Consider the following 56,215-nt stretch of genomic DNA (forward strand, 5'->3'; position numbering starts at 1 on the left):
GTACTCCGGGTTGTCGGAGCGCAGCCAGTCGTTGGCGAAGGTCACGTCGCGGGCGGTGAAGCCGGCCGCCTGGACGGTGACGGACGCGGATCCGCTGGTGCCCAGGGTGCCGGAGCCGTCGGGCTTCGGGGTGCCGGCCGCGTCGTTGTGGACGATGACGGTGTCGCGCGGGTCGCCGCTCGCCCCGATCAGCGTCAGATCCGCACGGTCGGCGGGGACGGAGAGCTTGCCGCGGTAGGTGCCGGGGGCGATCACCAGGGTCCGGCCGGTGCCGGTGGCCGCGTCGAGGGCGGCGCGTACGTCGGTGAAGTCCCCCCTGCCGTGCGGGTCGACGTAGAGCGTGAGGGCGTCGAGCCGGTGCGAGGGCGATCCGTGGCGTCCGAAGGGACTGCCGGGGCGCGTCGGCCGGCCGGGTGCGGCATGGGCGGCGGGAGATCCCAGGGCGAGGGCCGCACCGGCGCCCGCGAAGAGGGACAGGGCACTGCGTCTGCTGGGCATTGCGGTACTCCTTGCGGGCTTGCGGGTGCTTGCGGTGTGCGGGGAGCCGGTGGGCCGGAGCGGCGCCTTCCGGGGTGCTGGAAGGCGTGCGGTGCCGCTCCGGCCGGTCTGTGGGTCGGCTGACCGACGGGTCAGCGGACCAGGGGCTTGCCCGCGCCGGCGCCGAGGCCGACCAGGAGCGGGACGACGAGCGGGTGGTTGACCTTGGTGCGCAGCGTCGGGGTCCAGCCGGCGCCCGCGGTGAGCTGCTCCTCGGGAACGCCCGCGTTGTGCACGGCGATCAGGTCGGTCTTGCGCCCGTTGACGTAGTTGTTGCCCGCCGTGAGGGAGGACTCGGACCACTTCTTCAGGATCTTGGCCTGGTCGAAGCCGGAGCCGAGCGTGAAGGCGTTCGACTCGGCGACGAGCTTGGACTCCTTCCCGATGCCGTAGGAGTAGCCGTAGACGCTGCCGGTGGTGGCGACGAAGTGGTTGTTGTACGAGTCGACCTGTCCGAAGCGGACGCGGGGCGCGCGCTCGTTGACGTTCTTGAACAGGTTGTGGTGCAGGGTCACACGGAGATGACCGCTGTCGGTGGCACCGGCGCTGTCGCTGTTGCCGATGAGCATCGTCTTGTCGTGGTCCTTGAGGACGTTCCACGAGACGGTGACGAGGTCGGCGCCGCGCACGATGTCGAAGAGGCCGTCGTGCTGCTGGAAGAGCTCGTCGAAGTAGCGGGGCTGCTCGGAGTCGGGCCGGTCACCGTCGCTGAAGGTGTTGTGGTCGACCCAGACGTGGGTGGAGCCGTAGACGACGAGGTTGTCGTACTCGGAGTTCCAGTGGCCGGTCTCCCCGTCGGTGGGGTCCCACTGCGGGAAGCAGTCGTAGGTGTCCTCGAAGGAGATGTTGCGGATGATGACGTTGGAGACGCCCTTGACCTGGAGGCTGGCCCCGATGACCGTGGCATCCTTGCCCACACCGACGAGGGTGGTGTTGGACGGGACGTTCACGTTGACTGCGGCGGCCTGGAGCGCGGCGGAGGCCACGCGGGCGTCCTCCAGCGGCCCCGAGGGGACCTCCTCCCGGCCCCAGACGGCCGGGTCGTAGGCGGCCAGGTACTTCTCCAGGGTGTAGCCGTCCTGCTGGTACGCCTCGCAGCCGATCGGGGTGCCCTCGGCGTCGGAGTTCCCGTGGATGGTGCCGGCGATTCTGATGATCTTCGGCGCGTCGCCCGCCTCCTCGAAGGCCGCGATGAGCTCGGCCCGGTTGGTGACGGTGTAGACGTGGTCGGGGGTGGCCTTCGCGCCGCCGGTGGTGGAGCCCTCGGCGGACGCCCAGCCGTCACCGGCAGGGAGCACGGAACGCTCGATGCCCTTCCCGTGGACGGTCGCCTGGGCGGGGACGGTCACGGCGAGGGCGAGCGAGGCGGTTCCCAGCACCACGGCGATGGCGCGGGTGTGTCTCATACGTGCGGGCATGGCTGATCCCTAACTGTCGTACGTGGAAGAAGTGGAGGAGATCCGGGAAAGGCGGGGCCGGTGGCACCGGCCCCGGTGGCGGAGGATCAGGCCTGCGGCCAGGTGATCCACTCCGCGGGCACCTCGGAGTCGAGGCGGCGAAGGTCCCGAGGGGCGAGCACGCGCTTCTCGCGCAGGGCGCGGGCGGTCATCCTGGCCACCTCGATCGCTCCCTCGGGCCGGAAGTGGGTGTTGTCCTGGCGGCCGTCGGGGTAGTTCGGCGACTCGCCGGGCTCCAGCCAGTTGAAGTACGCCTCGGTCCCGTCGGGGCCGAGTTCCTGCCAGCGGGCCAGCGAGACCGCCTGCATGTCGAGCAGTGCCACGCGGTCCTCCGAGGCCAGGGCGCGCATGGCCGCGGGGTACTCACCGTGGGTGGGCGAGGCAGTTCCGTCCGCGGCGAAGCGGCGGCGCTCGACCGGTGTGACGAGTACGGGCTCGGCGCGCCGGGCCCGGGCGCCCTTGACGTACTGGCGCAGGTACTCCTGGTAGGTGGTGTACGGGTCCGTGCCGCGGGCGGGGTCCTCGGTCTTCTCGTCGTTGTGACCGAACTGGATGAGGACGATGTCGCCCGGGCGGACGCCTTCGAGGAGGGCGGTGAGCCTGCCCTCGTCGATGAAGCTCTTGGAACTGCGGCCGTTCATCGCGTGGTTGGCGACGGCGAGGCCGTGGCCGAGGAAGAACGGGAGGGCCATGCCCCAGCCGGTCTCGGGCGCGGCGTCGGCGTACTTCTGTGCGGCCGTCGAGTCGCCGGCGATGTGGAGCGTCCTGGAACGGGGCCTTCCGCCGCTGCCGCCGTGGGCGAGCGCGGGGGTGGCGCTGAGCGCGAGGGGCAGCGCGAGGAGCGCGGCTGCCGTCCTTCTGCGGGTGAGTGACACAGTCTGACTGCCTCTCTCGGAGGACACATCTCGAAGGAGGAACGTGAGGTGGTGCCGGTGGAGGACGCGGCACCGAGGGGGGTGTGGGTGGTGCGAGGAACCGGCGGCGGGGTGCGACCCGGACCGCCGCCGGTCCCCCGGTCATGGGGGCCGTCCGCGGGGACGACCGGTCAGCCGTTACCCAGTTCCTTCCACTCCTTCTGGGCGGCGTTCAGCTCTTCGGCCATCTTGTCCAGGAAGGCCTTGGCCGTGACCTTGCCGAGGAGCAGCTTCTGGAACTCGGGCTCGTTGTCGGCCTTGCTGATGTTGTTCCAGTCGGGCAGGTAGTACGGCAGGTCGACGATCTTGGTGGAACCGTCGGTGAGCGCCTTCGCGGCGAGCGCGGTGGGCTCGGTCTGGGAGATCCAGGGGTCCTTGGCCGCCTCGGTGTTGGCCGGGATCGCGCCCGCGGACTCGTTCCACTTGCTGTTCGACTCGTGCGAGGCGGCGAACTCGATGAACTTCCAGGCCGCGTTCTTGTTCTTGCTGGACCGGAACAGGCCGAGACCGTCGACGGGGTTGGAGACCTGGACGCGGGTGCCGCCGTCCCCGATCGGCGCGGGTATGCCGCGGAACTTGTCCTCGCCGAGGGCCTTCAGGTGGTCCTGGTAGGAGCCGAGGTTGTGGCTGAGCATCCCGATGGTGCCGGAGTCCCACTGGGCGACCATCTTGGTGAAGTCGTTGTTGACGTCGGCGGACGGCGTCGTCTTCTTGAAGAGGGCGGCGTACTTCTCCAGCGCCGCGACGTTCTTCGGGTCGTTGAGGGTGGTCTTGTCGCCGTCCCAGAACTCGGTGATGCCGGTCTGGCCGTAGATCGCGTCCAGCGCCTGCGCGATGGAGCCGGCGCCGCCGCGGATGGTGTAACCGAACTTGTTCTTCTTGGTGTCCGTCAGCTTCTCGGCGGCCTCGTAGAACTTCGGCCAGGTGGTGGGCTCTTCGAGACCGGCCGCCTTGAACAGGTCGGTCCGGTACCAGAGGGCGCCGTTGTTGGCGGAGGTGGGCACGGAGTAGAGGTCGTCGCCGCGGCCGGCCGCCGCTCTGACGCTCTCGACCATGCCCTCGACGAGCTTGCCCTTGAGCGCGGACCCGTCCAGGCGGTCGTTGACCGGCTCCAGCGCCTCCTGGGACACCATGCTGGCCAGGTACGCGGTGCCGACGCCGCCGACGTCGGGAAGGCCGCCACCGGCGATGGCGGTGTCGTACTTGGACTGGACGTCGGCGATCGGGATCGGGACGTACTTGACCTTGATGTCAGGGTTCTCCTTCTCGAAGTCCTTGATGATCTCGGTCCAGATCGCCGTGCGCGGGCCACCGTTGTTGTCCCAGAAGGTGATCTCGCCCTTGCCGCTGCCCTCGGTGCCGGAGCTGCTGCCGTCGTCGCCACAGGCGGTGGCCCCGAGGGCCAGGACCGCCGTGAGGGACACCGCGGTCGCGGCACGCCCCCGGAGCGTCTTCGAGATGTTCATGTCGGCTCTTCTCTCTCGGATCTGTACGCGTGCGTGGGGGGAGGTTCAGTGGTTCGTGCGGTGCGGTGCCGGTGCGCCGGTCCGCGTGGGGCCGGCTCGCACGTGGCGTCGGCCCGGCGGAGATGCCGGACGGCCCCGTGGCGGCTGTTTCCGACGGCCACCGTCCCGGCCCCGGGCACGCGGGGAGGCCGCGGCGAGGGTGAAGGCGGTGAACGGTGTTCTCGCTCTGGTGCGCTCGGTACGGAGGTGCGTCATTGCGGCTCCCATACAGCGGTGCGGAGATCAGGCGGTTGGAGGTCTTCCGGTGGTGCTGAATTCGGTGAAGCGGGCCGTCCCGGCGGCGCCGTCGCCGGCCGGAGCGGTGGCGAAGAGGCCGAGCAGGGCCCCGACCCAGCGCCACGGGGTGGCGGCGAAGACCTGGCCGGACGGCTGGAACCCGGTCCCGTCGCCGGTGTCGGCGTGGAAGCGGCAGCGTGCGCCCCGGGTGACCTCGATCCGGACCCGGACACCGGGCCCGGGTGCGGGCCGGGAGTACTCGGCGTCCCGTTCGTGCTCGGCCACGGATTCGGCGTAACGGTGCACGAGCCTGGGCGTGCCGTCGGCCCCGGCCTCAAGGCCGATCCACGAGAAGGCGTCGCCGAGTACGGCGAGGCCGGCCTTGGCCCCCGGTACGGCGGAGCCCAGGGTGATCGCCACCTCGGCGGTGAACTCCTCGGCGGGCAGCCGCTGCGTCAGGATGCTGGGCAGGGCCCGCAGATCGTGGGCGTAGGCGGTGCGTACGCAGCTCAGGTGGAGGCCGTCGCCCTCGTGGTCGACCGTCCAGCCCGGCTGCGGGTTGGCCGTCCACTGCCATTGGGGTCCGTACCGCCCGCCGGGGAAGCCGTCGCCGGAGGCGGGCGCCACGGCGGCCTGGTCGGGGGCCTTCGGGCGGCGGTGCGTGAGGACGGGTTCCCCCTCGTCGCCGATGACCGGCCAGCCGTCGGCGTCCCAGCGCATCGGCTGGAGGTGCACGACGCGGCCGTAGGCCCCGCGCTCCTGGAAGTGCAGGAACCAGTCCTCACCGGCGGCGGTCCTGACCCAGCCGCCCTGGTGCGGGCCGTTGACCTCGGTGCCGCCCTGGGCGAGGACGACCCGCTCCTCGTAGGGGCCGTCGAACGTCCGCGACCTGAAGGCACCCTGCCAGCCGGTCTCCACTCCCCCGGCCGGGGCGAGGATCCAGAACCAGCCGTCGTGACGGTAGAGCTTGGGGCCCTCCAGGGTGAACCAGCCCGGGATCGTGTCGGCGTCGATCAGGGTGGTGCCCTCGTCGAGGAGTTCGCGCCCGTCGGGGCTCATCCGGTGGCCGGTCAGGCGGTTCTTGATGCCGGAGCGGGACTTGGCCCACGCGTGCACCAGGTACGCCTCGCCGGTCTCCTCGTCCCACAGGGGGCAGGCGTCGATCAGGCCCTTGCCCGCCTTGAGCAGGTGCGGCTCGCTCCAGGGACCGTGCACGGACTCGGCGTTGATCTGCTGGATACCGTGGTCGGGGTCGCCCCAGAAGATCCAGAAGCGTCCGGCGTGGTGGCGCAGGGAGGGGGCCCACACACCGCAGTCGTGGCGGGGCACCGCGAAGTCGGTCTCCGGCGCGAGCCGGTCGAGGGCGTGGCCGACGAGCGTCCAGTTGACGAGGTCGCGGGAGTGCAGCAGCGGCAGGCCCGGGACGCGGCCGAAGCTGGACGCGGTCAGGTAGTGGTCGTCTCCGACGCTGACGACGTCCGGGTCCGACCAGTCCGCGTTCAGGACCGGGTTGCGGTAGGTGCCGTCCCCGAGGTCGGCTCTCCAGGGCATGGTCATCCCGCGACCGCCTTGCGGACGAGGGCCGCGGCGGCGTCACGGCCGAGGCGTCCGTCGGCGACGACCGTGACGACACGGCGTACGACGGTGGCTCCGGCGGCGACGGGAAGCCTCCGGTCGGCGGCGAGGGAGGAGCCGACCCCCGGGTACTCGGTGGTCCGCACGAACCACGGGTCCCTCCGGGTCTCCTCGGTCGCCCCGGCGAAGACGAGGGTCCAGCCGTCCCCGGCGAGGGCCAGCCAGTCGGCCGCCCTGCCGTGCACGGCCTCCTCGCCGTCGAGCGTTCCGCTGAAGACGTCCGGTGCCTGCGGCTCCTTGGGCGCGCGCCAGAAGAACCCGCCGTACCCGGCACCGGGCCGGCCGTTCGTGGCGGGGCTCCCGATGGACAGGTCCGCGCCGCTCCGGTTGGTGAGGGAGAAGGAGAAGTCCAGCGCCCAGGCGGTGTCGGTGAGCTCGGCGGCGGCCACCGTGCGGTGCTCACGCAGGAGTTCGGAGCCGTCGGCCTCCCAGCTGAGCTCCTCGACGAACCCGTCGGGGTCGCGGAGCTTCCAGCCGAGGTGACGTTGCGTGCCGTGGTTGTCGAGCTCGGTGGGGCCCTGGTCGCGGACGTAGGTGCGTCCGCCCCAGAAGTTGTGTCCGGCCACGTCGGGCACGGCGACGGAGGCGCCGAGGTGGTGGATGTGGTCGGCCGGGCGCTCCTCGGTCACGGGGGTGCCCGAGAGGGTGGTGACGGGGTGGAGGTATGGCCGGCCGTTCGTCTCGGTCCGGTAGCTGTAGCGGCCGACGGGACGTCCGGCGCAGCTGAGGAGTGCGGTGGTCATGAGGTGCTCACCTCGCTCGGTCGCGCCCAGGAGGCGCCCAGTTCGGAGTAGAGGGTGAGGGTGTCCGCCGCGGCTGCGACGGCCCCGTCGATGCCCCGCACGACGCGCCGGACGCCGTCGCCGCGGTCGGCGGGCCGGGTGTACCAGACGCTCTCGGGCAGCGGGCTGGGGTCGGGGGCGGTGCGTACGGCTTCGAGGACGCGCATGAACGCGCCGGTCCGCTCGGGCGGGACGAGGAGCTCGGTGCCGTGCTCCAGGTGGTCGACGAGGTTCTCCAGGAGGTCGGTCCTTCCGTGCACCGCCTCCTCCGGGCCGTGTCCGGCGCGCTGGACGAGGACCCGGTCCTGCTTGTACCAGAAGGTGATGCGCCCGTGCTCGCCGTGGACGATGACGTACGGTTCCCCGGCCTCCTCCGCGCAGAGGGTGACGGCGACGGTCACCGGCATCCCGTCGGTGGTGGTGATCCGGACGCAGCTGGTGTCGTCGGCCTCGATGTCGTGGGCGCGGAAGAGTTCGGTCTCGATGGAGGCCACGTCCTCGGCGGTCCCCCGGCCGGCGAGTTCGAGCGCGGTGGCCACGGCGTGGGCCAGCGGGTTGGTGAGCACCCCGTCGACCACGTCTGTCGAGCCCATCCTGCGACGGCCCGCCCAGGGCGCCCGCCTGAAGTAGACGTCGTCGCGTACCCAGGCCCCGGCCGCGCCGATCCCCCGGACCGCGCCGATCGCCCCGGAGTCCACGAGCTCCTTGATGGCGGCCACGGCGTGCGAACCGAACGACTGGAAGCCGATCTGGCAGGCGACGCCCGCCTCCCGGACCCCGGCGGCCATGCGGGAGTAGTCGTCCCAGGTGGCGGCGGGGGGCTTCTCCAGGAGGAGGTGGACGCCCCGGGCGGCTGCCGTCAGGGCCAGCGCGGTGTGGGTCGGGATGGGCGTGCAGATCACCGCGGCGCGCGCACCGGTGGAGTCCAGGAGCGCCCCGAAGTCCGAGGACTGCTCGGGCATCTCCCCTGCGAACACGTCGAGTTCGGCGTCGGTCAGCGGGGTCAGCTCGCAGATCCCGGCGAGCCTGACCAGACCCTGGTGCTGGAGCCGGCGGATGTTGGCGAGGTGCCAGCGGCCGTGGCCGCGGGCGCCGGCCAGGACGATCGGTACGGGGGTGGTCCCGCTCATCGGTCCGCCCTCCCCGCTCCTGCTCCGCGGGGCGCGGTACGCGTACGGCAGTCGGGGGTCATGTCCGTCATCCCTTCACGGCGCCGGCGCTGAAGCCGGTGATGAGCCACTTCTGGATGAAGGCGAAGACGATCACCACGGGCACCGCGGCGATGACTCCGCCGGCGGCCAGCGCCCCCAGGTCGACGCTGTCGGCGCCGATCAGGGTGTTCAGGCCGACCGGGATCGTCTGCTTGTCCTGCTCGCTGAGGAACATCAGGGCGAACAGGAAGTGGTTCCAGCTGTGGACGAAGGCGAACGACCCGACCGCGATCAGTCCGGGCCGCAGCAGCGGCAGGACGACGGCGCAGAAGGCCTTGAAGCGCGAGCAGCCGTCCACCCAGGCGGCCTCTTCGAGGGAGACCGGGACGTTCTTGATGAAGCCGCTGATCAGGATGATCGACAGGGGCAGCTGGAAGACGGTCTCCGCGATGACGACGCTCCCGAGGGAGTTGATCATCTGGAGGTTCTTGAAGATCTCGAAGAGCGGCACGAGCATCAGGGCGCCCGGGATGAACTGCGAGCAGAGCAGCGCGAGCATGAAGCCGCTCTTGATCTTGAAGTCGAACCGGGCCAGCGCGTAGCCGCCCGCCAGGGCCACCAGGGTCGTGGCGATGAGCGTCGCGACTCCGACGATCATGCTGTTCTGGAAGAAGACGGCGAAGCTGCGCTCGTTCCAGACCTTGGAGAAGTGCTCCCCCGTCATCGGCCAGGGCACCAGCGAGGTGGAGCCGGCGGGCCGTACGGCGAAGAGGAACATCCAGTAGAACGGGATGAGCGTGAAGAGCAGGTAGAGGCCGAGCGGCAGGTAGATCTGCCAGCGCGGTACGTCGTCGAAGGCACGCTCGCGCTTGGCGCGGCGGTGCGAGGAGGGCGGCGGGGTGTCGTTCCCGCGGGACGACCCGGAGGTGCGGGCGTCGTTCTTCTCTACGAGTGCGGCAGTCACTTGTGGTCGCCTCCGAACTTGCTCAGGCGCAGATAGACGATCGAGCAGAAGAGGAGGATCACGAAGGCGACGGTGGTGAGCGCGGACGCGTACCCGAAGTCGTGGCCCTCGATGCCGGTATTGGCGACGTAGAGCGGGAGTGTGGTGGTCTCTCCGGCCGGTCCGCCCCCGGTGAGGGTGTAGAGCAGGTCGACGTTGTTGAACTCCCAGACCCCGCGCAGCAGGGTGGCCAGGATGATCGCGTCGCGCAGGTGCGGGAGGGTGATGTGGAAGAACTGCCGCATCCGGCCCGCGCCGTCGACCGCGGCCGCCTCGTACAGCTCCTTGGAGACGGACTGCAGGTCGGCGAGGATCAGGATGGCGAAGAAGGGTACACCGCGCCAGAGTTCCGAGACGGTGGCCGCCCAGAAGACGGTGCCGGTGTCGGAGAGGACCGAGGTGCCGTACTCACCGATGCCGGCGTCCGCGAGGTAGCGGCTGAAACCGGTGGAGGAGTTGTAGAGCAGGATCCAGATGGTGCTGGTGAGCACGCCGGAGACGGCCCAGGGCGAGAAGACCATCGCGCGGGATATGCCGCGGCCGATGAAGGTCTGGTTCACGATCAGCGCGAGCGCGAGGCCGAGCGCGAGCTGCAGCGTCACCTGGGTGAAGACCCACTGGGCGCTGAAGCCGAGCGTGGACCAGAACTGGTCGTCCTCGGTGAAGATCCGGGTGAAGTTGTCGAGGCCCGCGAAGCCGTTCCGCCAGGGCTTGGTGACGTTGTAGTTCTGCAGGCTGTAGTAGAAGACGCTGACCACCGGGTAGGCGATGAAGCCCAGCATCAGCAGGCCCGCGGGCGCGATCAGCAGGTACGGCAGGCGGCGGGAGCCGGCCGAACGGCGCCTGGGCGCCTTCCCCTTCGGGGGCGGTGTGGCCACGGCTACGGATTGGGCCATGACGCGTCTCCGATCTCTGGAAGTGCTGGATGTGCCGTGCGTTCGGTGCAGGTGCAAGCGCTTGCCGCATCCCGTTCGGTATCCCGGACGGATCGGTGCGCGGAATTCTCTTCGCCCGGTTCAGCCCGCGTAGGGGTCGGGCACCTCTCCCGGCCTGGACAGGAATGTGAAGTCGCATCCCGTGTCGGCCTGGGTGATCTGGTCCTGGTAGAGCGCTCCGTATCCCCGCCCGTAGCGGGCGGGCGGTGCGGTCCACGCGGACCTGCGGAGCTCCAGCTCCTCGTCGGAGATCTCGAGGTGGAGCAGCCGTGCCTCCACGTCGAGGGTGATGAGATCGCCGGTGCGGACCAGGGCGAGCGGCCCGCCGACGAACGACTCGGGTGCGATGTGCAGGACGCAGGCCCCGTAGCTGGTGCCGCTCATCCGGGCGTCGGAGAGCCGCACCATGTCCCGTACGCCCTGCTTCAGCAGGTAGTCGGGGATCGGCAGCATGCCGTACTCGGGCATCCCAGGTCCGCCCTTGGGGCCGGCGTTGCGCAGCACCAGGACGTGGTCGGGGGTGAGGGCCAGCTCAGGGTCGTTGATCCTGCGCTGCATCTCCTTGTAGTCGTCGAAGACGACCGCGGGTCCGGTGTGGCGCAGCAGGTGCGGTTCGGCGGCGATGTGCTTGATGACCGCGCCGTCCGGGCAGAGGTTGCCGCGCAGGACGGCGACGCCTCCCTCCTCGGCCAGCGGGTTGTCGCGCTCCCGGATGACCTCGGAGTTGTGGACGAGCGCCCCGTCGAGCTGCTCGCGCATCGTGCGGTGCGTGACGGTGGGGCGGTCGAGGTGGAGCACGTCGGTGAGGCGGGCAAGGAACCCGGGGAGCCCTCCGGCGAAGTGGAAGTCCTCCATCAGGTATTTCCCGCCGGGGCGGAGGTTGGCGAGGACGGGCACGGTGCGCGCGATGCGGTCGAAGTCGTCCAGGGTGAGCTTCACCCCGGAGCGGCCGGCCATCGCGATCAGGTGGATGACGGCGTTGGTGGAGCCGCCGAGGGCCAGGACCGTGGCGACGGCGTCCTCGTACGCGTCCGCCGTGAGGATCTTCGAGAGCTTCAGCTGACGCCACACCAGGTCGACGATCCTGATCCCGGACTGTGCGGCCATGCGGTCGTGCCCGGAGTCCACCGCGGGGATGGACGAGGCACCCGGCACGGTGACGCCGAGGGCCTCGGCGGCGGCGGTCAGGGTGGAGGCGGTGCCCATCGTCATGCAGTGGCCCGGGGAGCGGGCGAGGCCGTTCTCCAGCTCGCCCATCTCGCAGTCGCCGATGAGTCCGGCCCGCTTGTCGTCCCAGTACTTCCACATGTCCGTGCCGGAGCCCAGGACCTCGTTGCGCCAGTGGCCCGGCAGCATCGGGCCGGCCGGCACGAAGACCGTGGGCAGGTCGACGGAGGCGGCGCCCATCAGCAGGGCCGGCGTGGACTTGTCGCAGCCGCCCAGCAGGACCGCCCCGTCGACGGGGTAGGAGCGGAGCAGTTCCTCCGTCTCCATCGCCAGCATGTTGCGGTAGAGCATCGGGGTGGGCTTCTGGAAGGTCTCCGAGAGTGTGGAGACCGGGAACTCCAGGGGGAAGCCGCCGGCCTGCCAGACGCCCCGCTTGACCGCCTGCGCGCGGTCGCGCAGGTGGACGTGGCAGGGGTTGATGTCGGACCAGGTGTTGAGGATCGCGATGACCGGCTTGCCCAGGTGCTCCTCGGGGAGGTAGCCGAGCTGCCGGGTGCGGGCGCGGTGGCTGAACGAGCGAAGTCCGTCGGTGCCGTACCACTGGTGGCTGCGCAGGTCCTCGGGGGCGATGCGGCCGTCGGTGCCGTCGGTGTGCATGTCCGTCATATCGACCACCCCGCGACCAGGTCCGCGACCTCGGCGCGCTGTTCGTCTGGCAGCACCCGGCTCGGCGCCCGTACGTCGCGGCGGCAGAGCCCGAGTGCGGAGAGGGCCTCCTTGACGACCGTCACGTTGTTGGCGGACTGCCGGTCGGCGCGCAGGTCCTCGAAGCGCCGGATCTGCTCCCAGACCTTCATCGCCGCGAGGTAGTCGCCCGCCCGCAGTGCCTCAAGCATCGCGAGCGAGACCCCGGGGGCGACGTTGACGAGCCCCGAGGTGAAGCCGGTGGCGCCGGTGGCGAAGTAGGAGGGGGCGTAGAGCTCGGCGAGCCCGGCGACCCAGACGAACCGCTCCAGGCCGGCGTCCCGGGCGAACGCGCCGAAGCGGGCGGCGTCCGGGACGGCGTACTTCACGCCGATGACGTTGGGGCAGCTGTCGGCGAGCTCGGCGAGACGCTCACCGGCGAGGAGCGGGTTGCGGATGTAGGGGACGACCCCGAGGCCGGGGACGGCCTCGGCGATGGCCCGGTGGTAGTCGACCCAGCCGTCCTGCGAGACGTAGGGGTGGACCGGCTGATGGACCATCAGCATCTGTGCCCCGTGGTCCCTGGCGTGCTCGGCGGCGGCCACCGCGGTGGGCACGTCGTGTCCGACGCCCACGAGGACGGTGGCCCGGTCGCCGGTCTCCTCGATGGTCAGTTCGGTGACGGTGCGCCGCTCGTCGGGGGTGAGTGCGTAGAACTCACCGGTGTTGCCGTTCGGGGTGACGATGCGGACGCCGCCGTCGAGGAGCCGTCGCAGCAGGGCGCGGTGCGCCGGGATGTCGATGCTCCCGTCCTCGGTGAACGGGGTCACCGGGATCGCGACAACGTCTGCGAGGGCCGCCTTCAGCGGTGAGAAGTCCATGCGGACCGACCTTTCGTCGAGGTGCTGGTGATCCTTGGCCAGCTGATGCTTCACGCCGCCCCGCCCCCGTCCACGTCGTCGGGGAAGGCGCGGCGCACGAACGATGCGATGTGGTCGTGCAGGGCCGCCACGGCGGCCGCCGCGTCGTCGGCGAGGGCGAGCCGCAGGATCTCGCGGTGCTCGGCCGCCTCACGCTCCCAGCTCGGGATCGTCGACCACGCGACGGTCGACACGAGTGCGGCCTGGTCGCGGATCTCGTCGAGCATCCGGGCGAGCAGCGGGTTGCCGCAGGGGATGTACAGGGCGCGGTGGAAGTCCCGGTTGGCGAGCGACCTGTCGGCCTTGTCGACCGCCGAGTCGGCGCGCTCCAGGGCTTCCTGGGCCGCCTCCAGCGACGCCTTGCGGGTGATGGTGCGGCGCAGCGCCTCGGGCTCCAGGAGCAGGCGTACGTCGTACACCTCGCGGGCCATCGTCGCGTCGACGAGCCGTACGGTGGCGCCCTTGTACTGGCTCATGACCACGAGTCCGGTGCCGGCGAGCGTCTTCAGGGCCTCGCGTACGGGGGTCTTCGACACCCCGAACTGCGCGGCGAGTTCGGTCTCCACGAGCGCCTGTCCCGGCATCAGCTGCGCGGTGAGGATCGCGTGCTTGATCGCCTCCAGCACGTACTGGGTCCTGGAGGGAATGGGGGCCGGCGCAAAGGTCATGGATCAGAGCTCTCGCATCTCGCGTATCGCGTCTCATATATGACGTACGAAGTACGACGCGATGAAGCTAGAGCGGTACGAATGTTTCGTCAACGCTTCTGGCAAAAGAAGTTCGCAGAACTCGGAACTGGTCCGCGCGCGGGCCGCCCGGCCCGCCCGGCCCGGAAACGGCAAGAAGCGCAGGTCCCCGGCCTGGTGCCGGGGACCTGCGCTAGGGGGAGTCGTCGATGGGCGCGGGTCAGCCTCCGCGGATGGCCGAGAGGGCGTCGCCGACCGCGCTCAGGTCCGGCCCGGAGGCCAGGCCCGCGTGGTAGAGCCGGAGTTCACCTGCGCCGAGCGAGGCCGCGTGCGCGGCGTCCCGGGCCAGCGTGGAGGGACTCCCGCCCATGCCGGTGACCACGTTGAAGTTGGCCGCGACCACCCCGGACAGCCCGGCGTACGGGCCCAGCACGGCCTCACGCGCGGCGTCGCCACCGGTGCAGGGCAGCACGACACCGTCCGCCGTGGACAGGATGTGCGCGGGATCGGTCCCGACGTTGGCCCCGGTGCGATAGGGGGCGGGGTCGGCGTGCAGCAGGACCTGGAAGCCCGGCTCCGGCGCCGCGTCCCGCACTGCGGCGACGGCGGCCTCCTGGAGGCCCCTGGCGACCTGGACCCGCCATCGCAGGGAGGCGTCTGCGAGTCCGGCGCCGAGCAGCTTCTCCACCCCTGCCCAGCCCTGTTCCGCGGAACCGGTCCCCGCCCATACGGGTTCCAGGGCGCGGCGCACCCCGGCACGCAGCTCGTCCGGGTCCAGATCCACGCCGGCGTAACCGGCCCGGCAGTCCGCGCAGAAGCAGAGGGACATCAGGTACTGCGCCGCGTCACCGAGGGCGACCCCGGAGACCTTGTCGTGGGCGTGCAGATGGGCGAAGCCGTACCAGCCGCAGGACTCCAGCTCGGTCCCCGACGCCCCGGGGCGCGCGGCCGCCTCCGCCGCCAGGTCCACCAGGTAGGCCCGGACGGCGGGCTGGGCGATGCACGGCGCCCAGGGGTAGCGGTCGCCGTATGCGTTGACCACCGAGGTGTCCGGATGCTCCGCGCCCAGGCGGGAGTTGTGCGCGAGGACGACCCAGGAGTGCACCTGGAGACCGGCGTCCGCGAGGATGCCGGCCGCCTCGGCGTAGGGATCCTCCCCCGCCACCCAGGTCTGCCGGTAGGGACGCAGCACGCGCCCCTCCCAGCGGCCGGGGTCCGGCGGATAGAGCACCGCAGCGTGTTCGGCGGTGACGATCCGCCGGCCGGGGTGGCGCGGGGTCAGGGCGCGGGTGGAGTGGTAGGCGGACGCCAGCGTCACCTGCTCGACGCCGAGCTCCGCGATGCGGCCGGCGGCGTCCGGGTCCCCCACGACGTCCCAGGGGTACAGAAAGGCTGAGGCCTTCACCCGGCCTCCCCCGCACGGTACTTCTCCAGCAGCGCCCGGCCGTCCGCGATGATCGCGGCGAGTGCCTCGACGTGCTCGGCCGGAGGCTCGGTGAGCGGGGTGCGCACGGGGCCGACGTCCAGCCCCTCCATGCGGACCGCCGCCTTCACCAGGGAGACCGCGTAACCGTGGCCCTTGGAGCGGAGTTCGACGAGCGGCCGGTAGAAGTGGTCGAGCAGCGCGTTGACCTGGTCGTCGTCGCCGCTCTCCAGCGCCCGGTAGAACGCGAGGGCGATGTCGGGGGCGAAGGCGAAGACGGCCGAGGAGTAGAGGGTGACCCCGATGCCCCGGTAGGCGAGGCCGGTGAGCTCCGCGGTGGGCAGCCCGTTGAAGTACAGGAAGTCCTGTCCCGGCAGACCGGTGCGCACGGCGCTGACGATGCGCTGCATCAGGTCGAGGTCGCCGTACCCGTCCTTGAGGCCGATGATCCCGGGGGTTCGTGCCAGGGCGACGACGGTCTCCGGGGTGAACACGGCGTTGTCGCGCTGGTAGACGACCGTCTCCAGGGAGGTGGCCGCGGCGAGCGCGGTGTAGTGCGCCAGCAGCCCTTCCTGGCCGGCGACGACGAGATAGGGGGGCATGGCGAGGAGGCCGTCCGCGCCGGCCTCCTCGGCGAGCTTCGCGTACCGGATCGCGAGCGCCGTGCCGTATCCGGCTCCCGCCACCACGGGCACCTGTCCCGCGGTCTCCTCCACGGCGGCCTCGACGACGAGGCGGAACTCGTCCGGATCGAGGGCGTGGAACTCGCCGGTGCCGCAGCAGGCGAAGACGGCGGCGGCACCGGCGTCCACGCCCTTGCGCACGTGCGCGCGGAAGGCGTCGAGGTCGACGGCGCCGTCCGGCCCGTACGCGGTGACGGGGAAGAAGAGCGGCCCGGCGGTGTCGGTGAGCCGGGCGGCGAGGGGGGCTGAGGTCACGGGCGCTCCCTGAGCGGTTCAGGCGTGCACAATTATGATCGGTGTCCATATTTCTGAACAATGCCACGCTAAGGCAGCCGCGCGCCGCCGGTCAAGGCATGGAGGCGCGACCCGGGACGAACCCGGCGAACGCGCGCGACACTTGACGTGATCCGCCGAAACTTCTTAGCGTGTCCACGCATGTGAATGCGGTCCACGGATTTGACGTACCGGGCGGCTGTCCGGCTCCCGCGTACCACGCGTACCTTGCTGTCCGTACCCACCGGACCCGGCCCGGGCCCCCGCAGCACCGCATCCGTCCGCACGTCGCGCCCCGCGCCCGCACCGAGGAGAACCCGTATGCCCGTTCCCCGCACCGTCCTTCTCACCGGCGCAGCCGGCGGCCTCGGCACCCTGATGCGGGGGCTGCTCCCCGCGTACGGGTACGACCTCCGGCTCTTCGACGTGACCCCCATCGAGGGCGAGCCGGGGGCGATCACCGCCGACCTCGGCGACAAGGCCGCGCTGCGGGAGGCCGTGCGGGGCGTGGACGCGATCGTCCACCTCGCCGGAATCTCCCTGGAGTCCTCCTTCGACAAGATCCTGCGCTCCAACATCGAGGGCACCTACAACCTCTACGAGGCCGCGCGCGAGGAAGGCGTGAAGCGCATCGTCTTCGCCTCGTCCAACCACGCCATCGGCTACACCCCGCGTCCGCTTCCGGGTGACCCGCTGATCCCGGTCGACACCCCCCGTCGCCCCGACACCTTCTACGGTCTGTCGAAGTCCTTCGGCGAGGACCTCGCGCAGTTCTACTGGGACAAGCACGGCGTCGAGACCGTCTCCGTGCGCATCGGCTCCTGCTTCATGGAGCCGACGTCGGTTCGGATGCTGTCCGTGTGGATGAGCCCCGGCGACGGGGCCCGCCTCTTCCACGCGGCCCTCACCGCCGAGGACGTGCGGCACACCGTGGTCTACGGCTCCTCGGCCAACACCCGGCTGTGGTGGGACCTGACCTCGGCGCGCTCGCTCGGCTACGACCCGCAGGACGACTCCGAGCAGTACGCCGAGAAGCTCGTCGCCGAGCACGGTGAGCTGGACCCCGGGAACCCCGAGCACGCCCACCTCGGCGGCCACTTCGTCACGAACCCCCCGATCTGGCCCTACTGACGTCCTCGCCCGCACAGGGGGCGGGCGAGGACCGATGAGTTCCCCCGTGTCCACGGGTCGACAACACGACCGGCCTACGGCGCCCGCGCGAGTGACCGCCGTAGCATCACCGGTCGGACCTGTTGGCAGCGAGACACGGGGAACCCCGATGCGCACTCTGATCAGCACCGCTTTCATCTCCCTCGACGGCGTCGTCGAAGCCCCGGGCGGCGAGCCCGGATACCGGAACTCGGGGTGGACGTTCAAGGACGTCGACTTCCTCCCCGAGGCGTACGAGCTCAAGGGCCGGGAGCAGAAGGAGGCCTCGGCGATGCTGCTGGGCCGGGCCAGCTACGAGGCCTTCAGCCAGGTGTGGCCCGGCATGGAGGAGTTCGCCGACTACAAGGTCATGCCGAAGTACGTCGTCTCCACCACGCTCACCGACGACGCCCTGGTGACCGACTGGGGCGACACCACGATCCTCCGGTCCCTCGACGACGTCGCCGCGCTGAAGCGGACCGAGGGCGGGCCGATCATCGTCCACGGCAGCGCCACCCTCAACCAGGGCCTCTCGGACGCCGGCCTCGTCGACCGCTACCACCTGCTCGTCTTCCCGCTCCTGCTCGGCGCGGGCAAGAGGCTGTTCAGCGCCACCGACAAGGACACCCAGAAGCTCCGGCTCGTCGAGCACGAGACCTATGCCAACGGGCTGCAGAAGAACGTCTTCGACGTCGTCCGCTGAGTGCCGCCGCCCCGGCGGGTCCGGAAACCCCGCGACGGCCCGCCGCGGGCCGGGCACCATACACGCATGCCGAGACCTTCCGGATTCGCGTACGAGCAGCACGGTGACGCGCACGTCACCCTCACCCACCACGGCCGCCCCGCGGGAACCCTGCGCGGCGGCCGGGCGGAGAAGTTCCTGGCGGAGGTGGTCTCCGGCGACGCCCAGCTGGTGATGGCCCGCTGGACGGGCGCGTACCGGCACGGCAACGAGCGCACCGCCCGCGACCACCCCCGCAACCGGTCCCGCAAAGGGCGCTGAGCCGTCCGGGGCAAGCCCCCGGAAGGTAAGGGAACGGCAAAGCCGGGTCGTTCGTTACCCCGTGCATGACCGCAATGACCCCCGGCTCGAACATCCCTCTCTCCGCCGCCCGTGTGGCGGTGGACGTCGCCGCCCCCGTGCGGCTCGACGTCTCGGGCCTGCTGCTCACCGCCGACGGCAAGGTGCGCTCCGACGACGACTTCATCTTCTACAACCAGCCCTCGGGGCCGGGTGTGACCTACCGCGGGGGCGGTGGCGCCGCGCCCGACGCGATCGTCGTGGACACCGCGGCCGTCCCCCCGGGCATCGAGAAGATCGTGGTCACGGCGAGCCCCGACGAAGCGGGCCGGACCTTCCAGGGCATCGAGCCCACCGCGACCGTGCGCAACGCGGACGACGGCTCCGCGCTGGCCACCTTCACCCCTCCCCGGCTGGGCGGTGAGACGGCGCTCGTGGTCATCGAGATCTACCTGCGTAACGGCGCCTGGAAGGCCCGCGCGGTCGGCCAGGGCTATGCGAACGGACTGGCCGGCATCGCGACGGACTTCGGCGTCTCGGTCGAGGAGCCCGCCGCCGCGGCGCCGCCCGCACCCGTCGCGCCGCCGGTGGCTCCCCCCGCCTCCGCACCCGTGGACCCCCGGATCGCCCCTCCGGCGCCGCCGGCTCCTCCGGCTCCGCCCGCACCGGCGGGCAGCGGAAAGATCAACCTCGACAAGGGGAAGATCAGCCTCCAGAAGAACCAGACGGTCTCCCTGGTCAAGGGCGGCCGGCCGCTGCTCTCCCAGGTCAAGATGGGCCTCGGCTGGGAGCCGGCGTTCCGCGGCAAGGACATCGACCTCGACGCCTCGGTGATCGCCTACGGCCCGAACCGCAACCACCTGGACAGCTGCTACTTCGGCAAGCTCTCCATCCTGAACGGCGCGATCAAGCACTCCGGCGACAACCTCACGGGTGAGGGCGCGGGGGACGACGAGGTGATCGTCGTCGACCTCGGCAGGATCCCCGCCGAGGCGACCGGGCTGGTCTTCACGGTCAACTCCTTCACCGGGCAGAAGTTCACCGAGGTCGCCAAGGCCTACTGCAGGCTCATCGACGCCGCCACCGGCGAGGAGCTGGTCCGCTTCGACCTGACCGGGGCGGAGCCGCAGACCGGCGTGATGATGGCCAAGCTCATCAAGCAGTTCTCCGGCGAGTGGGAGATGACCGGGATGGGCGAGTTCGTGAAGTCGCGGACCGTCCGCGGCATGGTCAAGCCCGCCGCGAAGGCCCTCTGACGCCTCACCGTCCCGGAACGACGTCCGGGGCACCTGACGGATGCTTCCGTCGGTGCCCCGGATCGGTCCGGAGGGTCTCCGGTGTGACGCGATGCGTGCTCGGCCGCTCCCTCAGAGCTTGGTCAGTTTCGAGTACGGGCTCAGGATCCTTCCCTGGCGCCCGGAGAAGTCGATGAGCACCGCGTCGTTGTCGCCCTCGACGGCGAGGACCCGTCCGAGTCCGAACTGGTCGTGCGACACCCTGTCGCCCACATCGAAGCATTCGACCGGTGGGGCCTCCTGGGCCGGGCGGTTGAAGGGACTGGACGGCAGGTGACGCCGGGAACCGGCTGACTGTTTCATTACGGTCGAGTATGCGCCCTGTAAGCGTCCGACGCCATGCCCGACCGCTCCGGAGCGGTCAGTAGTGCCGCATTCGTAATCAGCCGTTCCAGGGCCAGTCCGCGCTCCTGCCCGCCTCCAGCAGCGGCACCATGCGGAACGCCGCGTCGGAGAGTCCACCGAAGGTGTGACGGTTCTCGCTGCCCGACGGCGCGTGCCCGACCCGGTAACCGGCGAGGTTCCAGGTGTAGACGGGGACCGTCGGCGGGATGCCCTCGGTGGCGTCACCGTAGTGGGTGAACGACGCCTGCTCGTCGGTGACGATCAGCACCCGGTCGTGCCCGCGGTAGTGCTTGCGCACCGCCTGCACGGTGTTCGTCCCGCCCAGATCACCGAAGCGGTCCAGGATCCGGAGTACGGACTCGCCGCGCGTGTACCCGACCGCGGAACTGCTCGTCCCGAACTGCACCAGGTCCGCGTCCGCCGCCCGCAGGGCCAGCGCCGCGCCGAAGACGGCGGCCGCGTCGGCCCGGTTCAGCTGGGAGCGGTCCGAGAGCGGCGCCCACATCGAGCCGGAGCGGTCCACCAGGATCAGGGTGCGTCCGGGCAGTGCGGGCACGTTGCCCAGTGAGTGCCCGAGCGCCTGCTCCAGCGGGTAGGCCCAGCGCAGCGACGGCGCGTGCCGGTACGCGGCGAGGTAGCGGAAGGGGAACTGCCGCGACGCGGCGACGGCCTCCGGATCGCTGATCCGCGCCGCCACGCCCGCGGCGACCTCGTCCGTCACCCCCGCCTCGTCGAAGTTCCGCAGGTTGCGCACGAGCGCCATGGCGCCCATGGACGGAATCACGGCCTCCCACGCCACGGCGTCCATCGGCCCCTGCAGCCAGCCCGCCAGTGCCTCCCAGGTCATGCCCGCCTCGGCCAGGCGCTCCGCGCCCCCGGGGTCGGTGAGTACCGTGCGCCGCTCCGCGACCGGCAGGGCCATGAGCGCCCGGTGGGCGGTCAGGGTCCGGTCCGACGCGGGAGGCACGGCGTCCTCGGGGTGGTGCCGGCGGTCGAGGGCGTAGCGGAACAGGTCGCCCTGCCAGGGCTTGGCCGGGTCCGGGGCGGCGTGCACCAGGTTGAGCACGTCGCCGAAGCGGTAGCCCTTGGACGCCGTGTCGTACTTCAGCAGCGCCCTGCCCCCGTAGAGCCGGCGCACGGCGTCGGCGATCCCCCGCTTGACCGGCTTGGGTACGGCCCTGCCGTAGCGCGAGGTCCAGTAGCCGAGGAGTTCGCCCGGCTCGTCGGCGCGCAGCAGCACGGAGTCCACGACCTGCCGGTTCGACGGGCCGTCCACGGCTCCCGCCGCGAGCCGCGCCTTCACGTACTCGGCCGCGCCGACCAGCGGTGCCGTGCGCATCCGCGCCTCGTGGCGCAGCCAGCGCAGCAGTCCGGCAGTCCACTCCGGGTCCTCGACCGCGAGCGCGCGCACCAGGGTGGCGAAACGGGTGTCGCGCGCCTCGCCCTGCTCGTAGAAGGTCTCCTGCGAGACGAAGTTCGCGACGGCCAGGAGGAAGAGCTCGGAACGGCTGTCCCTGAGGTGGCCCGTGCCGCCCTGGTGGTTGCGGGCGGTCCCGCCCGCCGACTTCACCGGCGAGGTGACGCGGGGCCGTACGAAGCGGGTGTTGAAACGTGCCATGGTGAATTCCCCCGAATTCAGGGGGAGGGCACAGCGGAGAAGGGGTGCCCGAGATCAGAGGTCGGCGGCGGTGCTTTTTCCTGATGCTCTACCGATTGAGCTACCGGCCGGGACCGGACGGGACTCGAACCCGCAACCCTCAGATCATGGAAGTATCCGTCGCCTGCGCACCGGGCACCCCGGCGCTGACGCCTCCCGAGGTCAGGACGGCAGCGGCATGATTTCTTGAAAGGAAGTAGCCGCCGCCTTCGCACCGGGAGGTGCATGGCCATGACTTTAGGGGGACGACCGCGCGGTGCGCGAAGGGATTTCCCTCACGCACCGCGTGTACGGTCCTAGCGCTTGTCGGACTGGCGCTTCCAGGGGCCCGTGATGGCGAGCATGATGCCCGGGGTCTGGATGTTGGCGAAGAGCGTCCTTCCGTCCGGCGAGAAGGTGACTCCGGTGAATTCGCTGTAGGAGGGGTCCTCCTCCGTTCCGCCGTTCAGTTCGTTGCGGGCGATCGGGTAGGTGCGGCCGCTGTCCGTAGCGCCGAAGAGGTGCTGGATGCCCTCGCCGTCCTCGGCGATGACCAGGCCGCCGTAGGGCGAGACGGTGATGTTGTCCGGTCCGTCGAAGGCGCCGTCCACGGACGGGTCGGCGTTGACGCCGAGGAGGACCTTCAGGGTCAGCGTCCGGCGCTTGGGGTCGTAGAACCAGACCTGGCCGTCGTGGGCCACGGGGCTCTCGTCACGGGCGAAGGAGGAGACGATGTAGGCACCGCCGTCGCTCCACCACATGCCTTCGAGCTTGCGGGCCCGGGTGACCTGGTCGTCGGTGAACTGCTTGCGCACCGAGACGGTCTTCGCGTCGCGGTCGGGCACGTCCACCCAGTCCACTCCGTAGACGGTGCCGACCTTGGTGGCGCGGGACAGGTCGTCGACGAAGGCGCCGTGCTTGTCGAAGCACCTGGTCGCCTGGAGGACACCGGCGTCGTCCGCCAGGGTGCGCAGCTTGCCGCGGCCGTGCCTGAAGCCGTGCGGCGGCACCCACCGGTAGAGCAGGCCGTTGGGGCCGGAGGCGTCCTCGGTCAGATAGGCGTGGCCCTGCTTCGGGTCGATGACGACGGCCTCGTGCGCGAACCGGCCGAAGGCCTTGACGGGACGCGGGTCGCGGTTGGCGCGCTTGTCGTACGGATCGACCTCGAACACGTAGCCGTGGTCCTTGAGCAGGCCGTTCTTGCCGGCCCGGTCCTCGGTCTCCTCGCAGGTGAGCCAGGTACCCCAGGCGGTGCTGCCACCGGCGCAGTTGGTCGACGTACCCGCGATGCCGACCCACTCGGCGGTGCGGCCGTCGCGGCGGGTCTCCACGACGGTGCAGCCGCCGGCCGCGACCGGGTCGTAGACGAGGCCCTCGGTGAGAGGCACGGGGTGCTCCCAGCCGGCTCGGACGCCGCTCAACTCGTGGTTGTTGACGAGGAGGGTGACACCGCGGGCTCCCTCGAAGGTGGCCGTGCCGTCGTGGTTCGAAGGGGTCGGCTCGCCGGTCTCCAGCTTGGTCACGCCGCTGTGGGTGATGATCCGGTAGGAGAAGCCGGCGGGCAGCGCGAGAATTCCGTCCGGGTCCGGGAGCAGCGGGCCGTACCCCAGTTCCCTGCCGTGGTCGTGACCGTGGCCATGGTCGTGCTCGTGGTCATGACCACCCTGACCGTGCCGCGCGTCCTCGGCCGCCAGCGCTCCGGGGGCCGTCGCCAGCGCGCCGACGGCGCCGGTCAGGGCTATGCCGGCGCCGGTGAGGGCGGACTGTCTGCTGAATTCCCTGCGCGTGAGCGACATGGCGAGCTCCTGGTGGTACGAGGCCGGTTGGTTGGCGCGATCACGTTCCCTGCCCCGCACCAACTCCGGCTGAACACCGCGCGGCGTTCAGGGGGACTGTGCCCCAAGCCGGTTCCGGGTTCAGGACAGACCGTCCCGTACGACCGTCCGCAACCAGCCACGGCTGACCGGAAGCGGCCTGCCCCGGCCGACGGCTGCCGCCTCCACCGGGATTGGTGGAGGCGGCGGTTCGCCGGGCATCAGTGGCGGCCGAACACCTTCCGGGCGCTTCCGAGGTCGAGGAGGACGGTCTCGCCCGTGGAGTCGTCGAGGCCGTCGTTGTCCGTGACGGCGTAGACGTGACCGTCGCCGGCCACGGTGAGGCCCTCCAGCTTCTCCTGCGTCCAGCCCTTCGTCGCCCGGAGTTCGGGCAGCACGTCGTGGGCGAGGGTCTTGGGCAGGACGGTGAGCGCCCCTGGCGCGGCGGCGGTCCTGGGCAGGTCGACCGTGTAGATCCGCTTGACCCTGGCGGCAGGCCCGTTCAGCTTGTCGCGCTCGATGACGGCCAGCTTGTTCCCCACCACCGTGATCTCGGACAGGCCGATCCAGTCGCCGGGTGTGGTGGTGGTGCCGAGCCGGTAGCCGTACCAGCTCCAGGTGTCCGCCCGGACGTCGTAGCGTCCGATCCGGACCACGCCCGCGGGATCGGTGGCGGCCGGGCGTTGGAGCGTCGCCCAGACGATCTCGTGGCCGTCACGGCCCGTCGTGGCGGTGACACCTTCGAAGCCCTGTGAACCGAGACCGGAGGCGACGTCGGCGGGGAGCGGGACGACCTGCTGGGTGACGCCGTGACGGTCCAGGCGGACCAGTTGGTTCCCCGCCCCCGTCTTCCCTTCGACGGCCAGCCAGAAGCCGCCCTGCGCACGGGCGTGGATCCCCTCCGCGTCGTAGCCGACGGGCTTGCCCGCGGCGTCGCGGACGGTCAGCTCGCGCTTGATGACGGCGGGTTCGCGGTCCGCGTCGATCGTGAGGATGCGGGTGGTGGAGTACGCGGCGTCGGTGACGGTGTACAGCTCACCGGCACGTCCCGGCACCGCCGACAGGGCACCGAGCGCACCCCAGCCGATGGGGGTCCCCGCGGTGTCGTCGGCCGAGACCAGCGACGGGTAGGAGGGCGTGCCCCTGCCCAGGCGGAACAGGCTCACCGAGGCCCGCACTCCGGCGGCGGCGTCGTCCTCCTCGCTGGAGACCGCGAGCAGCCCACGTGAGGGGATCGGGAGCAGGCCCTCGGGTCCGTTGGTCGCCGGCAGAACCTGCTGGAAGACCGGCCGGGTGGGGTCGGTGACGTCGTAGACGGCGACGAAGTTGCTTCGCTCGGAGCCGACGAAGGCGTAGCGCACCCCGTCGTACGTGGCGATCGCCAGCCCCTCGGGCTCGGTGCCCTTGTTCTCGGCGCGGCCCTCGTTCAGCAGGCCGTGGCGCGCCGCGATGTGCTCGAAGCTGTTGCCGGCCTCCCAGGCGACCTCGCCGGTGCGGCTGTCGAAGACGGTCCAGCCGCGGGTGCCGCCCTTCCAGTCCCCCTCGTCGGCGGTGGCGAGGTAGCGGTCGTCGATCCAGCCGAGTGCGTCCGGCTCCCGCGGTACGCCGGTGAGTGAACCGGTCTGGTCGATGACGCCGTCCTCGACCGTGTCGACGCCCTCGACGGATGCCGTCCCGGCGCTGAACGCCTTGGTCAGGCGGCCCGAGGCGAGGTCGACCAGGACGATGCCGTTGTTCTCCTGGAGTGTCACGGCGAGCTGACCGCGGCTGTTGACGGAGACGTACTCCGGCTCCGGGTCGGTGGGCTCGGTGATCCCGGCGGCCACCAGGACGGGCAGCGCGGAGCCGTCCGCACCGGTCAACGGCACCGCCCGGGTCGACCAGCGGGCGGGTGAGGAGCCCTTGAGGTCGATGATCTGCACGAAACCGGCGGGGGCCTGCGGCAGGTCGCCCTCCTCGCCGCCCGCCGGGGCGGCCTCCTCGTCGCGCTCGTTCTCGATGGCGACCGCTGCGTACCGCTTGTCCTTGCTGACCACGATCGAGTCGGGCTGTCCGCCGAGGTCGTGGCTCGCCACCCGCTCCCGGGTGCGCAGCGAGATGACGTCGAGCCGGCCGGACGGCCGGGTGTAGCTCGCGCTGGTGTTGACGACGACCAGCACGTACGGGCCGACGACGGTCACCGAGGTCGGCTCGTCCTCGGCGTCTCCCAGTTCGGCCAGGGAGAGCGTGCCGAGCCCCCGGGGCCGCCCGGCGTCGCTGATGTCGAGGAAGCCGATGCGCTTGGCGGCGGCGTCCGTGTGGACCAGGGTGCGGCCGTCCTCGCTGGTCGCGGAGATCTCGGCGACGGTCTGTGCCGAGGCGTCCTCGCCGGCCGGCCGGTTCTGGAAGACCGGGTAGGTGGCGGTGCGTTCGAAGGCTGCCGCCTTCGGCCCGTGGCCGCCGCCGTGCGACTGGCCGGCGGACGCCGCACCCGCGCCCACCAGGGTGCCCGCGGTCACGGCCAGAACCGCCAGTGCGGCACAGGTTCTCTTCGGGAGCATCGTTCCTCCGGATCGGTTCACTGAGGAGCCGGATGCTCGCAGCCGTGGACCATGGCCGAAGGGCCGCGCGGTGAACGGACGAGGAACACCAGGAACACCGCCGGGGACGGCGGAGCCGGCCCTCGTACGGCGGCCGGCCCCGTCCCGTGGACCGTGTGGGTCCGGCGGACCGTGTGGGCCGCGTGGAGCCGCGGCTGCTCCCAGGTCCTGTGACGGTTCCTCAGTTCTGCTGCCGGGAACGGGCCTTGTAGGCGGCCTTGCGGGCCGCCTTCGCCGCGCCGCGGTCACTGTGGAGACGGCCCATCGCCTCCAGCACCTCGGCCGTGGCGGGGTGCTCCACCCGCCACGCCTCGTCGAAGAAGCCGCTGTGCTGGCCGGAGAGGCCTTCCACCAGTCCTCGGAGCTCGTCCAGGTCACCCTCCGCGTCCAGTTGCGCGGCGATGGTGTCCACGGCGAGCCAGAAGATCATCGCCTCGTCGGGCGCCGGTACGTCCGCGGAGCCCCGCTCCGCGAGCCAGACCCGTGCCAGCCCGCCGAGCTCGGGGTCGTCGAGCACCGCGCGCACCGCCGGTTCGGCCTCCGGTCCGACGAGGGCGAGGGCCTGCTGGCAGTGGAGCCTGCGCAGCGGTGCGCGCCGGTCGCTGCCGCGCGCCGCTCCCAGGAGTTCCGTGGCCGCCTTCAGGGCCCCGTCCGCCCCGCGGGTGCCGAGCCACAGCCCGACCTCGGTGCGTGCGGCCTCCTCCGGGTAGTAGGCGATGCCGTCGAGGAGGACGTCGGCTCCCTTGCCGGCGAGGTCGCCGACGGCGGGCGCGTCCACGCCGGCCTCCAGCATCCGCTCGCGGATGCCGTAGAGCCCGAGGGGCGTGAGCTTCACCATGCCGTAGCGGGTGATGTCCTCGTCGTCGGCCGGGGGTGTCGCCTCCTCGCCCTCCTCGGTGAGCAACGTCTCGTCGACCGGGCGGTATTCGACGATTCCGATGGGTTCGAGCACCCGGAACTGGTCGTCCAGCCGCATCATGGCTTCCGACACCTGCTCCAGAACCTCGTCGGTCGGTTCGTCCATGTCCTCGGGCACCACCATGGACGCGGCGAGGGCGGGCAGCGGAACCGGAGCGTCCGCGGGGCCGGCCTCGGCGAGAGTCAGCAGGTAGAGGTTGCCGAGCACCCCGTCGAGGAACTCCGCCTCCTCCTCGGGGTCCCAGTCCAGGGCGTCGAAATCGACGCTGCCGTCCTCGGCGATGAGGTCGGCGAAGTCGTCGAAGGCGGGCGCGGTGGCGTCGGCGTGCACGGCGTCCAGCCCGTCCAGCCAGATCGCGAGGACGTCCGCCGGGGATCCGGAGGTGAGCAGTGCGAGGTTCTCGCCGGCCGTGACGGTGCCCTCGGCGTCCTCGCCCCCCGTCCCGTCCTCGTCCTGCGGGTCCTCGACGTCGACGAGCCCGGTGTCGACGGCGAGGCGCCACGCCTCGCTGGCGTACGCGGCTCCGTCCTCGTCGTCCTCGAGCCCCAGGTGCCGTGCGGCGTCCGGCAGTTGCGCGTCGACGAGTTCGCCCCCGGCGCCCACCCTGGTCTCGGGTCCCGCCCAGCGGGCGAGCCGGGCGGCGCGGGCGAGCAGCGGTGCGGACAGCGCGTCCCGTGCCAGCTCGGCCTCGGTGTGCAGCCGCACCGGCGGCATGGAGGGGCGCTCTGCGGACATCTGGGGGGTCTCCTCGGGGCGTGCGCGGGCTGTGTCCAGGGGCCGGGCCCGGTGTGTACGGGTCTGGGCCGCCGCCCCAGCGTAGACGTATTTCGTCCCGTGCCGCCCGGTTCTCCCGCAGGCCCGGTACGAAGCGGGAAGCCGGTGTGCGGCGGACACACGGACCGTCCTTCACCGCCGGGCCGTTCCGGAGCCGCTCGGACCGCGGCGCCGGGGCTTCGACGTCCCCGCCCCGCGAAGGCGAGTGCGTCGGTGTGCGCGAGACACGCAGAGCGCCTGCTCCGGGCCGGTCACCCGACGCCTCGAACACGGCTTCCGGCCGGCCGTGTTGACGCTCACCCGGCCGTCGGCGCCCGCCAGGCCGTCGTGTTCAGCTCGTCCATCAGCCGGATGTCGTGCCCTTCCAGCGGGAAGACCCGTGCCCCCGCGTCCGGCGCGGCTGCGATCTCCAGGGCGTCGCCCTCGATGAGGTCCCCGCCCTCCTTCGTGGAGACCCAGGCCAGGATGGACGTGACGGTCGCGCGGGGCTTCAGCTGGATCTCCTGCGGCCCCTCGTCGTTGCCGAACATCGAACCTCCCGCGTTCACGGGGACGGGGATGCGCTTCCCGTCCTCGCCCAGCGCGCGCACCGCCGGATAGCCGTGGACCCGGTAGGGCCGCTTCCCGCAGTTGGTGAGGGTGAGGGTCACCGCGCGGTGGAACATGGCTGTCTCCACGGGGCCCATGTCCACGACGACGCCGGTGGCGGGGCAGCCGCCGTCCGCCGCCTCGGTGGCGGGAGCCCCCTGGGCGGGCGCGTCCGTTGTCGCGCCGGGGTCAGGGGCGGGAGCGGAGGGCACCGGGCGGGGTGCGGTGGAGGCCCGCGGCACCGGCTCCCCCTCACCCGCGGGTACGAGGAATCCGGCGCAGCCGGAGAGAGACAGTGCGGCCGCCGTGACGACCGCGGCCATGACCGGTCTCCGTACGCGCATACCGTCTGCCCCCTGGAACGGCTCATCACATGTCCGTTCGATCATGCCAGAACGGTCCGCCCGGTCATTCTTCAGCGTCGCTTGCCGTTCACCCCAAGCAGATCTAAGTGGACCGGCGTGGCCGGGCGGCCGAGACTTCGGGAATGACATCCCATGCCCCCGGGCCCTTCGGCCGCGCCCTCTGCGCCATGATCACCCCGTTCACCGCCGACGGTGAACTGGACCTGGACGCCGCCCGTCGCCATGCGGTGACCCTCGTCGCCGGTGGCTGCGACGGCCTCGTGCTCAGCGGGACCACCGGCGAGTCGCCGACCACGACGGACGGGGAGAAGACCGCGCTGCTGAGGGCGGTCCGGGAGGCCGTGGGCGACGGGGTCCCGCTCGTGGCCGGGGTCGGGACGTACGACACCCGGCAGACGGTCCGGCTGGCGAGGGAGGCGGAGGAGGCGGGCGCCGACGGCCTGCTGGTGGTCACCCCGTACTACAGCCGTCCGCCGCAGGCCGACGTGGAGGCGCATTTCCTCCGGGTCGCGGACGCGACCGGCGTCGGGCTGATGCTGTACGACATCCCGGGCCGCACCGGCACGCGGATCGAGCCGGCGACGATGCTCCGGCTGGCGGAGCACCCCCGGATCGTGGCGGTCAAGGACTGCTCGTACGACCTGCTCGGCGCGGCCAAGGTGATGGCGGGGACCTCACTGGCGTACTACTCGGGCTGCGAGGAGCTGAATCTCCCGTTGTACGCGCTGGGCGGGGCTGGCTGTGTCAGCACGGTCGCCAATGTGGCTCCCCGTCAGGTGCGGGCGGTCCTGGACGCGTTCGACGCAGGCGACACCGAGGCGGCGGCCCGCCTCAACGGAGCGCTCGTCCCGCTGGTCGAGGCCATGATGGCCTCCGGGCTGCCCGGCACGGTCACCGCGAAGGCGCTGCTCGGCGCGGGACCGGTCCGGGAACCGCTGCGGCCCGCCGGGCGCGAGGCGGCCGACGGGCTGCGTGCGGTGTACGACGCGCTCCTCGCCGCCGACCGGTGAACCGGAGTCGCTTCGCTCACGGATCAGGCCGGGACCGTGCGGTCCCGGCCTGATCCGACGAGAGTGCTCAGTCGTTGCTGTGCAGGACGTCGTTGAGGCCGTCCCAGACCGCGTTGTTCGGGCGGGCCTCCACCGCGCCGGTCACCGAGTTACGGCGGAAGAGGATGTTCGAGGCACCGGAGAGCTCGCGCGCCTTGACGACCTGTCCGTCCGGCATCGTGACCCGGGTGCCGGCGGTGACGTAGAGCCCGGCCTCGACGACGCACTCGTCGCCGAGCGCGATCCCGATGCCCGCCTCGGCGCCGATCAGGCAGCGCTGCCCGATGGCGATGCGCTCCTTGCCGCCGCCGGACAGCGTGCCCATGGTGGACGCGCCGCCGCCGATGTCGGAACCGTCGCCGATGACCACGCCCGCGGAGATGCGGCCCTCGACCATGGAGGTGCCGAGGGTGCCGGCGTTGAAGTTGACGAAGCCCTCGTGCATCACGGTCGTACCGGACGCGAGGTGGGCGCCGAGCCTGACCCGGTCGGCGTCGGCGATGCGCACGCCCTTGGGGGCGACGTAGTCCGTCATCCGGGGGAACTTGTCCACGGAGGTGACCTGGAGGTGCAGGCCCTCGGCGCGGGCGTTCAGCCGGACCTTCTCCAGGTCGTCGACTGCCACCGGGCCGAGCGACGTCCAGGCGACGTTGGCGAGGAAGCCGAAGATGCCGTCGAGGTTCTGCCCGTGGGGCTGGACGAGACGGTGCGAGAGCAGGTGCAGTCGCAGGTAGGTGTCGTGGGCGTCGAGCGGCTTGTCGTCCAGCGAGGAGATGACCGTGGACACGGCGAGGACCTCCACGCCTCGGCGTGCGTCCACACCGATGGCGCGGGCGGCGCCCTCGCCGAGACGGTTCACCGCCTCTTCGGGGCTCAGACGCTGCGTGCCGGCGGGACCCGGCTCGGCGGAGAGCTCGGGGGCGGGGAACCAGGTGTCGAGGACGGTGCCGTCACCGGCGATGGTGGCGAGGCCGGCGGCGACGGCGCCGGTGGTGCGGGCGGAGCCCTGGGAAGTCGTGTCGGTCATGCACAGAACCTAACGTTCCGAGCCCCGCGCGGGCGAACCGGTCTCAGCTGCCGGAGCGTGTTCCGCGACGGCGGAGACACCGCGCGTGACTCGCCGGCCGCCGTGCGGGGGCGTGGACGAGCGGGCCGGACGGACGGGCCTCGGCCCGAAGGCTTCAGCGAGCCGCCCTTTCGGTGATCCTCGCCAGCATCTCCCTGGTGTACTCCGGTTCGAACTCGCCGCCGGTCAGGAGTACCTGGAGGCTGATCCCGTCCATCATCGCGGTGAGCGCCCGCGCTGTGCCCGGGTCCGTGCGCCGCGTCAGGAGCCCGGTCAGGCCGTCGGCCCATTCCGCGGCGACCGGGCGCAGGGCGGGCCGGCGCAGGGCGGCGAGATAGAGCTCGTACTCCAGCTCCATCGGCCCGCGCCCTCCCGCGAACCACTCCTCCAGGAGCCGGGTCAGCGCGTCGGCGAGTGGCACGGCGGGGTCGAAGAGCTGGGGCCTCTCCCCGACCAGCCTCGCGAAGTTCTCGTTGCACCGGCGCAGCGCCGCGATCAGCAGTTCGTCCAGCGAGGCGAAGTGGTACGTCGTCGACCCCAGCGGCACGTCGGCCTCGGCCGCCACCGAGCGGTGGCTGAGACCCGCGATCCCGCGCGCCGCGACGACGCGGATGGCGGCCTCGATGATGCGCTCGCGCCGCTCCGGGTCGTACCGCCTGACCATCAGTGGGCCCCGCCGAGGTTGAGGACCACGACACCGGCGATGACGAGCGCGATGCCCGCCAGTTTGACGAGGCTCGCCGACTCCCCCATCCAGATCATCCCGATGGCGGCGACGGCCGCGGTGCCGGTCCCTGCCCATATGGCGTAGGCGGTGCCGATCGAGAGCGTCTTGAGGGTCTGCGCGAGCAGCGCGAACGCCAGGACGTAGCCCACGACGGTGATCAGCGAGGGCCAGAGGCGGGTGAACCCCTCGCTGTACTTCATGGCCGTCGTCCCGGCCACCTCCGCCGCGATCGCCGCGGCAAGCATCCCGTATCCCATGTGTACAAGCGTACACAGCCTTGCGTACGCCTGTACACAACGCGGTCGCGAACCCGCCCCGGACCGGGTGTCGCCCCGAGGCGCTACCGTGTGCGCACCGGCACGACCGGATGATGATCCGAACATACGAATGACGGGGCAGTGGTGGCGCAGGACGCAGGGTGGGGCGGGGGCGCCTACGGGGGCGCGGCGTACGGCGGGGCACCTCACGGGGGCCCGCCGGGATGGGGTGGCTGGATGCCGCCGCCGAAGCCGGGGGTGATACCGCTCGCCCCGCTGAGGCTCGGAGATGTGCTGGGCGGGGCCTTCTCGACGATGGGCCGGTACTTCAAGCAGCTGTTCGGCATGGCCGCCGCCCTGTACGGCGGCGCGGCACTGCTGATGGCCGCGGCGGTGGCGGTCGCCTACTCGGCGGTCTCCGGCCACCTCGAGCGGGTGGTCACCCTGGACCAGGGCGAGGCGGCCGCCTCCGGTGACATCGCTCCCCTGGTGATCGCGGGAAGCGTCCTCGCGGTCCTGGGCATCGCCATCCTGGCGATCGTGTCCGGCCTGATGTACGCCGTGGTCCCGGCCGTGCTGCAGGAGGCCGTCCTCGGCAGGCCGCTCGCGTTCGCGACGGTGTGGCGCAGGGCCTGGTCGCGGGTAATCCCCATGATCGGCACGCTGTTCCTCACAGCCCTGATCGCGATGGTGCCGGGTGCGCTGCTCATGGCCGCGTTCCTGGGTGTGATGGTCAGCCTCATCGCCATGGACGGCGGCGGCGGAGCGGCGATCGCCATCTCCGTCGGTGTCCTCGGAGTGCTGATCACCGGCCCGCTGGCCGCCTGGCTCTGGATCAAGGTGTGCCTGGCACCCGCCGCCGTGGTGTTCGAGGGCTGCGGCGTCGCCGGCGCGCTTCGCCGCTCGTCGCACCTGGTGCGCGGTGACTGGTGGCGGGTCTTCGGCATCGTCCTGCTGGCCGGGGTGATGGCTGCCGTGGCGGCCTACGTCGTGCAGATCCCCTTCTCGGTCCTCGGCGTCTTCCCCAGCATGATCGGGACCGCCTCGCTCGGCGACGACCCGAGCACCGCCGCCGTGCTGGTCGCCATGAGCGGCTACTTCGTCGCGACCCTGCTGGGACAGCTCGTGAGCCAGATCATCTCGGCGACCTTCCCCCAACTGGTGACCGGGCTGCTCTACGTCGACCGCCGTATGCGGACGGAGAACCTCGGCCCCGCACTGGCCGAGGCGGCCGGGGTCCCGTACCAGGGCGCCCCGCCGTACGGCACGTCCCCTTACGGCGGCATGCACCGGTGAACCGCGGGGCGCTCCCCCCGACGGGCCCCGGGCTCAGTCCACGAGCGTCTTCCTCGGCCTGAGCACGCAGAACTCGTTGCCCTCGGGGTCGGCGAGCACCACCCAGGTGACATCCGTCCCCTGTCCGACGTCCACCCGCCCGGCCCCGAGCGCGAGGACCCGCTCGATCTCGACGGCCTGGTCGTCGGGGGCGAGATCGATGTGCAGGCGGTTCTTGGTCGACTTCCCCTCGGGCACAGGGAGGAAGCAGATACCGGGCCGGGCGGTCTCGTCGGCACCGATGACGATCTCGTCCTCGTCCTCGTACAGCACCTTCCAGTCCAGCACCGCGCACCAGAAGCGGGCCAGGGACGACGGGTCATGGGCGTCGACGACGATCTGATGGAAGCGAAGGGCCATGCCCGCCAGTCTGCCGGGTGAGCACGGCCCTTGTCCCCCTGTCGCTCAGCCGCCCACGGTGAACCAGGTGGCGCGGGACTTCTTCCACTCCGCGTGGTCCAGGTCCTTGGCCTCGGTGCCGTCGCCGTAGAGGTCGGCCGCACCGGCGTCCGTGATCACCTGGGCGCGCGTGCCCGCGGCCGTCAGGTCCGGCACGGAGACGACGGCCTCCCAGCCGCCCGGGTCGGTGGTGGGCAGCGAGGCCCGCTTCACCGGCGCGTGCCCGGCCACACCGTCCCAGCTGTAGAGGGCGTACGGGTCGGAGTTGTCGTCGGCCTCCCAGGACCCGGCCACGATCAGGTACTGGTCGGCGGCGTTCTTGCGGATGTCCCGGATGGTCAGCCCGCCCAGGTCCAGCTCGATCGGCGTACCGAAGACGGCCTTCGCCCCGCTGCCGGCGACCTTGTCGAAGTTGGTCACGGGCACGATCAGCGCCTTGCCGCCCGACTTCGGCGGGACCAGGGGCGCGCGGAACCCGACGTACGCGGTGCTCGTCGAGCCGGGCGCGAACTCCAGCCCCTCCACGTTGAACCCGTCGATCTGCTTGGGCGCCTCACCGTCCTCGGTGCCCGCGGCGAAGCCGTACCGGTCGTCGTTGGCCTCGTCCCAGGCCACCAGGTCGTCACGGAGCTTCCTGTACGAGCCCCCGACCGTGAGCTGGGTCGACGCCCCGGAACCGCTCACCGTCGTGGTGAAGACGGTGTTGCGGTCGGCCTTGTACTCGCCGTCCTTGTTGTTGCCGAGCGAGCCCGTCCAGTAGACGGTGTTCCCGACACGGGCCGCACCCTCGATGTCGATCTCCTTGCTCACACCGAGCTTGGAGGCGACGTCCCAGGTCCGCACCGGCGCGCCGGAGGCCGAAAGGTCGTACAGACGGAGGGTGTTGGACTCGTCGTCGGCGACCACCGCGTAGCCCCCGCCCACGTCGACGGCGGCGGAGGCGTCCGACGAGCCGGTCAGGTAGCGGGTGTCGGCCGCGTTCTGCACGGCGGCGGACGCCGCGTAGTACAGCTTCTTGGTGGCCGTCTTGCCGCCGAGCCCGGTGACCTTCACGGTGAGGTCCGTGTACCCGCGGCCCCGCGCGGCGACGGAGAGCGTGCGCGTCGCCCCCGTGCCGGTGACGGTGACGTCGGAGGTGGCCGCGACGGAGGACTTCGAGCTGGCGGAGGCCGCCACCGTCAGGGCGGAGGCGTCGGCGCCGCTCTGCGCGATCGTCACCTTGACCACCGGGTCGCCCGTCGCACCGACGGCGCCGGACAGGTAGGACGCCGACAGGGTGATCGTCGGGGTTCCGTAACTCGCCGCGTGGGCGGGCACGTTGCCACCCAGTGCGGTCAGGGCGATGATCCCGGCCGCGGCGACGGCCGCCCGGCGGTTCTGGAGCGGAAGCTGATGCAGCACTGCGTGCCTCTCGTCGGCGTGGTGTCGAGGAGCAGGCTCCGGTTCCTTCACCAACGAGAGGCGCACGGCGCGGGTACGGCACACGAACAACGCACGACGGCCCCCGGCATGATGCAGGGGGCCGTCGAGGACCTGTTCGGTCAGACGTTGAAGCCGAGCGCGCGGAGCTGCTCACGGCCGTCGTCAGTGATCTTGTCCGGGCCCCACGGCGGCATCCAGACCCAGTTGATCCGCAGCTCGCTGACGATGCCGTCGGTGGCAGACTTCGCCTGGTCCTCGATGACGTCGGTCAGCGGGCAGGCCGCGGACGTCAGCGTCATGTCGAGCGTCGCGATGTTCGCGTCGTCGATGTGGATGCCGTAGATCAGGCCCAGGTTGACGACGTCGATCCCCAGCTCGGGGTCGACCACGTCGTACAGCGCCTCCCGGACCTCCTCCTCGGAGGCCGGCTTGGTCGTGAGAGTCTCGTTCTCGCTCATGCGGTCTTCCCTTCGGACAGCGCCTGCGCCGTCGCGTCCTTCCACGCCATCCAGCTCAGCAGCGCGCACTTGACCCGGGCCGGGTACTTGGAGACACCGGCGAACGCGACCGCGTCCTCCAGCACCTCCTCCATCGCGTCGTCCGGCTCCAGCTGACCCTTGGACTGCATCAGCTCCAGGAAGGTCTCCTGGATCTTCCGCGCCTCGCCGAGCTGCTTGCCGACGAGCAGCTCGTTGAGCACGGAGGCGCTGGCCTGGCTGATGGAGCAGCCCTGGCCCTCGTAACTGACGTCGGTGATGGTCTCGCCGTCGTACTTCACGCGGAGCGTGATCTCGTCGCCGCACGTCGGGTTGACGTGGTGCACCTCGGCGTCGCCGTCCCGCAGGCCACGCCCATGGGGGTGCTTGTAGTGGTCCAGGATCACGTCCTGGTACATGGAATCAAGCTTCACCGGTCAACCCTCTGCCTCTACCCGAAAAAGTTCCGCACGTGTTCCAGCCCGTCCACCAGGGCGTCGACCTCGGCGGGCGTGGAGTACAGATAGAACGACGCTCGCGTCGTCGCAGGAATTCCGTACCTCAGGCAGACCGGTCGCGCGCAGTGGTGTCCGACCCGGACGGCGATGCCCTGCTCGTCGAGCACCTGGCCCACGTCATGGGGGTGGATGTCGCCGAGCGTGAAAGAGATCGTCGCACCGCGGTCCTCGGCCGTCGCCGGCCCGATGATCCTGAGATCCGGGACCTCCAGGAGACGCCTCACCGCGTACTCGGTGATGGCCTGCTCATGGCGGTGGATGTTCTCCATGCCGATCGAGGTCAGGTAGTCCACGGCCGCGCCGAGGCCGACGGCCTGCGCGATCGGGGGCGTACCCGCCTCGAACTTGTGCGGAGCGGGGGCATAGGTCGAGGAGTGCATCGACACCGTCTCGATCATCTCGCCGCCGCCGAGGAAGGGCGGGAGGTCCTCCAGGAGCTCCTGCCGTCCCCACAGCACGCCGATGCCCGTCGGGCCGACCATCTTGTGGCCGGTGAAGGCCACGAAGTCCGCCTGCAGCGCCTGCACGTCGAGCACCATGTGCGGGGCGGCCTGCGAGGCGTCGATGCAGACCAGCGCGCCGACTTCCTGGGCGCGCCGGACGATCTTCTCGACCGGGTTGTGGGTGCCCATGATGTTCGAGACCAGCGTGAAGGAGACGATCTTCGTCTTCTCCGTGATGATCTCGTCGATGTTCGACAGGTCGAGACGGCCGTCGTCCGTGATGCCGAACCACTTCAGCTTCGCGCCGGTGCGCTGCGAGAGCAGCTGCCACGGAACGATGTTGGAGTGGTGCTCCATCTCGGTGGTGACGATCTCGGTGTCGCTGTCGACCCGGTAGGGCTCGTCCGCCCAGCCGAGCATGTTGGCGACGAGGTTGAGCGACTCCGAGGCGTTCTTGGTGAAGATCACCTCGTTGCGGCTGGGTGCGTTGATGAAGGCCGCGACCTTGTCACGGGCGCCTTCGTACAGCGCGGTGGCCTCCTCGGCGATGGTGTACACACCGCGGTGGACGTTGGCGTTGTGCCGCTCGTAGTACGCACTGAGGGCGTCGAGCACCTGGCGCGGCTTCTGCGACGTCGCCGCGCTGTCCAGGTACACGATCTTCTTCCCGTCGTGGACCGTGCGGTCCAGGATCGGGAAGTCCTTGCGGATCGCCTCGGTGTCGAGGAGGCCGGAGAGCCCCTGTCGGGCGTCAGTCACGCGGAAGCGCCACCCTTCACGTATGCCTCGTAGCCCTCGTTCTCCAGCTTGTCGGCCAGCTCTGCGCCGCCGGACTCGGCGATGCGGCCGTTGGCGAAGACGTGCACGAAGTCGGGCTTGATGTAGCGGAGGATCCGCGTGTAGTGCGTGATCAGCAGGGTGCCGACCTCGCCGCCCTCGCGGACCCGGTTGACGCCCTCGGAGACGATGCGAAGGGCGTCGACGTCCAGGCCGGAGTCGGTCTCGTCGAGGATGGCGATCTTCGGCTTGAGCAGCTCGAGCTGGAGGATCTCGTGGCGCTTCTTCTCACCGCCGGAGAAGCCCTCGTTGACGTTGCGCTCGGCGAAGGAGGGGTCCATCTGGAGCTCGGCCATCGTCTCCTTGACCTCCTTGACCCACGTCCGCAGCTTGGGGGCCTCGCCGCGGACGGCGGTGGCGGAGGTGCGCAGGAAGTTGGAGACCGAGACACCGGGGATCTCGACGGGGTACTGCATGGCGAGGAACACGCCGGCGCGGGCGCGCTCGTCGACGGACATCTCGAGGACGTCCTCGCCGTCCAGGGTCACCGTGCCGCTCGTGATCGTGTACTTGGGGTGACCCGCGAGCGAGTAGGCGAGGGTGGACTTGCCGGACCCGTTCGGGCCCATGATGGCGTGCGTCTCGCCCTGCTTCACGGTCAGGTCGACGCCCTTGAGGATCTCCTTCGTGGCGTTGTCGGCCTCGACGGAGACGTGCAGGTCGCGGATTTCAAGCGTTGCCATGGGTGACTCAGGACTCCTGGGTGACGGAGACGAGCACATCGTCCCCTTCGATCTTTACGGGGTATACGGGGACGGGGCGCGTCGCGGGAAGACCGGACGGCTTGCCGGTGCGGAGGTCGAAGCTCGATCCGTGCAGCCAGCACTCGATCGCGCAGTCCTCCACCTCGCCCTCCGAGAGGGAGACGTTCGCGTGCGAGCAGATGTCGTTGATCGCGAACACCTCGCCCTCGGTGCGGACGACGGATACCGGCGTGCCGTCGAGCTCCACCCTCTTGGGGGTGTCGTCCTCCAGCTCGCTCAGCGCACAGGCTTTGACGAAGGCCATCTCAGACCGACGCCTTCAGCTCGGCCTCGATCTTGTCGAGAAGCCGGGCCTCGACGTCGGGCAGGCCGATCTGCTGGACCAGCTCGGCGAAGAAGCCGCGCACGACGAGCCGGCGGGCCTCCTCGGCCGCGATACCGCGGGACTGCAGGTAGAACAGCTGCTCGTCGTCGAAGCGGCCGGTCGCCGAGGCGTGGCCGGCGCCGAGGATCTCGCCGGTCTCGATCTCGAGGTTCGGCACGGAGTCGACCCGGGCGCCGTCGGTGAGAACCAGGTTGCGGTTCATCTCGTAGGTGTCGGTGCCCTCGGCGGCCGCCTGGATGAGCACGTCACCGATCCACACGGCGTGGGCGTCGTCGCCCTGGAGCGCGCCCTTGTACACCGCGTTGGACTTGCAGTGCGGGGTGTTGTGGTCGACCAGGAGGCGGTGCTCCTGGTGCTGGCCCTTGTCGGTGAAGTAGAGGCCGAAGAGCTCCGCCTCGCCGCCGGGGGCCGCGTAGGAGACCCGGGGGTGCAGACGGACGAGGTCACCGCCGAAGGTGACGACGACCGACTTGAAGGAGGCGTCACGGCCGACCAGCGCGTTGTGCTGGCCGACGTGGACGGCCGTGTCGTCCCAGTCCTGGACGGAGACGACGGTCAGCTTCGCGCCGTCACCGAGGACGAAGTCGACGTTGGCCGCGAGCACGGCGTCACCGGTGTGGTCGATGACGACGACGGCCTCGGCGAAGGCCTTCAGCTCGATCACCTGGTGGCCGTAGGCGACACCGCCCTCACCGTGCACGGTGATGCGGACCGGCTCGGTGAGCACGGCCTCCTTCTCGACCGTGACGACCGAGGCCTGGCGGAAGGAGGAGTACGCCTGGGCGGCGACCCGGTCCACCGGCTTGCCGGCCCGGCCGAGGCGCGCGTCGTCGCGGCCGACGGTCTCGACGGTGACGCCGGACGGCGCCTCGACGACGACCTTGACGCCGTCACCGGTGGCGACGGCGGTGCCGTCGTGCAGCCCGCGCAGTCGCTCCAGCGGGGTGAACCGCCACTCCTCCTCGCGGCCGTGCGGGACCGGGAAGTCCGCGACGTCGTAGGAGGGGGGCGCGCTCATGCGCGTGGCGACGGTGGACTCGGCCGCCACCGCGATGGACCCGGCGGTGGTGGAACCCACCGGAATGTTCTGAGCCTCAGCCATGGCTGTCGTGGTGCTCGCTTTCTCAGTCAAGAACTCTTCGGGACTCGGTCGGCGGGCTTACTAGCCGACCGATCCCTCCATCTGCAGCTCGATCAGCCGGTTGAGCTCCAGGGCGTACTCCATGGGCAGCTCCTTCGCGATCGGCTCGACGAAGCCGCGCACGATCATCGCCATGGCCTCGAACTCGGTCATGCCACGGCTCATGAGGTAGAAGAGCTGGTCCTCGGAGACCTTGGAGACGGTCGCCTCGTGGCCCATCGACACGTCGTCCTCACGGACGTCGACGTACGGGTAGGTGTCCGAGCGGGAGATGGTGTCCACCAGCAGCGCGTCGCACAGCACGTTGGACTTGGCACCCGGCGCACCCTCGCCGATCTCGATGAGACCGCGGTAGGAGGTGCGGCCGCCGCCTCGCGCCACCGACTTGGAGACGATGTTGGAGGAGGTGTTGGGAGCCATGTGCACCATCTTGGCGCCGGCGTCCTGGTGCTGGCCCTCGCCCGCGAAGGCGATGGACAGGGTCTCGCCCTTGGCGTGCTCGCCCATCAGGTAGACGGCCGGGTACTTCATCGTGACCTTGGAGCCGATGTTGCCGTCGACCCACTCCATGGTGGCGCCCTCGTAGGCCACGGCGCGCTTGGTCACCAGGTTGTAGACGTTGTTCGACCAGTTCTGGATGGTCGTGTAGCGGCAGCGGCCGCCCTTCTTCACGATGATCTCGACGACCGCGGAGTGCAGCGAGTCGGACGAGTAGATCGGAGCGGTGCAGCCCTCGACGTAGTGGACGTAGGCGTCCTCGTCGACGATGATCAGCGTCCGCTCGAACTGGCCCATGTTCTCCGTGTTGATACGGAAGTAGGCCTGGAGCGGGATCTCGACGTGCACGCCCTTCGGCACGTAGATGAAGGAGCCGCCGGACCACACGGCGGAGTTCAGCGAGGCGAACTTGTTGTCACCGACGGGGATGACGGTGCCGAAGTACTCCTTGAAGAGCTCCGGGTGCTCCTTGAGGGCGGTGTCGGTGTCCATGAAGATGACACCCTTCGACTCCAGCTCCTCGTTGATCTGGTGGTAGACCACCTCGGACTCGTACTGCGCGGCGACACCGGCGACGAGGCGCTGCTTCTCCGCCTCCGGGATGCCGAGCTTGTCGTAGGTGTTCTTGATGTCCTCGGGCAGGTCCTCCCAGGACTCGGCCTGCTTCTCCGTGGACCGCACGAAGTACTTGATGTTGTCGAAGTCGATGCCCGACAGGTCGGAGCCCCAGCTCGGCATGGGCTTCTTGTCGAACAGCTTCAGGCCCTTGAGCCGGAGCTTCAGCATCCACTCGGGCTCGTTCTTCTTCTCCGAGATGTCGCGGACGACAGCTTCGGAGAGGCCGCGCTTCGCCGCCGCGCCTGCCGCGTCGGAGTCGGCCCAGCCGAATTCGTACGTGCCCAGGCCCTCGAGCTCAGGGTGGGCAGTCTCCGTGGGGAGCGTCATGCGGGGTTCCTCCCGGCCGTGCTTGCAGATGCTGATGGATCGGTCTGTCGGTTCTGTCGAGCCTGTGGTGCCGCGGGGCTGCTGCGCGGAACGAACGTCGTGCACACCCCGTCGCCGTGGGCGAGGGTGGCCAGACGCTGTACGTGGGTCCCGAGCAGGCTGGAGAAGAATTCCGTCTCCGCCTCGCACAGCTGCGGGAACTGTTCGGCGACGTGCGCGACCGGGCAGTGGTGCTGGCAGAGCTGCTCGCCCTGCTGTGGGCCCGGCGCGCTGCGCGCCGTAGCAGCGTACCCGTCGGCGGACAGGGCCTTGGCCAGCGCCTCGGTCCGCTCCTCGGGGGCCACGGCCTCGACGGCGGCGCGGTACGTCTCGGACTGGGCGGCCATCCTGGCGCGGGCGAAGGCGACGAGCGCCTCGTCCCCCGCCGTGTCGGCGATCCAGCGGAGCGCGTCGGCGGCGAGCTTGTCGTAGGACTGGTCGAAGGCGTCACGGCCGCAGTCGGTGAGGGCGAAGACCTTCGCCGGGCGGCCGCGGGTCCGCGCGCCGTACACCCGCTGTTCGCGGGCCTCGACGACGTCGTCGGAGACGAGGGCGTCCAGGTGCCTGCGCACGGCCGCCTGGGTGAGGCCGACCCGCTTGGCCAGGTCGGCGACGGTGGACGGGCCGTGGTCCAGGATGGAGCGCGCGACCCGGTTGCGCGTCGAGCGCTCACCGGTCGCGAGTTCCTCCTGGGGAGCCTCGCCAACGTATTTCACAACGCCATTGTTGCGTAATTCCTCCGGGCGTGACAAGCCGCCCCCGGAGCGGACACGGTGCCCTTCATCACTTAGGCAGACCTAAGTTGACCTGCGAAAACGCTCCGCCCGAGCGGGCCTGTGCAGGTGAGGGCCGTACAGGCGGGACCCCGGGCCCACCCGGACCGGAGCGCTCCGAGGAGCGTGACGGGCCCGGCGCGCCGCGCCCCTCCAGGGGCCGGTCCGAGGGCCCGCCCGCGGTGCCACGCGCCTGCCGGGCGTCGTGGGGCAGCCCTTAGACTTGCCCGCCATGAGCAGCGAGCCCGTCGTGAAGGCCAGGGGCCTTGTCAAGCGGTACGGCACGAAGACCGCGGTCGACGGCCTCGACCTGGAGATCGCGGCAGGCACCGTGACCGCGGTACTCGGCCCGAACGGCGCCGGCAAGACCACCACCGTCGAGATCTGTGAGGGCTACCTCCGGCCGGACGCCGGGAGCGTACGCGTCCTGGGCCTCGACCCGGTCGCGGACGCCGCGGCGCTCCGGCCCCGGATCGGCGTGATGCTGCAGTCCGGCGGCGTCTACTCCGGCGCGAGGGCCGTGGAGATGCTCCGCCACGTGGCGAAGCTCCACGCGCACCCGCTGGACGTCGACGCGCTCGTCGACCGCCTCGGGCTCGGCGGCTGCGGCCGCACCACCTACCGCAGGCTTTCCGGCGGGCAGCAGCAGCGCCTCGCGCTGGCCATGGCCGTCGTCGGCCGGCCCGAGCTGGTCTTCCTGGACGAGCCGACCGCGGGTCTCGACCCGCAGGCCCGGCGCTCCACCTGGGACCTGGTCAGGGAGCTGCGCTCCGACGGGGTGTCGACCGTCCTCACCACGCACTTCATGGACGAGGCCGAGGAGCTGGCCGACGACGTCGCGATCATCGACGCGGGGCGGGTGCTGGCCCAGGGCAGCCCGGAGCAGCTGTGCCGCGGAGGCGCGGAGAACACCCTGCGCTTCACCGGCCGCCCCGGCCTCGACCTCGGCTCGCTGCTGAAGGCGCTGCCCGACGGCAGCGAGGCGCTGGAGCTCACCTCGGGCGCCTACCGGATCACCGGGCAGATCGACCCGGAGCTGCTCGCGACCGTCACCTCCTGGTGCGCCCAGCACGGTGTGATGCCGGACGGCATAGCGGTCGAGCGGCACACGCTCGAGGACGTCTTCCTGGAACTGACCGGCAAGGAGCTGCGCGCATGAGCGCCGGTACGTACACCCCCCGCCCGGGCGCGGCGCCGCTGCCGCGCATGATCGCGGCGCAGGCGGCGCTGGAGACCCGGATGCTGCTGCGCAACGGCGAGCAGCTGCTGCTGACGGTGGTCATCCCGACGCTGCTGCTCGTGCTGTTCAGCGCGGTGGACATCGTGGACACGGGCACGGGCGAGCCCGTCGACTTCCTCGCACCCGGCGTTCTCGCGCTCGCGGTGATGTCCACGGCCTTCACCGGGCAGGCCATCGCAACCGGCTTCGAGCGGCGCTACGGCGTACTCAAGCGGCTCGGCGCCTCTCCCCTGCCCCGGTGGGGCCTGATGACCGCGAAGACGCTGTCCGTCCTGGTCACAGAGGTGTTGCAGGTGCTCCTGCTGACCGTGATCGCCCTGGCCCTCGGCTGGTCCCCGGAGGGCAGCCCCTTCTCCGTGCTGCTGCTCCTGGTCCTGGGCACCATGGCCTTCTCGGGCCTCGGACTGCTGATGGCCGGGACGCTGAAGGCGGAGGCGACGCTGGCCGCGGCCAACCTGGTCTTCCTGCTGCTCCTGGTGGGCGGCGGGGTGATCGTGCCGCTGGACAGGTTCCCCGACGCGGCCGCGTCGGTCCTGGGGCTGCTGCCGATCGCGGCGCTCTCCGACGGGCTCAGGGACGTGCTCCAGCACGGCGCGTCCATGCCCTGGGGCGACGCGGCGGTCCTGGCCGTCTGGGGGGTCCTGGGGCTGGGCGCCGCGGCACGGTTCTTCCGCTGGGAGTGACCGGGCCGGCCGGGAAGATGTCCAATCTCACCCGGTAATCACCCACCCCTCGTGAAAACTTGCACAAGCCGGTGCCTACGATGGGGCGCGTGGAAACCCCCCTCTCCTACATCGCCAAGCGCTGGACGCCGTCGGTGAGGACTGCCAAGCGCGCCGCGCTCGCCGCGGTCGTGATGAGCGTCTTCATCATCATCACCGGCGGCGCGGTCCGGCTGACCGGTTCCGGGCTGGGCTGCGACACCTGGCCCAAGTGCACCGACGACAGCCTCTTCGCCACCCCGGCACAGGGTCTGCACGGTGCCATCGAGTTCGGCAACCGGATGCTCACCTACGTCCTGAGCGCGGCGGTCGGCTGGGCGATCATCGCGGCCCGCTCCCTGAAGCCCCGGCGGCGCGGTCTGACGCGTCTGGCCTGGTCGCAGTTCTGGCTGGTCATGGGCAACGCCGTCATCGGCGGGATCACCGTCTGGGCGGGTCTCAACCCCTGGTCGGTGGCAGGGCACTTCCTGCTGGCCAACTGCCTGCTCACGGTGACCGTCGTCACCTGGGCGCGGATCGGCGAGGGCGACGGCCCCCCGCGCCCCCGCGCCCCCAAGCCGGTCCGTCGGCTGTCCTGGGCGATCGTGGCCACCACGGTGCTGCTGATGGTGCTCGGCACGACGGTCACCGGTTCCGGCAAGCACGCCGGGGACAGCAGCGACGTGCCGCGCATGCCGTGGGACTGGAGCGCGGCGGCCCATGTGCACGCCGTCGCCGCCTGGATCGTCTGCGCCCTGGCCGTCGCCATGTGGTTCGCGCTGCGGGTCGTCGACGCCCCCGTGGACACCCGGGCCCGCGCCCGTGACCTGCTGGTCGTGCTGCTGGTCCAGGGCGGCATCGGATACGTGCAGTACTTCAACGACGTACCGGAGATCCTGGTCGGCCTCCACATGCTCGGCTCGTCCCTGATGTGGATCGCCGTGCTGCGTCTGCTGCTGTCGATGCGCGAGCGTCCGGCGGCGGACAGCGCGGGCGCTGTGCCCGCTCCGGCCTCCGGGGAGCGTCCGGAGCCCGTGGCCGCGGGCTGACACCGGCCGGTACGTCCAGGAGCCTCCGGCTCCGGACCCTCAGGGGTCCGGAGCCGGAGGCTCCTTCGTGTGCGGGACGGGTTCAGCCGTTGGACGGGCCGCCGACCTGGATGCCCGCCATCCGGGACCACTCGTAGGGACCGGTGCGGACCTTGGCGGCGAAGTCGCCGTCGAAGTCCTCGTGGACCGTGATGCCCGCCTTCTCCGTGGCCTTCTCGGCGACGGCGTAGGAGGGGGCGACCAGGTCGCCCCAGCCGCCGTCCTCGCCCACCAGCACGATCCGGGTGCCCATCTGGCCGAGGTGGGCGAGCTGCCCCTCGGCGCCGCCGTGCTCCTTGGCGAAGGCGCCGATCTGCTTGGCGAGCTTCGCGGCCCTGCGCTCCGCGCGGGCCGCCTGCTTGCTGTCGTCCGTCTGCTGGGTCTGAGGCTCTGCCGTCTCTGCCATGGACAGGATGCTACCGACGGGTAGAGGGAACGGCGACGGGCGGGGTCCGTGGCATCGGCCACGTCCCCCGCCCGGCGGCGGAGCTTCGGTGCGTGCGGGACTACCTCAGGAAGGGGTCCACCGCGACGGCGACGAAGAGGAGCGAGACATAGGTGATGGACCAGTGGAACAGCCGCATCTCCTTGAGCTTGGCACCGGTCACCCCGGACTTCGCCCGGTTCTGCAGGCCGTGCGCCTCCCAGAGCCAGAAGCCGCCGGTCAGCAGCGCCACCAGGGTGTAGAACCAGCCGGTGTAGCCCAGCGGGGTCAGCAGCAGCGACACCGCGACCATCACCCAGCTGTAGACGACGATCTGCCGGGCCACCACACGGTTGGAGGCGATGACCGGGAGCATCGGGACGCCGACCCGGGCGTAGTCGTCCTTGACCTTCATCGAGAGCGGCCAGTAGTGCGGCGGCGTCCAGAAGAAGATGACGGCGAAGAGGACGACGGCGGCCCAGGACATCGAATCGGTCACCGCGGACCATCCGATGAGTACGGGCATGCAGCCGGCGATTCCGCCCCACACGATGTTCTGCGAGGTACGGCGCTTGAGAAGCATCGTGTACACGACGACGTAGAACAGAAGTGCGCCCAGGGCGAGCGCCGCGGACAGCCAGTTGACGAGCAGTCCGAACCAGACCGTGGAAATCACCCCGAGGGCGATTCCGAAGGCGAGGCACTCCCGCGGGCTCACCATGCCCGTGACCAGCGGACGCTGCGACGTACGGTCCATCAGCGCGTCGATGTCGCGGTCGATATACATGTTGAGCGCATTGGCACCGCCGGCGGAGAGATATCCGCCGATGGTGGTGGTCACCACGAGCCAAAGATCCGGCACGCCCTGAGCCGCGAGGAACATCACCGGGACGGTGGTGATCAGCAGCAGCTCGATGATGCGCGGCTTGGTAAGAGCCACGAATGCCTTGATGCGGGCCCCGAACGGGCGCTGGCCCACTGGGCTCGGAGTCAAGGCGACCCCTGCGGGTCGGGACTCGACGGCCGTCACGCACACCCCTGACAGAGAAATCCCAGCAAGCTCCGGGCGTGAAAGCCCGGTAAAGACTTGCGCGAACCAGACCACTGTAGACGTTGGGCATACGCCGCTCTTCGCGGGGGTGGGGTCGTGTTGGGGTGGCGCAGAAGTGAACGGCGGCGCTCATACGGGAGGCGAACTCCGCAGGTCGCCCGCACTGTGGAAAGGGCAGAAGTACGGCCTTCCGGCGGGGGTAGGCTCGACAATGCCCGGTGCGGTATCCAGTCACCGGTTTACAACAGTGGAGAGGAGCCCTGACTCAGGGTGAGCACCAAGCCGACCACCACAGACCTCCAGTGGACCGAATTGGACCAGCGGGCCGTGGACACCGTCCGCGTCCTGGCCGCGGACGCCGTACAGAAAGTCGGAAACGGCCACCCGGGCACGGCGATGAGCCTCGCTCCTGCCGCTTACACCCTCTTCCAGAAGGTGATGCGTCACGACCCGGCGGACGCCGAATGGACCGGACGCGACCGGTTCGTACTGTCCGCGGGCCACTCCAGCCTGACCCTCTACATCCAGCTCTACCTCGCCGGGTACGGCCTGGAGCTGGACGACCTCAAGGCTTTCCGCACCTGGGGCTCGAAGACTCCGGGCCACCCGGAGTACGGTCACACCACGGGCGTCGAGACGACGACCGGCCCGCTGGGCCAGGGCGTCGCCAACGCCGTCGGCATGGCGATGGCGGCCCGCTACGAGCGTGGTCTCTTCGACCCGCGTGCGGCGGCCGGCACCTCTCCCTTCGACCACACCATCTGGGTCATCGCGGGCGACGGCTGCCTCCAGGAGGGCATCTCGGCCGAGGCGTCCTCGCTGGCCGGCCACCAGAAGCTCGGCAACCTGGTGCTGCTGTGGGACGACAACCACATCTCCATCGAGGGCGACACGGAGACCGCGGTCTCCGAGGACACCCTGAAGCGCTACGAGTCCTACGGCTGGCACGTCCAGCGGGTGGACCAGCTGCCCAGCGGCGACCTGGACCCCGAGGGCCTCTACCGCGCGCTCCAGGCGGCCAAGGCCGAGACGGAGCGCCCGTCCTTCATCGCGGCCCGCTCGATCATCGCCTGGCCCGCCCCGAACGCCCAGAACACCGAGGCTGCGCACGGCTCGGCCCTCGGCGACGACGAGATCGCGGCCACCAAGCGGGTCCTCGGCTTCGACCCGGAGAAGACCTTCGAGGTCTCCGACGAGGTCATCGCGCACACCCGTGAGGCGCTGGACCGCGGCCGCGAGGCCAAGGCCGAGTGGGAGAAGTCCTTCGCCGCCTGGCGCACCGCCAACCCCGAGCGCGCGGCCGACTTCGACCGGATCGCCGCGGGCGAGCTGCCGGCCGGCTGGCAGGACGAGCTCCCGGTCTTCGAGGCGGGCCACGGTGTCGCCACGCGTGCCGCGTCCGGCAAGGTCCTCCAGGCGCTCGGCGGTGTCATCCCCGAGCTGTGGGGCGGTTCCGCCGACCTCGCCGGGTCCAACAACACCACGATCGACAAGACCTCGTCGTTCCTCCCGGTGGGCAACCCGCTGCCGGAGGCCGACCCGTACGGCCGCACGATCCACTTCGGCATCCGCGAGCACTCCATGGCCGCGGCCATGAACGGCATCGCGCTGCACGGCAACACCCGTGTCTACGGCGGCACCTTCCTGGTGTTCTCCGACTACATGCGCAACGCCGTGCGCCTCTCCGCGCTGATGCACCTGCCGGTGACGTACGTGTGGACGCACGACTCGATCGGCCTCGGCGAGGACGGCCCGACCCACCAGCCGGTCGAGCACCTGGCCTCGCTGCGTGCCATCCCGGGCCTGAACGTCGTCCGCCCGGCCGACGCCAACGAGACGGTCATCGCCTGGCGCGAGATCCTCGAGCGCGGCAAGAAGGACTTCGGCACGAGCGCCCCGCACGGTCTGGCGCTCTCCCGCCAGGGCCTGCCCACCTACGCGGCGAACGAGAACGCCGCCAAGGGCGGGTACGTCCTCCTCGACGCCGAGGGCGGCGAGCCGCAGGCCGTTCTGATCGCCACCGGGTCCGAGGTCCAGCTGGCGGTCGAGGCCCGTGACGAGCTCCAGGCGGCCGGCGTGCCGACCCGCGTGGTCTCGATGCCGTGTGTCGAGTGGTTCGAGGAGCAGGACCAGGCGTACAAGGACAGCGTGCTGCCGCCGTCCGTGAAGGCCCGGGTCGCCGTCGAGGCCGGCATCGGCCTCACCTGGCACCGGTACGTGGGCGACGCCGGCCGGATCGTCTCGCTTGAGCACTTCGGTGCCTCGGCCGACGCCAAGGTCCTCTTCCGCGAGTTCGGCTTCACCGCCGCCCGCGTGGCGGAAGCCGCCCGGGAATCCCTCGCCGCCGCCGCGCGCTGACGCTGACATACGACAAGTAGGAGATGCATTTCTCATGACAGACGCACTCAAGCGCCTCTCCGACGAGGGCGTGGCGATCTGGCTCGACGACCTGTCCCGCACACGGATCACCTCCGGCAACCTCGCCGAGCTGATCGACCAGAGTCACGTCGTGGGTGTCACGACCAACCCGTCGATCTTCCAGAAGGCGATCTCCCAGGGCCACGGTTACGACCAGCAGCTCACGGACCTCGCCACCCGCAAGGTCACGGTCGACGAGGCCATCCGCATGATCACGACGGCGGACGTCCGTGATGCCGCCGACATCCTGCGCCCCGTCTTCGACGCCACCGACGGCCAGGACGGCCGGGTCTCCATCGAGGTCGACCCGCGTCTGGCGCACAAGACCGAGGCCACCGTCGCCGAGGCCAAGCAGCTGGCCTGGCTGGTGGACCGGCCGAACACCCTCATCAAGATCCCGGCGACCAAGGCCGGTCTGCCGGCGATCACCGAGGTCATCGGCAAGGGCATCAGCGTCAACGTCACGCTGATCTTCTCGCTGGAGCGCTACCGCGAGGTCATGGACGCCTACCTGGCGGGCCTGGAGAAGGCGAAGGCCGCCGGCCTGGACCTCTCGAAGATCCACTCCGTGGCGTCCTTCTTCGTGTCCCGTGTGGACACCGAGATCGACAAGCGCCTGGACGCGATCGGCAGCGACGAGGCGAAGGCCGCGAAGGGCAAGTCCGCCCTCGCCAACGCCCGTCTGGCCTACGAGGCCTACGAAGAGGTCTTCGCGGGCGAGCGCTGGGCCGCGCTGGACAAGGCGCAGGCCAACAAGCAGCGGCCGCTGTGGGCCTCCACCGGTGTGAAGGACCCGTCCCTCAAGGACACCCTGTACGTCGACGAGCTGGTCGCCCCCAACACGGTCAACACCATGCCGGAGGCGACATTGGACGCCGTGGCCGACCATGGTGAGATCACCGGCAACACCGTTGCCGGCGGTTACGACCAGGCCCGTGCCGACCTCGAGACCGTGAAGAAGCTCGGGGTCAGCTACGACGATGTCGTCCAGCTGCTGGAGGACGAGGGCGTCGAGAAGTTCGAGGCCGCCTGGATCGACCTGCTCAACTCGACCGAGGCCGAGCTCAAGCGCCTCGCTCCTTCGGAGGGCTGACCACCTTGTCTGGTGTTCCCGGAGCCAACCCGCTCCGTGACGCTCAGGACCGACGGCTCCCGCGTATCGCGGGGCCGTCGGGCCTGGTGATCTTTGGCGTCACGGGCGATTTGTCCCGTAAAAAGCTGATGCCCGCCGTCTATGACCTGGCCAATCGCGGCCTGCTGCCGCCGGGCTTCTCGCTCATCGGCTTCGCGCGCCGCGACTGGGAGGACGAGGACTTCGCCCAGGTCGTGCACGACGCGGTCAAAGAACATTCCCGTACGCCCTTCCGCGAAGAGGTCTGGCAGCAGCTCAGCCAGGGCATGCGCTTCGTCCAGGGCAACTTCGACGACGACGTCGCGTTCGAGACCCTCAGGGCCACGATCGAGGAGCTCGACAAGGCCCAGGGCACGGGCGGCAACTTCGCCTTCTACCTCTCCGTGCCGCCGAAGTTCTTCCCCAAGGTCGTCCAGCAGCTGAAGAAGCACGGGCTGGCCGACCAGAAGGAAGGCAGCTGGCGGCGGGCCGTCATCGAGAAGCCGTTCGGCCACGACCTGGAGAGCGCGCAGGAGCTGAACCAGCTCGTGCACGACGTCTTCCCGCCGAACGAGGTCTTCCGGATCGACCACTACCTCGGCAAGGAGACCGTCCAGAACATCCTGGCGCTCCGCTTCGCCAACACGATGTGGGAGCCGATCTGGAACAGGTCGTACGTCGACCACGTCCAGATCACGATGGCCGAGGACATCGGCATCGGCGGCCGGGCGGGCTACTACGACGGAATCGGCGCCGCCCGTGACGTCATCCAGAACCACCTGCTGCAGCTGCTGGCGCTCACGGCGATGGAGGAGCCCGGCTCCTTCCACCCGAAGGCGCTGGTCGCCGAGAAGCTGAAGGTGCTCACGGCCGTGGAGCTGCCCGAGGACCTGGGCAAGCACACGGTGCGCGGCCAGTACGCGCACGCCTGGCAGGGCGGCGAGGAGGCGCTCGGCTATCTGGAGGAGGACGGTATCGACCCCAAGTCGAAGACCGACACCTTCGCCGCGATCAAGCTGACGATCAACAACCGCCGCTGGGCGGGGGTGCCGTTCTATCTCCGTACCGGCAAGCGCCTCGGCCGCCGGGTCACCGAGATCGCGGTCGTCTTCAAGCGCGCCCCCTACCTCCCCTTCGAGTCCGGCGCCACGGAGGAACTCGGCGGCAACGCCCTGGTCATCCGCGTGCAGCCGGACGAGGGGGTCACGGTCCGGTTCGGTTCCAAGGTGCCCGGCACCTCCATGGAGGTCCGGGACGTCACGATGGACTTCGCCTACGGCGAGTCCTTCACGGAGTCCAGCCCGGAGGCGTACGAGCGGCTCATCCTCGACGTGCTGCTCGGCGACGCCAACCTCTTCCCGCGCCACCAGGAGGTCGAGCTCTCCTGGAACATCCTCGACCCGATCGAGGAGTACTGGGACAAGCACGGCAAGCCCGCCCAGTACGCGGCCGGCACGTGGGGGCCGGCCGAGGCCGACGAGATGCTCGCACGCGACGGACGGAGCTGGCGCCGGCCATGAAGATCGATCTCACGGAAACCACGTCCAGCAAGATCAACCAGGCCCTCGTCTCGGCCCGCCGGGACATCGGTTCCCCGGCCGTCGGCATGGTGCTCACCCTGGTCATCGTCACGGACGAGGAGAACGCGTACGACGCCCTCAAGGCGGCGAACGACTCCTCGCGCGAGCACCCCTCGCGGATCATCGTGGTGATCAAGAGGGTCAGCCGTTCGCCGCGGGCCCGCCGCGACGCGCGGCTCGACGCCGAGATCCGGGTCGGTTCCGACGCGGGCTCGGGCGAGACCGTCGTGCTGCGTCTGCACGGCGAGCTCGCCAACCACGCCCAGTCGGTCGTGCTGCCGCTGCTGCTGCCGGACGCCCCGGTCGTGGTGTGGTGGCCCGAGGACGCCCCGGCGGACCCGGCGAAGGACCCGCTGGGCGCACTCGCCCAGCGCCGTATCACCGACACCTACTCCGCCGAGCACCCGCTCGACGAGCTGTCGGTGCGCGCGGCGACCTACCGGCCGGGTGACACCGACCTCGCGTGGACGCGCATCACACCGTGGCGCTCGATGCTGGCGGCGGCGCTCGACCAGCAGCCCGCGCAGGTCGCCTCGGCGACGGTCGAGGGCGAGTCGGACAACCCGAGCTGCGAGCTGCTGGCCATGTGGCTCGCGGACCGGCTCGGTGTGCCGGTGGAGCGCACGCTCTCCGGCGGTCCCGGTCTGACGGCCGTAAGGATGGAGACGAAGAACGGTCCGATCGTCCTGGACCGGCCCGACGGCTCGCTGGCGACGCTCTGCATGGCCGGCCAGCCGGACCGCGCGGTGGCGCTGAAGCGGCGGGAGACCGCCGAACTCCTCGCCGAGGAGCTGCGCCGCCTGGACCCGGACAACATCTACGAGGCCACGGTGAAGTTCGGCGTGGAGCGCCTCGGCGGACCCACCGAGCCGTCGTCCGTCGGTACGGGGCAGAAGCGGGCGGAGCCGACGGGTGCCGCGGCGCCCGCGGCGAAGAAGACGGCGGCCAAGAAGGCGGCGTCGAAGTGAGCGCTCCGCAGCTCGTCGTGCACCGCGACAAGGAGCTGATGGCCCAGGCCGCGGCGGCCAGGCTGATCACGAAGATCGTGGACGCCCAGGCCGCCCGCGGCTTCGCGTCGGTGGTCCTGACCGGCGGGCGCAACGGCAACGGCCTGCTGGCCGCGCTCGCCGGTTCGCCCGCGCGGGACGCGATCGACTGGTCGAGGCTCGACCTCTGGTGGGGCGACGAACGGTTCCTGCCCGAGGGCGACCCGGACCGCAATGTCACGCAGGCCCGTGAGGCCCTGCTGGACAAGGTGGGCCTGGACCCCGCGCGGGTCCACGCGATGCCCGCGTCGGACGGGCCGTACGGCGGCGACGCCGACGCGGCGGCCGCGGGGTACGCCGAGGAGCTGGCCGCCGCCTCGGGGCCGGAGGACCACGGGTCCGTCCCGGCGTTCGACGTGCTGATGCTGGGCGTCGGTCCGGACACCCATGTCGCGTCGCTCTTCCCGGAGCTGCCCGCGGTGCGGGAGACCGAGCGCACCGTCGTCGGTGTGCACGGCGCCCCGAAGCCGCCGCCCACCAGGGTCTCGCTGACGCTGCCCGCGATCCGCGCGGCGCGTGAGGTGTGGCTGCTGGCCGCGGGCGAGGACAAGGCGGAGGCGGCGGAGATCGCGCTGTCGGGCGCCGGGGAGATCCAGGCACCGGCGGCGGGCGCCTACGGCCGCAGCCGGACGCTGTGGCTGCTGGACGCCGCGGCCGCGTCGAAGCTGCCGCGCGCGCTGTATCCGCCGGCCTCGGCCTGACCGGAGGCACCGCGAAGGACATGCCGAGGGCCCGGACCACTCCCCCGAGTGGTTCCGGGCCCTCGGCATGTCCGGCTCGTGCCGTCCCACCCCCGGCACGGGTCACGCCGGTGAGGGAGTGTCAGGCCGGGTCCGGGACCCAGCCGTACGTGTGATCGACGCGGAAGCGGACCACCAGCCGCTGGTCGGTGACCATGGCCTGGCGGTACTCGTCCCAGTCCGGGTGTTCGCCCTGGACGGCCCGGTAGACGTCCACCAGTTCCTCGACCGCGGCGTCATGGGGTTCGGCTGCGACGTCGGAGAGGGTGGCCTCACCCTCGTACACGGCGTAGGCCGCGCCGGACCCGGAGGTCACGTGGAGGCTGACCCTCGGGTCCCTCCGCAGGTTGGCGACCTTGGCACGGCCCGCCGTCGTCGAGAACCGGATGGTCCGGCTCTCCGCGTCGTAGGCGAAGTCGACGTTGGAGAGCTGCGGCCGGCCGTCCTTCTTCAGCGTGACGAGTGCGCCCCGGCTGTGGTCGGCGAGGAGGGAGAGGTGGTTGTTCTGCGCCATGCTGCTCCTTCGGTGGTCCGTGGGTCAGGGTGGTGCGGACGCGTCGATTGTGCGGGCGGCCCGACCACCACGGACTCCTGTAGCCGGATCTCGGCCACCGTGTTGTCCGGTTGTCGTCGCCGGAGAGGGGGCCGGCGCCGGCTGCCGGACCGCGCACGGTGTCCACGGTCTGGATGCGGAACATCGGTGCGCCCCGCGACTCCCGCCGAACGCCCCGGTGCTCACGTGGACGGACCCTCGGTGACCTCCCGGCGCTGCGTGCGGAACCACCACGGGGGAGGGCGACGCCGCAGGACAGGCCGTCGGCGGCGTACACCACGGCGGGCGCCGGCAGCCAGAACCTGTGCGTCGTCCCCTCCCCCGCGACCGGCGTCGCTCAGCGGCCGCGCAGGGTCCGGTAGGTCGCCACGAGCGCCGCGGTGGAGCTGTCGAGCTGCTCACCGCCGGTGCCTTCGGTCAGCACCGGTTCGATCTTCTTCGCCAGCACCTTTCCGAGCTCGACACCCCACTGGTCGAAGGAGTCGATGTTCCACACGGCGCCCTGCACGAACACCTTGTGCTCGTACAGCGCGATCAGCTGGCCGAGCACCGAGGGGGTGAGCCGGTCGGCGAGGATCGTCGTCGTGGGGTGGTTGCCCCGGAAGGTCTTGTGCGGGACGAGCTCCTCGGCGACGCCCTCCGCGCGGACCTCCTCGGGGGTCTTGCCGAAGGCGAGTGCCTGCGTCTGGGCGAAGAAGTTCGCCATCAGCAGGTCGTGCTGGGCGATGAGCCCCGGCAGCAGGTCCTGGACGGGCGTGGCGAACCCGATGAAGTCGGCCGGGATGGTCTTGGTGCCCTGGTGGATCAACTGGTAGTAGGCGTGCTGCCCGTTGGTCCCCGGGGTCCCCCAGACGACCGGGCCGGTCTGCCATTCCACCGGACTGCCGTCCCGGTCCACGGACTTGCCGTTGGACTCCATGTCCAGCTGCTGCAAATAAGCGGCGAACTTCGACAGGTAGTGGCTGTAGGGCAGGACCACGTGCGACTGGGCGTCGAAGAACTGCCCGTACCAGACGCCGAGGAGACCCAGGAGCAGTGGGGCGTTCTCCTCGGCGGGAGCGGTGCGGAAGTGCTCGTCGACGAGGTGGAAGCCGTCGAGCATCTCGCGGAAGCGCTCGGGCCCGATGGCGATCATCAGCGAGAGGCCGATCGCCGAGTCGTAGGAGTAGCGGCCGCCGACCCAGTCCCAGAACTCGAACATGTTGGCCGTGTCGATGCCGAAGTCGGTGACCTTGTCCGCGTTGGTGGAGAGCGCCACGAAGTGCTTGGCCACCGCTTCCTGACCGGCACTCAGCCCGGTCAGCAGCCAGTCACGGGCCGATGTGGCATTGGTGATGGTCTCGATCGTGGTGAAGGTCTTCGAGGCGACGATGAAGAGCGTCTCGGCGGGATCCAGGTCGCGGACCGCCTCGTGGAGGTCGGCACCGTCGACGTTGGACACGAAGCGGACGGTGAGCGTGCGGTCCGTGAAGGAGCGCAGCACCTCGTAGGCCATGGCGGGCCCGAGGTCGGATCCGCCGATGCCGATGTTCACGATGTTCTTGACCGGCCTGCCGGTGTGACCGGTCCACTCCCCGGCCCTGACCCGGTCGGCGAAGGACGCCATCTTGTCCAGGACGGCGTGCACACCCGGCACCACGTTCTCGCCGTCGACCTCGATCACGGCGTCGCGCGGGGCGCGCAGCGCGGTGTGCAGGACGGCGCGGTCCTCGGTGGTGTTGATCTTCTCGCCGCGGAACATCGCGTCGCGCAGCCCGGCGACGTCCGTGGCCACGGCCAGGTCGCGCAGCAGGCGCAGCGTCTCGTCGGTGACCAGGTGCTTGGAGTAGTCGATGTGGAGGTCGCCGACCCGGAGGGTGTACGCGGCCCCGCGGTCCGGCGCGTCCGCGAACAGCCGGCGCAGATGGGTGTCGCCGAACTCCTCACGGTGCTTGCCGAGAGCCGCCCACTCGGGCGTCTGATTGAGCTTGGTTCGGCCTTGTGCGTTCATCCCGGAAATCGCCCACTTCTTCTCGTACCTGCAACCTTCCCCGCTGCCCCTCCAACCTAATTGATCTGGGGGGTCCACAGGGCCAACGGCGGGCTGCCGGACGGCGAACGGGCTCCGGCCGGGCACCCAGGGGGTGACCGGCCGGTGAACGAATCGGAGCGGGGCGTCACGCGCGGATCGCGCACACCGGACGGCGTGCGATCCCGGCTGTCGCCGCGGGTCGACCTCAGATCTCTCCGCGGAGCTTGGCGAGAGCCTCGGCGAGGATGGCCTCGCCGTCCGCGTCGCTGCGCCTCTCGCGCACGTACGCGAGGTGCGTCTTGTACGGCTCGGTCCGCGGCGGGGCGGGCGGGCTGTCCTGGTCCTGACCGGCGGGGAACCCGCAGCGCGGGCAGTCCCAGGTGTCCGGTACCTGTGCGTCATGGGCGAAGCTCGGCTGCGTCTCGTGCCCGTTCGAGCACCAGAAGGAGATGCGGAGGCGCGGCGCGGACTCGCCTCGCTCGGCCTCCCCCATCGGCCCCGCTCCGACCCGGCTTCCCCTGATCGCGTTGCCACTTGCCACGGTCGTAACTCCCTGCGTGATGGTGCTCGAGGTTGCCCCAGTCTACGTAAGGCCCAACGCGCGTCCAGTGAAAGGAGTTACACCGTCACCGGGATTCACGAACGCGGAGGTCAGCTGTCCAGCTTGATGAGCAGAGCGAGGACGACGATGCACGCGAACCAGCCCAGACCGACCACTACGGTGATGCGGTCGAGGTTCCGCTCGGCGACCGACGAGCCAC

General features: G+C 70.7%; 53 protein-coding genes (2 of these 53 only partly in view). 14 read left to right on the forward strand and 39 right to left on the reverse strand.

Annotated elements, in window-relative coordinates:
• The 14 genes from ACGFNN_RS25500 to ACGFNN_RS25565 form a co-directional block, all read right to left on the reverse strand.
• A protein-coding gene (locus ACGFNN_RS25500) for a pectinesterase family protein (protein ID WP_393559262.1) crosses the window boundary here: on the reverse strand, window positions 1–498 show its 5' portion. It extends 618 nt beyond the left edge of the window; the window shows 498 of its 1,116 coding nt (coding positions 1–498); the start codon lies at window positions 496–498; its stop codon lies off the left edge, out of view.
• A gap of 131 nt (window positions 499–629) precedes the next feature.
• Entirely contained in the window at window positions 630–1,955 is a 1,326-nt protein-coding gene (locus ACGFNN_RS25505; RefSeq protein ID WP_393559264.1) for a polysaccharide lyase family 1 protein, read from the reverse strand.
• Between the two features lie 86 nt (window positions 1,956–2,041).
• Entirely contained in the window at window positions 2,042–2,869 is an 828-nt protein-coding gene (locus ACGFNN_RS25510; RefSeq protein ID WP_393559266.1) for a rhamnogalacturonan acetylesterase, read from the reverse strand.
• Window positions 2,870–3,039: 170 nt separating this feature from the next.
• Window positions 3,040–4,374 carry an ABC transporter substrate-binding protein gene (locus tag ACGFNN_RS25515; RefSeq protein WP_393559268.1) on the reverse strand — a complete coding sequence of 445 codons (1,335 nt, stop codon included), beginning with the start codon at window positions 4,372–4,374 and terminating at the stop codon, window positions 3,040–3,042.
• A gap of 282 nt (window positions 4,375–4,656) precedes the next feature.
• Complete coding sequence (locus ACGFNN_RS25520; RefSeq protein WP_393559269.1) at window positions 4,657–6,207, reverse strand: family 43 glycosylhydrolase; 1,551 nt, start codon at window positions 6,205–6,207, stop codon at window positions 4,657–4,659.
• Window positions 6,204–7,028 (reverse strand): PmoA family protein, encoded by an 825-nt coding sequence (locus ACGFNN_RS25525; RefSeq protein WP_362674708.1) that lies wholly within the window; start codon window positions 7,026–7,028, stop codon window positions 6,204–6,206. The genes ACGFNN_RS25520 and ACGFNN_RS25525 overlap by 4 nt, the downstream gene beginning before the upstream one ends.
• Entirely contained in the window at window positions 7,025–8,197 is a 1,173-nt protein-coding gene (locus ACGFNN_RS25530) for a Gfo/Idh/MocA family protein (protein WP_393559271.1), read from the reverse strand. Before ACGFNN_RS25530 ends, ACGFNN_RS25525 begins: the two co-directional genes overlap by 4 nt.
• Window positions 8,198–8,264: 67 nt before the next feature.
• A complete protein-coding gene (locus tag ACGFNN_RS25535; protein ID WP_393559273.1) occupies window positions 8,265–9,182 on the reverse strand; it encodes a carbohydrate ABC transporter permease in 918 nt (305 codons plus the stop codon).
• Window positions 9,179–10,117, reverse strand: a complete 939-nt coding sequence (locus tag ACGFNN_RS25540; RefSeq protein WP_362542743.1) for a sugar ABC transporter permease — start codon at window positions 10,115–10,117, stop codon at window positions 9,179–9,181. The genes ACGFNN_RS25535 and ACGFNN_RS25540 overlap by 4 nt, the downstream gene beginning before the upstream one ends.
• Before the next feature lie 120 nt (window positions 10,118–10,237).
• A complete protein-coding gene (gene araD, locus ACGFNN_RS25545) occupies window positions 10,238–11,989 on the reverse strand; it encodes an L-arabinonate dehydratase (RefSeq protein WP_393559275.1) in 1,752 nt (583 codons plus the stop codon).
• On the reverse strand, window positions 11,986–12,888 hold the full coding sequence (locus tag ACGFNN_RS25550; protein WP_393559610.1) for a dihydrodipicolinate synthase family protein: 903 nt from the start codon (window positions 12,886–12,888) through the stop codon (window positions 11,986–11,988). The genes araD and ACGFNN_RS25550 overlap by 4 nt, the downstream gene beginning before the upstream one ends.
• 50 nt (window positions 12,889–12,938) lie before the next feature.
• Window positions 12,939–13,595 carry a GntR family transcriptional regulator gene (locus tag ACGFNN_RS25555; RefSeq protein ID WP_362542746.1) on the reverse strand — a complete coding sequence of 219 codons (657 nt, stop codon included), beginning with the start codon at window positions 13,593–13,595 and terminating at the stop codon, window positions 12,939–12,941.
• A gap of 238 nt (window positions 13,596–13,833) precedes the next feature.
• On the reverse strand, window positions 13,834–15,018 hold the full coding sequence (locus tag ACGFNN_RS25560) for a hypothetical protein (protein WP_393559277.1): 1,185 nt from the start codon (window positions 15,016–15,018) through the stop codon (window positions 13,834–13,836).
• Complete coding sequence (locus ACGFNN_RS25565) at window positions 15,015–15,974, reverse strand: 5-dehydro-4-deoxyglucarate dehydratase (protein ID WP_393559279.1); 960 nt, start codon at window positions 15,972–15,974, stop codon at window positions 15,015–15,017. Before ACGFNN_RS25565 ends, ACGFNN_RS25560 begins: the two co-directional genes overlap by 4 nt.
• A gap of 339 nt (window positions 15,975–16,313) precedes the next feature.
• Between ACGFNN_RS25565 and ACGFNN_RS25570 the strand changes: the two genes are divergently transcribed.
• From ACGFNN_RS25570 to ACGFNN_RS25585, 4 genes are all read left to right on the forward strand, one after another.
• Window positions 16,314–17,123: an NAD-dependent epimerase/dehydratase family protein gene (locus tag ACGFNN_RS25570; RefSeq protein WP_393559281.1), complete on the forward strand. Its 810-nt coding sequence runs from the start codon at window positions 16,314–16,316 to the stop codon at window positions 17,121–17,123.
• Between the two features lie 148 nt (window positions 17,124–17,271).
• Entirely contained in the window at window positions 17,272–17,844 is a 573-nt protein-coding gene (locus ACGFNN_RS25575) for a dihydrofolate reductase family protein (RefSeq protein WP_393559283.1), read from the forward strand.
• Window positions 17,845–17,910: 66 nt separating this feature from the next.
• On the forward strand, window positions 17,911–18,144 hold the full coding sequence (locus ACGFNN_RS25580; RefSeq protein ID WP_362542761.1) for a hypothetical protein: 234 nt from the start codon (window positions 17,911–17,913) through the stop codon (window positions 18,142–18,144).
• Between the two features lie 65 nt (window positions 18,145–18,209).
• Window positions 18,210–19,418, forward strand: coding sequence for a TerD family protein (locus ACGFNN_RS25585; RefSeq protein ID WP_362542764.1), 1,209 nt, complete (start codon window positions 18,210–18,212; stop codon window positions 19,416–19,418).
• Window positions 19,419–19,529: 111 nt separating this feature from the next.
• On the opposite strand, the gene ACGFNN_RS25590 is transcribed toward ACGFNN_RS25585, so the two are convergent.
• The 6 genes from ACGFNN_RS25590 to ACGFNN_RS25615 form a co-directional block, all read right to left on the reverse strand.
• Window positions 19,530–19,760, reverse strand: a complete 231-nt coding sequence (locus ACGFNN_RS25590; RefSeq protein WP_356736297.1) for a hypothetical protein — start codon at window positions 19,758–19,760, stop codon at window positions 19,530–19,532.
• A 79-nt stretch (window positions 19,761–19,839) separates the two neighbouring features.
• Window positions 19,840–21,420 (reverse strand): TROVE domain-containing protein, encoded by a 1,581-nt coding sequence (locus tag ACGFNN_RS25595; protein ID WP_393559285.1) that lies wholly within the window; start codon window positions 21,418–21,420, stop codon window positions 19,840–19,842.
• Between the two features lie 335 nt (window positions 21,421–21,755).
• Complete coding sequence (locus ACGFNN_RS25600; RefSeq protein ID WP_393559287.1) at window positions 21,756–23,234, reverse strand: alkaline phosphatase PhoX; 1,479 nt, start codon at window positions 23,232–23,234, stop codon at window positions 21,756–21,758.
• A gap of 239 nt (window positions 23,235–23,473) precedes the next feature.
• Window positions 23,474–25,792, reverse strand: a complete 2,319-nt coding sequence (locus tag ACGFNN_RS25605; RefSeq protein WP_393559289.1) for an esterase-like activity of phytase family protein — start codon at window positions 25,790–25,792, stop codon at window positions 23,474–23,476.
• Window positions 25,793–26,012: 220 nt separating this feature from the next.
• Entirely contained in the window at window positions 26,013–27,485 is a 1,473-nt protein-coding gene (locus tag ACGFNN_RS25610) for a hypothetical protein (RefSeq protein ID WP_393559291.1), read from the reverse strand.
• Between the two features lie 335 nt (window positions 27,486–27,820).
• Window positions 27,821–28,456: a DUF4232 domain-containing protein gene (locus ACGFNN_RS25615; protein WP_393559293.1), complete on the reverse strand. Its 636-nt coding sequence runs from the start codon at window positions 28,454–28,456 to the stop codon at window positions 27,821–27,823.
• A gap of 143 nt (window positions 28,457–28,599) precedes the next feature.
• Between ACGFNN_RS25615 and dapA the strand changes: the two genes are divergently transcribed.
• Window positions 28,600–29,487, forward strand: a complete 888-nt coding sequence (gene dapA / locus ACGFNN_RS25620; protein WP_393559295.1) for a 4-hydroxy-tetrahydrodipicolinate synthase — start codon at window positions 28,600–28,602, stop codon at window positions 29,485–29,487.
• 67 nt (window positions 29,488–29,554) lie between these two features.
• Here the strand turns inward: dapA and dapD are convergent, their stop codons facing one another.
• The 3 genes from dapD to ACGFNN_RS25635 form a co-directional block, all read right to left on the reverse strand.
• On the reverse strand, window positions 29,555–30,553 hold the full coding sequence (gene dapD / locus ACGFNN_RS25625) for a 2,3,4,5-tetrahydropyridine-2,6-dicarboxylate N-succinyltransferase (protein WP_393559297.1): 999 nt from the start codon (window positions 30,551–30,553) through the stop codon (window positions 29,555–29,557).
• A 154-nt stretch (window positions 30,554–30,707) separates the two neighbouring features.
• On the reverse strand, window positions 30,708–31,256 hold the full coding sequence (locus ACGFNN_RS25630) for a TetR/AcrR family transcriptional regulator (RefSeq protein ID WP_393559299.1): 549 nt from the start codon (window positions 31,254–31,256) through the stop codon (window positions 30,708–30,710).
• Window positions 31,256–31,576 (reverse strand): multidrug efflux SMR transporter, encoded by a 321-nt coding sequence (locus ACGFNN_RS25635; RefSeq protein ID WP_362542792.1) that lies wholly within the window; start codon window positions 31,574–31,576, stop codon window positions 31,256–31,258. Before ACGFNN_RS25635 ends, ACGFNN_RS25630 begins: the two co-directional genes overlap by 1 nt.
• A gap of 237 nt (window positions 31,577–31,813) precedes the next feature.
• On the opposite strand from ACGFNN_RS25635, the gene ACGFNN_RS25640 reads away from it, so the two are divergent.
• Window positions 31,814–32,872, forward strand: coding sequence for a hypothetical protein (locus ACGFNN_RS25640; protein ID WP_393559301.1), 1,059 nt, complete (start codon window positions 31,814–31,816; stop codon window positions 32,870–32,872).
• Between the two features lie 33 nt (window positions 32,873–32,905).
• Here the strand turns inward: ACGFNN_RS25640 and ACGFNN_RS25645 are convergent, their stop codons facing one another.
• The 10 genes from ACGFNN_RS25645 to ACGFNN_RS25690 all read right to left on the reverse strand — a co-directional run bounded on the left by ACGFNN_RS25645 (window position 32,906) and on the right by ACGFNN_RS25690 (window position 41,434).
• Window positions 32,906–33,271 (reverse strand): VOC family protein, encoded by a 366-nt coding sequence (locus tag ACGFNN_RS25645; RefSeq protein WP_393559303.1) that lies wholly within the window; start codon window positions 33,269–33,271, stop codon window positions 32,906–32,908.
• 45 nt (window positions 33,272–33,316) lie between these two features.
• Window positions 33,317–34,711 carry a hypothetical protein gene (locus ACGFNN_RS25650; protein WP_393559305.1) on the reverse strand — a complete coding sequence of 465 codons (1,395 nt, stop codon included), beginning with the start codon at window positions 34,709–34,711 and terminating at the stop codon, window positions 33,317–33,319.
• 140 nt (window positions 34,712–34,851) lie between these two features.
• On the reverse strand, window positions 34,852–35,190 hold the full coding sequence (locus tag ACGFNN_RS25655; RefSeq protein ID WP_145802444.1) for a metal-sulfur cluster assembly factor: 339 nt from the start codon (window positions 35,188–35,190) through the stop codon (window positions 34,852–34,854).
• Window positions 35,187–35,642, reverse strand: a complete 456-nt coding sequence (sufU, locus tag ACGFNN_RS25660; protein ID WP_362542804.1) for a Fe-S cluster assembly sulfur transfer protein SufU — start codon at window positions 35,640–35,642, stop codon at window positions 35,187–35,189. The genes ACGFNN_RS25655 and sufU overlap by 4 nt, the downstream gene beginning before the upstream one ends.
• A gap of 17 nt (window positions 35,643–35,659) precedes the next feature.
• Window positions 35,660–36,928 (reverse strand): cysteine desulfurase, encoded by a 1,269-nt coding sequence (locus ACGFNN_RS25665; protein WP_362542807.1) that lies wholly within the window; start codon window positions 36,926–36,928, stop codon window positions 35,660–35,662.
• Complete coding sequence (sufC, locus tag ACGFNN_RS25670) at window positions 36,925–37,689, reverse strand: Fe-S cluster assembly ATPase SufC (RefSeq protein ID WP_362542810.1); 765 nt, start codon at window positions 37,687–37,689, stop codon at window positions 36,925–36,927. Before sufC ends, ACGFNN_RS25665 begins: the two co-directional genes overlap by 4 nt.
• 7 nt (window positions 37,690–37,696) lie before the next feature.
• Window positions 37,697–38,014: a bifunctional 3-phenylpropionate/cinnamic acid dioxygenase ferredoxin subunit gene (locus tag ACGFNN_RS25675; RefSeq protein WP_014156911.1), complete on the reverse strand. Its 318-nt coding sequence runs from the start codon at window positions 38,012–38,014 to the stop codon at window positions 37,697–37,699.
• A gap of 1 nt (window position 38,015) precedes the next feature.
• Window positions 38,016–39,197: a Fe-S cluster assembly protein SufD gene (gene sufD, locus ACGFNN_RS25680; RefSeq protein ID WP_393559308.1), complete on the reverse strand. Its 1,182-nt coding sequence runs from the start codon at window positions 39,195–39,197 to the stop codon at window positions 38,016–38,018.
• 60 nt (window positions 39,198–39,257) lie between these two features.
• Window positions 39,258–40,679: a Fe-S cluster assembly protein SufB gene (gene sufB / locus ACGFNN_RS25685; protein ID WP_362667490.1), complete on the reverse strand. Its 1,422-nt coding sequence runs from the start codon at window positions 40,677–40,679 to the stop codon at window positions 39,258–39,260.
• Window positions 40,676–41,434 (reverse strand): helix-turn-helix transcriptional regulator, encoded by a 759-nt coding sequence (locus ACGFNN_RS25690; RefSeq protein ID WP_393559310.1) that lies wholly within the window; start codon window positions 41,432–41,434, stop codon window positions 40,676–40,678. Before ACGFNN_RS25690 ends, sufB begins: the two co-directional genes overlap by 4 nt.
• Before the next feature lie 289 nt (window positions 41,435–41,723).
• Here ACGFNN_RS25690 and ACGFNN_RS25695 point away from each other — a divergent pair, with 289 nt between their 5' ends.
• The 3 genes from ACGFNN_RS25695 (at window position 41,724) to ACGFNN_RS25705 (ending at window position 44,481) form a co-directional block, all read left to right on the forward strand.
• A complete protein-coding gene (locus ACGFNN_RS25695) occupies window positions 41,724–42,650 on the forward strand; it encodes an ABC transporter ATP-binding protein (RefSeq protein ID WP_393559311.1) in 927 nt (308 codons plus the stop codon).
• Window positions 42,647–43,414, forward strand: a complete 768-nt coding sequence (locus tag ACGFNN_RS25700) for an ABC transporter permease (protein ID WP_393559313.1) — start codon at window positions 42,647–42,649, stop codon at window positions 43,412–43,414. Before ACGFNN_RS25695 ends, ACGFNN_RS25700 begins: the two co-directional genes overlap by 4 nt.
• Window positions 43,415–43,494: 80 nt before the next feature.
• Complete coding sequence (locus ACGFNN_RS25705) at window positions 43,495–44,481, forward strand: heme A synthase (RefSeq protein ID WP_393559315.1); 987 nt, start codon at window positions 43,495–43,497, stop codon at window positions 44,479–44,481.
• Window positions 44,482–44,563: 82 nt separating this feature from the next.
• Here ACGFNN_RS25705 and ACGFNN_RS25710 read toward each other — a convergent pair whose 3' ends face one another.
• Entirely contained in the window at window positions 44,564–44,926 is a 363-nt protein-coding gene (locus ACGFNN_RS25710; RefSeq protein WP_393559317.1) for a hypothetical protein, read from the reverse strand.
• 100 nt (window positions 44,927–45,026) lie between these two features.
• Window positions 45,027–45,980 (reverse strand): heme o synthase, encoded by a 954-nt coding sequence (locus ACGFNN_RS25715; RefSeq protein ID WP_362542831.1) that lies wholly within the window; start codon window positions 45,978–45,980, stop codon window positions 45,027–45,029.
• A 285-nt stretch (window positions 45,981–46,265) separates the two neighbouring features.
• Between ACGFNN_RS25715 and tkt the strand changes: the two genes are divergently transcribed.
• The 5 genes from tkt to pgl are packed head-to-tail and all read left to right on the forward strand — an operon-like array spanning window position 46,266 to window position 52,851.
• Entirely contained in the window at window positions 46,266–48,353 is a 2,088-nt protein-coding gene (gene tkt, locus ACGFNN_RS25720) for a transketolase (RefSeq protein WP_393559319.1), read from the forward strand.
• Between the two features lie 34 nt (window positions 48,354–48,387).
• On the forward strand, window positions 48,388–49,506 hold the full coding sequence (gene tal / locus ACGFNN_RS25725; RefSeq protein WP_362667508.1) for a transaldolase: 1,119 nt from the start codon (window positions 48,388–48,390) through the stop codon (window positions 49,504–49,506).
• Window positions 49,507–49,511: 5 nt separating this feature from the next.
• Window positions 49,512–51,044, forward strand: coding sequence for a glucose-6-phosphate dehydrogenase (zwf, locus tag ACGFNN_RS25730; protein WP_099176111.1), 1,533 nt, complete (start codon window positions 49,512–49,514; stop codon window positions 51,042–51,044).
• Window positions 51,041–52,072 (forward strand): glucose-6-phosphate dehydrogenase assembly protein OpcA, encoded by a 1,032-nt coding sequence (gene opcA / locus ACGFNN_RS25735; RefSeq protein WP_393559321.1) that lies wholly within the window; start codon window positions 51,041–51,043, stop codon window positions 52,070–52,072. Before zwf ends, opcA begins: the two co-directional genes overlap by 4 nt.
• Window positions 52,069–52,851, forward strand: coding sequence for a 6-phosphogluconolactonase (gene pgl / locus ACGFNN_RS25740; RefSeq protein WP_393559323.1), 783 nt, complete (start codon window positions 52,069–52,071; stop codon window positions 52,849–52,851). Before opcA ends, pgl begins: the two co-directional genes overlap by 4 nt.
• A 121-nt stretch (window positions 52,852–52,972) precedes the next feature.
• Here the strand turns inward: pgl and ACGFNN_RS25745 are convergent, their stop codons facing one another.
• The 4 genes from ACGFNN_RS25745 to secG all read right to left on the reverse strand — a co-directional run.
• Complete coding sequence (locus ACGFNN_RS25745; protein WP_393559325.1) at window positions 52,973–53,404, reverse strand: PPOX class F420-dependent oxidoreductase; 432 nt, start codon at window positions 53,402–53,404, stop codon at window positions 52,973–52,975.
• Between the two features lie 376 nt (window positions 53,405–53,780).
• Complete coding sequence (gene pgi / locus ACGFNN_RS25750) at window positions 53,781–55,433, reverse strand: glucose-6-phosphate isomerase (RefSeq protein ID WP_393559327.1); 1,653 nt, start codon at window positions 55,431–55,433, stop codon at window positions 53,781–53,783.
• A gap of 226 nt (window positions 55,434–55,659) precedes the next feature.
• Window positions 55,660–55,995, reverse strand: a complete 336-nt coding sequence (locus ACGFNN_RS25755; protein ID WP_362542855.1) for an RNA polymerase-binding protein RbpA — start codon at window positions 55,993–55,995, stop codon at window positions 55,660–55,662.
• A gap of 110 nt (window positions 55,996–56,105) precedes the next feature.
• On the reverse strand, window positions 56,106–56,215 hold the final stretch of the coding sequence (gene secG, locus ACGFNN_RS25760; RefSeq protein WP_031094498.1) for a preprotein translocase subunit SecG. It continues 127 nt past the right edge of the window; the window shows 110 of its 237 coding nt (coding positions 128–237); the start codon falls outside the window, past its right edge — the gene reads right to left on this strand; it ends in the stop codon at window positions 56,106–56,108.

The sequence above is a fragment of the Streptomyces sp. NPDC048590 genome (assembly GCF_043199535.1).
In the GTDB taxonomy this organism is placed as follows: Bacteria; Actinomycetota; Actinomycetes; order Streptomycetales; family Streptomycetaceae; genus Streptomyces.

Bases quoted from the DNA above. Each gene is read 5' to 3' on its own strand.
- ACGFNN_RS25505 (WP_393559264.1), bottom strand. From the start codon at position 1,955: ATGCCCGCACGTATGAGACACACCCGCGCCATCGCCGTGGTGCTGGGA.
- ACGFNN_RS25515 (WP_393559268.1), bottom strand. From the start codon at position 4,374: ATGAACATCTCGAAGACGCTCCGGGGGCGTGCCGCGACCGCGGTGTCC.
- ACGFNN_RS25520 (WP_393559269.1), bottom strand. From the start codon at position 6,207: ATGACCATGCCCTGGAGAGCCGACCTCGGGGACGGCACCTACCGCAAC.
- ACGFNN_RS25525 (WP_362674708.1), bottom strand. From the start codon at position 7,028: ATGACCACCGCACTCCTCAGCTGCGCCGGACGTCCCGTCGGCCGCTAC.
- ACGFNN_RS25530 (WP_393559271.1), bottom strand. From the start codon at position 8,197: ATGAGCGGGACCACCCCCGTACCGATCGTCCTGGCCGGCGCCCGCGGC.
- ACGFNN_RS25540 (WP_362542743.1), bottom strand. From the start codon at position 10,117: ATGGCCCAATCCGTAGCCGTGGCCACACCGCCCCCGAAGGGGAAGGCG.
- araD (WP_393559275.1), bottom strand. From the start codon at position 11,989: ATGACGGACATGCACACCGACGGCACCGACGGCCGCATCGCCCCCGAG.
- ACGFNN_RS25550 (WP_393559610.1), bottom strand. From the start codon at position 12,888: ATGGACTTCTCACCGCTGAAGGCGGCCCTCGCAGACGTTGTCGCGATC.
- ACGFNN_RS25555 (WP_362542746.1), bottom strand. From the start codon at position 13,595: ATGACCTTTGCGCCGGCCCCCATTCCCTCCAGGACCCAGTACGTGCTG.
- ACGFNN_RS25570 (WP_393559281.1), top strand. From the start codon at position 16,314: ATGCCCGTTCCCCGCACCGTCCTTCTCACCGGCGCAGCCGGCGGCCTC.
- ACGFNN_RS25575 (WP_393559283.1), top strand. From the start codon at position 17,272: ATGCGCACTCTGATCAGCACCGCTTTCATCTCCCTCGACGGCGTCGTC.
- ACGFNN_RS25580 (WP_362542761.1), top strand. From the start codon at position 17,911: ATGCCGAGACCTTCCGGATTCGCGTACGAGCAGCACGGTGACGCGCAC.
- ACGFNN_RS25585 (WP_362542764.1), top strand. From the start codon at position 18,210: ATGACCGCAATGACCCCCGGCTCGAACATCCCTCTCTCCGCCGCCCGT.
- ACGFNN_RS25590 (WP_356736297.1), bottom strand. From the start codon at position 19,760: ATGAAACAGTCAGCCGGTTCCCGGCGTCACCTGCCGTCCAGTCCCTTC.
- ACGFNN_RS25595 (WP_393559285.1), bottom strand. From the start codon at position 21,420: ATGGCACGTTTCAACACCCGCTTCGTACGGCCCCGCGTCACCTCGCCG.
- ACGFNN_RS25600 (WP_393559287.1), bottom strand. From the start codon at position 23,234: ATGTCGCTCACGCGCAGGGAATTCAGCAGACAGTCCGCCCTCACCGGC.
- ACGFNN_RS25605 (WP_393559289.1), bottom strand. From the start codon at position 25,792: ATGCTCCCGAAGAGAACCTGTGCCGCACTGGCGGTTCTGGCCGTGACC.
- ACGFNN_RS25610 (WP_393559291.1), bottom strand. From the start codon at position 27,485: ATGTCCGCAGAGCGCCCCTCCATGCCGCCGGTGCGGCTGCACACCGAG.
- ACGFNN_RS25615 (WP_393559293.1), bottom strand. From the start codon at position 28,456: ATGCGCGTACGGAGACCGGTCATGGCCGCGGTCGTCACGGCGGCCGCA.
- dapA (WP_393559295.1), top strand. From the start codon at position 28,600: ATGACATCCCATGCCCCCGGGCCCTTCGGCCGCGCCCTCTGCGCCATG.
- dapD (WP_393559297.1), bottom strand. From the start codon at position 30,553: ATGACCGACACGACTTCCCAGGGCTCCGCCCGCACCACCGGCGCCGTC.
- ACGFNN_RS25630 (WP_393559299.1), bottom strand. From the start codon at position 31,256: ATGGTCAGGCGGTACGACCCGGAGCGGCGCGAGCGCATCATCGAGGCC.
- ACGFNN_RS25635 (WP_362542792.1), bottom strand. From the start codon at position 31,576: ATGGGATACGGGATGCTTGCCGCGGCGATCGCGGCGGAGGTGGCCGGG.
- ACGFNN_RS25640 (WP_393559301.1), top strand. From the start codon at position 31,814: ATGCCGCCGCCGAAGCCGGGGGTGATACCGCTCGCCCCGCTGAGGCTC.
- ACGFNN_RS25645 (WP_393559303.1), bottom strand. From the start codon at position 33,271: ATGGCCCTTCGCTTCCATCAGATCGTCGTCGACGCCCATGACCCGTCG.
- ACGFNN_RS25655 (WP_145802444.1), bottom strand. From the start codon at position 35,190: ATGAGCGAGAACGAGACTCTCACGACCAAGCCGGCCTCCGAGGAGGAG.
- sufC (WP_362542810.1), bottom strand. From the start codon at position 37,689: ATGGCAACGCTTGAAATCCGCGACCTGCACGTCTCCGTCGAGGCCGAC.
- ACGFNN_RS25675 (WP_014156911.1), bottom strand. From the start codon at position 38,014: ATGGCCTTCGTCAAAGCCTGTGCGCTGAGCGAGCTGGAGGACGACACC.
- sufD (WP_393559308.1), bottom strand. From the start codon at position 39,197: ATGGCTGAGGCTCAGAACATTCCGGTGGGTTCCACCACCGCCGGGTCC.
- sufB (WP_362667490.1), bottom strand. From the start codon at position 40,679: ATGACGCTCCCCACGGAGACTGCCCACCCTGAGCTCGAGGGCCTGGGC.
- ACGFNN_RS25695 (WP_393559311.1), top strand. From the start codon at position 41,724: ATGAGCAGCGAGCCCGTCGTGAAGGCCAGGGGCCTTGTCAAGCGGTAC.
- ACGFNN_RS25700 (WP_393559313.1), top strand. From the start codon at position 42,647: ATGAGCGCCGGTACGTACACCCCCCGCCCGGGCGCGGCGCCGCTGCCG.
- ACGFNN_RS25705 (WP_393559315.1), top strand. From the start codon at position 43,495: ATGGGGCGCGTGGAAACCCCCCTCTCCTACATCGCCAAGCGCTGGACG.
- ACGFNN_RS25710 (WP_393559317.1), bottom strand. From the start codon at position 44,926: ATGGCAGAGACGGCAGAGCCTCAGACCCAGCAGACGGACGACAGCAAG.
- tal (WP_362667508.1), top strand. From the start codon at position 48,388: ATGACAGACGCACTCAAGCGCCTCTCCGACGAGGGCGTGGCGATCTGG.
- opcA (WP_393559321.1), top strand. From the start codon at position 51,041: ATGAAGATCGATCTCACGGAAACCACGTCCAGCAAGATCAACCAGGCC.
- ACGFNN_RS25745 (WP_393559325.1), bottom strand. From the start codon at position 53,404: ATGGCGCAGAACAACCACCTCTCCCTCCTCGCCGACCACAGCCGGGGC.
- pgi (WP_393559327.1), bottom strand. From the start codon at position 55,433: ATGAACGCACAAGGCCGAACCAAGCTCAATCAGACGCCCGAGTGGGCG.